Source organism: Frondihabitans sp. 762G35 (assembly GCF_002074055.1).
In the GTDB taxonomy this organism is placed as follows: domain Bacteria; phylum Actinomycetota; class Actinomycetes; order Actinomycetales; family Microbacteriaceae; genus Frondihabitans.
The window spans coordinates 1,134,240-1,191,910 of the sequence record NZ_CP014619.1; the positions used below are offsets into that span (position 1 = coordinate 1,134,240).

The 57,671-nt window shown below is 69.3% G+C and carries 50 protein-coding genes, 3 rRNA genes and 1 pseudogene (2 of these 54 cut by a window edge); 50 read left to right on the plus strand and 4 right to left on the minus strand.

The genetic code is table 11. The annotated features are described in order from the left end of the window. The 4 genes in view from AS850_RS05565 to dapF are tightly spaced (at most 40 nt apart) and all read left to right on the plus strand, a layout consistent with a single transcriptional unit that may run on beyond the window. A protein-coding gene (locus AS850_RS05565; RefSeq protein ID WP_119868225.1) for a regulatory protein RecX crosses the window boundary here: on the plus strand, nucleotides 1-295 show its 3' portion. 569 nt of this gene lie to the left of the window's left edge; only the last 295 of its 864 coding nucleotides appear in the window; the start codon falls outside the window, past its left edge; it ends in the stop codon at nucleotides 293-295. Nucleotides 296-335: 40 nt separating this feature from the next. Further along, complete coding sequence (miaB, locus tag AS850_RS05570) at nucleotides 336-1,898, plus strand: tRNA (N6-isopentenyl adenosine(37)-C2)-methylthiotransferase MiaB (protein WP_173795179.1); 1,563 nt, start codon at nucleotides 336-338, stop codon at nucleotides 1,896-1,898. Between the two features lie 9 nt (nucleotides 1,899-1,907). Beyond that, nucleotides 1,908-2,825 carry a tRNA (adenosine(37)-N6)-dimethylallyltransferase MiaA gene (gene miaA / locus AS850_RS05575; protein WP_119868226.1) on the plus strand — a complete coding sequence of 306 codons (918 nt, stop codon included), beginning with the start codon at nucleotides 1,908-1,910 and terminating at the stop codon, nucleotides 2,823-2,825. Then, the gene (gene dapF, locus AS850_RS05580; RefSeq protein WP_119868227.1) at nucleotides 2,822-3,700 is read left to right on the plus strand and encodes a diaminopimelate epimerase; all 879 of its coding nucleotides are present in this window, start codon (nucleotides 2,822-2,824) and stop codon (nucleotides 3,698-3,700) included. Before miaA ends, dapF begins: the two co-directional genes overlap by 4 nt. Before the next feature lie 137 nt (nucleotides 3,701-3,837). On the opposite strand, the gene AS850_RS05585 is transcribed toward dapF, so the two are convergent. Further along, on the minus strand, nucleotides 3,838-4,446 hold the full coding sequence (locus AS850_RS05585; protein ID WP_119868228.1) for a class I SAM-dependent methyltransferase: 609 nt from the start codon (nucleotides 4,444-4,446) through the stop codon (nucleotides 3,838-3,840). A 41-nt stretch (nucleotides 4,447-4,487) separates the two neighbouring features. Here AS850_RS05585 and hflX point away from each other — a divergent pair, with 41 nt between their 5' ends. From hflX to metE, 3 genes are all read left to right on the plus strand, one after another. Beyond that, nucleotides 4,488-6,011, plus strand: coding sequence for a GTPase HflX (gene hflX, locus AS850_RS05590; RefSeq protein WP_119868229.1), 1,524 nt, complete (start codon nucleotides 4,488-4,490; stop codon nucleotides 6,009-6,011). Between the two features lie 323 nt (nucleotides 6,012-6,334). Then, a complete protein-coding gene (locus AS850_RS05595) occupies nucleotides 6,335-7,240 on the plus strand; it encodes a methylenetetrahydrofolate reductase (RefSeq protein WP_164088396.1) in 906 nt (301 codons plus the stop codon). Further along, on the plus strand, nucleotides 7,237-9,570 hold the full coding sequence (gene metE / locus AS850_RS05600) for a 5-methyltetrahydropteroyltriglutamate--homocysteine S-methyltransferase (RefSeq protein WP_119868231.1): 2,334 nt from the start codon (nucleotides 7,237-7,239) through the stop codon (nucleotides 9,568-9,570). The genes AS850_RS05595 and metE overlap by 4 nt, the downstream gene beginning before the upstream one ends. An 86-nt stretch (nucleotides 9,571-9,656) precedes the next feature. Here metE and lexA read toward each other — a convergent pair whose 3' ends face one another. Continuing rightward, complete coding sequence (lexA, locus tag AS850_RS05605; RefSeq protein WP_119868232.1) at nucleotides 9,657-10,340, minus strand: transcriptional repressor LexA; 684 nt, start codon at nucleotides 10,338-10,340, stop codon at nucleotides 9,657-9,659. A gap of 358 nt (nucleotides 10,341-10,698) precedes the next feature. On the opposite strand from lexA, the gene AS850_RS05610 reads away from it, so the two are divergent. From AS850_RS05610 to AS850_RS05635, 6 genes are all read left to right on the plus strand, one after another. Further along, complete coding sequence (locus AS850_RS05610) at nucleotides 10,699-11,214, plus strand: LysM peptidoglycan-binding domain-containing protein (protein ID WP_119868233.1); 516 nt, start codon at nucleotides 10,699-10,701, stop codon at nucleotides 11,212-11,214. Between the two features lie 81 nt (nucleotides 11,215-11,295). Next, nucleotides 11,296-12,381 (plus strand): histidinol-phosphate transaminase, encoded by a 1,086-nt coding sequence (locus AS850_RS05615; RefSeq protein ID WP_119868234.1) that lies wholly within the window; start codon nucleotides 11,296-11,298, stop codon nucleotides 12,379-12,381. Continuing rightward, the gene (gene hisB / locus AS850_RS05620; protein WP_119868235.1) at nucleotides 12,378-12,998 is read left to right on the plus strand and encodes an imidazoleglycerol-phosphate dehydratase HisB; all 621 of its coding nucleotides are present in this window, start codon (nucleotides 12,378-12,380) and stop codon (nucleotides 12,996-12,998) included. Before AS850_RS05615 ends, hisB begins: the two co-directional genes overlap by 4 nt. Nucleotides 12,999-13,000: 2 nt before the next feature. Beyond that, nucleotides 13,001-13,633 (plus strand): imidazole glycerol phosphate synthase subunit HisH, encoded by a 633-nt coding sequence (gene hisH / locus AS850_RS05625; RefSeq protein WP_119870151.1) that lies wholly within the window; start codon nucleotides 13,001-13,003, stop codon nucleotides 13,631-13,633. Between the two features lie 88 nt (nucleotides 13,634-13,721). Beyond that, nucleotides 13,722-14,468, plus strand: a complete 747-nt coding sequence (gene priA, locus AS850_RS05630) for a bifunctional 1-(5-phosphoribosyl)-5-((5-phosphoribosylamino)methylideneamino)imidazole-4-carboxamide isomerase/phosphoribosylanthranilate isomerase PriA (RefSeq protein WP_119868236.1) — start codon at nucleotides 13,722-13,724, stop codon at nucleotides 14,466-14,468. After that, a complete protein-coding gene (locus tag AS850_RS05635; protein ID WP_119868237.1) occupies nucleotides 14,468-15,256 on the plus strand; it encodes an SseB family protein in 789 nt (262 codons plus the stop codon). Before priA ends, AS850_RS05635 begins: the two co-directional genes overlap by 1 nt. A gap of 444 nt (nucleotides 15,257-15,700) precedes the next feature. On the opposite strand, the gene AS850_RS05640 is transcribed toward AS850_RS05635, so the two are convergent. Next, nucleotides 15,701-16,084: a DUF1844 domain-containing protein gene (locus AS850_RS05640; protein WP_119868238.1), complete on the minus strand. Its 384-nt coding sequence runs from the start codon at nucleotides 16,082-16,084 to the stop codon at nucleotides 15,701-15,703. A gap of 272 nt (nucleotides 16,085-16,356) precedes the next feature. Between AS850_RS05640 and infC the strand changes: the two genes are divergently transcribed. From infC to AS850_RS05815, 37 genes and pseudogenes are all read left to right on the plus strand, one after another. After that, on the plus strand, nucleotides 16,357-16,983 hold the full coding sequence (gene infC / locus AS850_RS05645) for a translation initiation factor IF-3 (protein ID WP_119870152.1): 627 nt from the start codon (nucleotides 16,357-16,359) through the stop codon (nucleotides 16,981-16,983). 60 nt (nucleotides 16,984-17,043) lie between these two features. After that, nucleotides 17,044-17,238, plus strand: a complete 195-nt coding sequence (rpmI, locus tag AS850_RS05650) for a 50S ribosomal protein L35 (RefSeq protein WP_066279155.1) — start codon at nucleotides 17,044-17,046, stop codon at nucleotides 17,236-17,238. A 28-nt stretch (nucleotides 17,239-17,266) separates the two neighbouring features. Then, entirely contained in the window at nucleotides 17,267-17,656 is a 390-nt protein-coding gene (gene rplT, locus AS850_RS05655) for a 50S ribosomal protein L20 (protein ID WP_119868239.1), read from the plus strand. Between the two features lie 108 nt (nucleotides 17,657-17,764). Beyond that, nucleotides 17,765-18,574: a TrmH family RNA methyltransferase gene (locus AS850_RS05660; protein ID WP_119870153.1), complete on the plus strand. Its 810-nt coding sequence runs from the start codon at nucleotides 17,765-17,767 to the stop codon at nucleotides 18,572-18,574. 105 nt (nucleotides 18,575-18,679) lie between these two features. Beyond that, on the plus strand, nucleotides 18,680-19,720 hold the full coding sequence (gene pheS / locus AS850_RS05665; protein WP_119868240.1) for a phenylalanine--tRNA ligase subunit alpha: 1,041 nt from the start codon (nucleotides 18,680-18,682) through the stop codon (nucleotides 19,718-19,720). Continuing rightward, nucleotides 19,720-22,230, plus strand: coding sequence for a phenylalanine--tRNA ligase subunit beta (gene pheT / locus AS850_RS05670; RefSeq protein ID WP_119868241.1), 2,511 nt, complete (start codon nucleotides 19,720-19,722; stop codon nucleotides 22,228-22,230). The genes pheS and pheT overlap by 1 nt, the downstream gene beginning before the upstream one ends. 56 nt (nucleotides 22,231-22,286) lie before the next feature. Beyond that, the gene (argC, locus tag AS850_RS05675; RefSeq protein ID WP_119868242.1) at nucleotides 22,287-23,333 is read left to right on the plus strand and encodes an N-acetyl-gamma-glutamyl-phosphate reductase; all 1,047 of its coding nucleotides are present in this window, start codon (nucleotides 22,287-22,289) and stop codon (nucleotides 23,331-23,333) included. Beyond that, nucleotides 23,330-24,487 carry a bifunctional glutamate N-acetyltransferase/amino-acid acetyltransferase ArgJ gene (gene argJ / locus AS850_RS05680; RefSeq protein WP_119868243.1) on the plus strand — a complete coding sequence of 386 codons (1,158 nt, stop codon included), beginning with the start codon at nucleotides 23,330-23,332 and terminating at the stop codon, nucleotides 24,485-24,487. The genes argC and argJ overlap by 4 nt, the downstream gene beginning before the upstream one ends. A gap of 11 nt (nucleotides 24,488-24,498) precedes the next feature. Further along, nucleotides 24,499-25,416, plus strand: a complete 918-nt coding sequence (gene argB, locus AS850_RS05685) for an acetylglutamate kinase (protein WP_119868244.1) — start codon at nucleotides 24,499-24,501, stop codon at nucleotides 25,414-25,416. After that, nucleotides 25,413-26,621, plus strand: a complete 1,209-nt coding sequence (locus tag AS850_RS05690; protein WP_119868245.1) for an acetylornithine transaminase — start codon at nucleotides 25,413-25,415, stop codon at nucleotides 26,619-26,621. Before argB ends, AS850_RS05690 begins: the two co-directional genes overlap by 4 nt. Then, nucleotides 26,618-27,544 carry an ornithine carbamoyltransferase gene (gene argF, locus AS850_RS05695; RefSeq protein ID WP_119868246.1) on the plus strand — a complete coding sequence of 309 codons (927 nt, stop codon included), beginning with the start codon at nucleotides 26,618-26,620 and terminating at the stop codon, nucleotides 27,542-27,544. The genes AS850_RS05690 and argF overlap by 4 nt, the downstream gene beginning before the upstream one ends. Further along, nucleotides 27,541-29,007 (plus strand): argininosuccinate lyase, encoded by a 1,467-nt coding sequence (gene argH, locus AS850_RS05700; RefSeq protein ID WP_119868247.1) that lies wholly within the window; start codon nucleotides 27,541-27,543, stop codon nucleotides 29,005-29,007. Before argF ends, argH begins: the two co-directional genes overlap by 4 nt. 1 nt (nucleotide 29,008) lies before the next feature. Next, nucleotides 29,009-29,143 carry a hypothetical protein gene (locus tag AS850_RS16920; protein ID WP_257788672.1) on the plus strand — a complete coding sequence of 45 codons (135 nt, stop codon included), beginning with the start codon at nucleotides 29,009-29,011 and terminating at the stop codon, nucleotides 29,141-29,143. Nucleotides 29,144-29,150: 7 nt separating this feature from the next. Next, nucleotides 29,151-29,750 carry a DNA-3-methyladenine glycosylase gene (locus tag AS850_RS05705; protein ID WP_119868248.1) on the plus strand — a complete coding sequence of 200 codons (600 nt, stop codon included), beginning with the start codon at nucleotides 29,151-29,153 and terminating at the stop codon, nucleotides 29,748-29,750. 10 nt (nucleotides 29,751-29,760) lie between these two features. Then, nucleotides 29,761-31,074: a tyrosine--tRNA ligase gene (gene tyrS / locus AS850_RS05710; protein WP_119868249.1), complete on the plus strand. Its 1,314-nt coding sequence runs from the start codon at nucleotides 29,761-29,763 to the stop codon at nucleotides 31,072-31,074. 627 nt (nucleotides 31,075-31,701) lie between these two features. Continuing rightward, nucleotides 31,702-33,227, plus strand: a 16S ribosomal RNA gene (locus tag AS850_RS05715). A gap of 510 nt (nucleotides 33,228-33,737) precedes the next feature. Continuing rightward, nucleotides 33,738-36,865, plus strand: a 23S ribosomal RNA gene (locus tag AS850_RS05720). 211 nt (nucleotides 36,866-37,076) lie between these two features. Then, nucleotides 37,077-37,193, plus strand: a 5S ribosomal RNA gene (rrf, locus tag AS850_RS05725). Together the 16S, 23S and 5S rRNA genes form the textbook arrangement of a ribosomal RNA operon. Nucleotides 37,194-37,994: 801 nt before the next feature. Next, nucleotides 37,995-38,831 carry a hypothetical protein gene (locus AS850_RS05730; RefSeq protein WP_119868250.1) on the plus strand — a complete coding sequence of 279 codons (837 nt, stop codon included), beginning with the start codon at nucleotides 37,995-37,997 and terminating at the stop codon, nucleotides 38,829-38,831. Next, nucleotides 38,806-39,825 (plus strand): HAD-IIA family hydrolase, encoded by a 1,020-nt coding sequence (locus AS850_RS05735; protein ID WP_119868251.1) that lies wholly within the window; start codon nucleotides 38,806-38,808, stop codon nucleotides 39,823-39,825. The genes AS850_RS05730 and AS850_RS05735 overlap by 26 nt, the downstream gene beginning before the upstream one ends. A gap of 87 nt (nucleotides 39,826-39,912) precedes the next feature. Beyond that, nucleotides 39,913-40,065 (plus strand): hypothetical protein, encoded by a 153-nt coding sequence (locus tag AS850_RS16470; protein ID WP_164088397.1) that lies wholly within the window; start codon nucleotides 39,913-39,915, stop codon nucleotides 40,063-40,065. Continuing rightward, nucleotides 40,065-40,964, plus strand: a complete 900-nt coding sequence (locus tag AS850_RS05740; protein ID WP_119868252.1) for a TlyA family RNA methyltransferase — start codon at nucleotides 40,065-40,067, stop codon at nucleotides 40,962-40,964. The genes AS850_RS16470 and AS850_RS05740 overlap by 1 nt, the downstream gene beginning before the upstream one ends. Before the next feature lie 9 nt (nucleotides 40,965-40,973). Further along, the gene (locus tag AS850_RS05745; RefSeq protein ID WP_119868253.1) at nucleotides 40,974-41,987 is read left to right on the plus strand and encodes an NAD kinase; all 1,014 of its coding nucleotides are present in this window, start codon (nucleotides 40,974-40,976) and stop codon (nucleotides 41,985-41,987) included. Continuing rightward, nucleotides 41,984-43,690, plus strand: a complete 1,707-nt coding sequence (recN, locus tag AS850_RS05750; RefSeq protein ID WP_119868254.1) for a DNA repair protein RecN — start codon at nucleotides 41,984-41,986, stop codon at nucleotides 43,688-43,690. The genes AS850_RS05745 and recN overlap by 4 nt, the downstream gene beginning before the upstream one ends. Nucleotides 43,691-43,783: 93 nt before the next feature. Then, the gene (locus AS850_RS05755; protein ID WP_119870154.1) at nucleotides 43,784-45,499 is read left to right on the plus strand and encodes a CTP synthase; all 1,716 of its coding nucleotides are present in this window, start codon (nucleotides 43,784-43,786) and stop codon (nucleotides 45,497-45,499) included. Next, nucleotides 45,489-46,097: an NUDIX domain-containing protein gene (locus AS850_RS05760; RefSeq protein ID WP_442856903.1), complete on the plus strand. Its 609-nt coding sequence runs from the start codon at nucleotides 45,489-45,491 to the stop codon at nucleotides 46,095-46,097. The genes AS850_RS05755 and AS850_RS05760 overlap by 11 nt, the downstream gene beginning before the upstream one ends. Before the next feature lie 130 nt (nucleotides 46,098-46,227). Continuing rightward, entirely contained in the window at nucleotides 46,228-47,193 is a 966-nt protein-coding gene (xerD, locus tag AS850_RS05765) for a site-specific tyrosine recombinase XerD (RefSeq protein WP_236940845.1), read from the plus strand. A 145-nt stretch (nucleotides 47,194-47,338) separates the two neighbouring features. Further along, nucleotides 47,339-48,247, plus strand: coding sequence for a ParA family protein (locus tag AS850_RS05770; RefSeq protein ID WP_119868255.1), 909 nt, complete (start codon nucleotides 47,339-47,341; stop codon nucleotides 48,245-48,247). Further along, nucleotides 48,231-49,115 carry a segregation and condensation protein A gene (locus tag AS850_RS05775; protein WP_442856904.1) on the plus strand — a complete coding sequence of 295 codons (885 nt, stop codon included), beginning with the start codon at nucleotides 48,231-48,233 and terminating at the stop codon, nucleotides 49,113-49,115. The genes AS850_RS05770 and AS850_RS05775 overlap by 17 nt, the downstream gene beginning before the upstream one ends. Beyond that, entirely contained in the window at nucleotides 49,105-49,707 is a 603-nt protein-coding gene (gene scpB, locus AS850_RS05780) for an SMC-Scp complex subunit ScpB (protein WP_119868256.1), read from the plus strand. The genes AS850_RS05775 and scpB overlap by 11 nt, the downstream gene beginning before the upstream one ends. After that, nucleotides 49,700-50,455, plus strand: a pseudogene (locus AS850_RS16785) (pseudouridine synthase); the annotation flags it as partial. The gene scpB and the pseudogene AS850_RS16785, both read left to right, overlap by 8 nt. 404 nt (nucleotides 50,456-50,859) lie before the next feature. Then, nucleotides 50,860-51,990: a prephenate dehydrogenase gene (locus AS850_RS05790; protein ID WP_236940846.1), complete on the plus strand. Its 1,131-nt coding sequence runs from the start codon at nucleotides 50,860-50,862 to the stop codon at nucleotides 51,988-51,990. Between the two features lie 5 nt (nucleotides 51,991-51,995). After that, complete coding sequence (cmk, locus tag AS850_RS05795; protein WP_119868258.1) at nucleotides 51,996-52,775, plus strand: (d)CMP kinase; 780 nt, start codon at nucleotides 51,996-51,998, stop codon at nucleotides 52,773-52,775. A gap of 9 nt (nucleotides 52,776-52,784) precedes the next feature. Then, entirely contained in the window at nucleotides 52,785-54,308 is a 1,524-nt protein-coding gene (gene der, locus AS850_RS05800; RefSeq protein ID WP_119868259.1) for a ribosome biogenesis GTPase Der, read from the plus strand. A gap of 285 nt (nucleotides 54,309-54,593) precedes the next feature. After that, complete coding sequence (locus AS850_RS05805; RefSeq protein WP_119870159.1) at nucleotides 54,594-55,139, plus strand: hypothetical protein; 546 nt, start codon at nucleotides 54,594-54,596, stop codon at nucleotides 55,137-55,139. Between the two features lie 91 nt (nucleotides 55,140-55,230). Then, nucleotides 55,231-55,962, plus strand: coding sequence for a molybdopterin-dependent oxidoreductase (locus AS850_RS05810; protein ID WP_123955455.1), 732 nt, complete (start codon nucleotides 55,231-55,233; stop codon nucleotides 55,960-55,962). Then, complete coding sequence (locus AS850_RS05815) at nucleotides 55,962-57,287, plus strand: hypothetical protein (RefSeq protein WP_119868261.1); 1,326 nt, start codon at nucleotides 55,962-55,964, stop codon at nucleotides 57,285-57,287. Before AS850_RS05810 ends, AS850_RS05815 begins: the two co-directional genes overlap by 1 nt. Nucleotides 57,288-57,305: 18 nt before the next feature. On the opposite strand, the gene AS850_RS05820 is transcribed toward AS850_RS05815, so the two are convergent. Continuing rightward, nucleotides 57,306-57,671: the 3' portion of a glycosyltransferase family 2 protein gene (locus AS850_RS05820; RefSeq protein WP_216819859.1), read on the minus strand. Its footprint extends 1,056 nt past the window's final position; 366 of the gene's 1,422 nt are visible here — the last part of the coding sequence; its start codon lies beyond the right edge, outside the window — the gene reads right to left on this strand; its stop codon occupies nucleotides 57,306-57,308.

Consider the following 57,671-nt stretch of genomic DNA (forward strand, 5'->3'; position numbering starts at 1 on the left):
AAAGGGGCTCGGCAAGAGCGGCGTGACCGCCGAGCTCCGTCAGCGAGGCCTCGCCCAGGAGGCGATCGACGCGGCCGTCGAGGGGATCGATGACGACGAAGAGCAGGGCCGTGCCGACGAGTGGGCGCGCAAGCGCGCCGGCCAGCTCCGCGGGCTCGACCACGCGACCGCCGAGCGTCGGCTCTCCGGCTACCTCATGCGGCGCGGGTACCGATCGGAGGTCGTCCGCCGGGCGATCGAGAAGGCTCTCCCTCGCGGCGGCTCTCCGCGCGGTAGCGGCGTCCGCTTCGAGTGAGCGACGGCCGCCGGGCCGGCGCGACCTACACTGGATCACCATGACGACGGTACTCCCGAGCACGCCCCGCACCTACGAGGTCCGCACCTTCGGTTGTCAGATGAACGTGCACGACTCCGAGCGCCTCAGCGGCTCGCTCGAGGCCGCGGGCTACGTCCCGGCCGACGGCGCCGAGGCCGACATCGTCGTGATCAACACCTGTGCGGTGCGCGAGAACGCCGACAACAAGCTCTACGGAACGCTCGGTCACCTCGCCTCGACGAAGCGGAAGCACGCGGGCATGCAGATCGCCGTCGGCGGCTGTCTGGCCCAGAAAGACAAGTCCGTCATCCTCGACCGGGCTCCGTGGGTCGATGTCGTCTTCGGCACCCACAACATGGGGGCCCTGCCCACGCTCCTCGAGCGAGCCCGGCACAACGACGAGGCACAGCTCGAGATCCTCGAGTCGCTCGACGTGTTCCCGTCCACTCTCCCGACCAAGCGCGACTCGACCTACAGCGGCTGGGTCTCGATCTCCGTGGGCTGCAACAACACCTGCACCTTCTGCATCGTCCCGGCGCTCCGGGGCAAAGAGAAAGATCGCCGGCCGGGTGAGATCCTCGCCGAGATCCAGGCCCTCGTCGACGACGGCGCGATCGAGGTCACCCTGCTCGGGCAGAACGTCAACTCCTACGGGGTCGAGTTCGGCGATCGCGGCGCTTTCGCGAAGCTCCTGCGAGCCGCCGGCCGGATCGAGGGCCTCGAGCGGATCCGCTTCACGAGCCCTCACCCCGCCGCGTTCACCGACGACGTGATCGACGCGATGGCCGAGACGCCGACGGTGATGCCGCAGCTCCACATGCCGCTGCAGTCCGGCTCCGACCGCATCCTGAAGGCCATGCGACGCAGCTACCGCAGCGAGAGGTTCCTCGGCATCCTCGAGCGCGTGCGCGATCGCATCCCGAATGCCGCCATCAGCACCGACATCATCGTCGGCTTCCCCGGCGAGACCGAAGACGACTTCCAGGAGACCCTGCGCGTCGTCGCGGAGGCCCGCTTCGCCAGCGCCTTCACGTTCCAGTACTCCATCCGTCCCGGCACACCGGCTGCGACGCTTCCCGATCAGGTTCCGAAAGCGGTCGTGCAGGAGCGCTACGAGCGACTGACCGCCCTGCAGGACGAGATCGCGTTCGAGGAGAACCGCGCCCAGGTCGGGCGCCGCGTCGAGCTCCTCGTCGCCACCGGCGAGGGCCGGAAGGACGCCGACACGCACCGCCTCTCGGGCCGTGCGGAGGACTCCCGCCTCGTCCACTTCACCGTTCCCGAGGGTGCTGAGACGCCGCGCCCCGGCGACGTCGTCACCGTCGAGATCACCGACGCGAAACCCTTCTACCTGATCGCCGACGAGACCGAAACGACCCCCTTCCTCGTTCGGCGCACTCGAGCCGGCGACGCCTGGGACGCCGCGCAGGCCGCCACCTGCGGCGTGCCGACATCGTCGACCGGGTCCGGTGCCGCGGGCGGGGCAGGAGCCACGGGTGCCCCGGCACGCGTCTCCCTCGGACTCCCCGGTCTCCGCGTCTCGACCTCGCCGATCTACGATCCGGCCGACGGTCAGCGCTAGCGCGGATCGGTGACGTCCTTCGCCGCCGTCGTGGGAGCGACGGGCACCGGGAAATCGCGCTTCGCGCTCGACCTCGCCGACGAACTCGACCGTCGCGGTCAGCCCGCGGAGATCGTCAACGCCGACGCCATGCAGCTCTACCGGGGCATGGAGATCGGCACGGCCAAGGTCCCGCCGCGGGAGCGCCGAGGTATCCCGCATCACCTGTTCGACGAGCTCGACGTCACCGACGAGGCGAGCGTCGAGTGGTTCCAGGCGCGGGCGCGCGGCGTCGTCGACGACATCGTGGAGCGCGGCCGGGTCGCCCTTCTCGTGGGCGGCTCGGGTCTCTACGTCTCGGGAGCGATCTACGACTTCCGCTTCCCCGGAACCGACGCCGCCGTGCGGCAGCGCTACGAGCGGATGCTCGAGGAGAAGGGGCCGAGTGCGCTGTTCCTCCTGCTCGCCCACCGGGATCCTGCGGCCGCCACGGCCATCGGGCGTCACAACGGGCGGCGCCTCGTCCGCGCGCTGGAGGTGGGGGAGATCACGGGCGAGCCGTTCGTCGTGGGTCTCCCGGACGACGCCCCGACGTGGCGCGACGCCCGGGTCTTCGGGCTGCAGGAGGATCGGGCCGTCCTGGTCGACCGCCTCGACGACCGCGTCGACGCGATGTGGCGAGACGGCCTCCTCGACGAGGTGCGCGGTCTGCTGCCCCGGGGGCTCGAACGGGGAGTGACGGCGAGCAGGGCGATCGGCTACGCCCAGGCGATCGCCGAGCTCCGGGGCGAGACGAGCGAGCAGGAGGCGCGGGAGGCGACCAAGGGCCTCACCCGTCGCTACGCGCGGCGGCAGGTCAGCTGGTTCAAGCGCTACCCGCGCGTGACGTGGTCGACGACGGGGGACGCCCAGGCTGTGTCCATCGCCGCCGATATGCTTTTGGGGTGACTACCACCGTCCGCTTCACCAAGGGCCAGGGCACGGGCAACGACTTCGTGCTGTTCGCCGATCCCGACGGCTCCTTCGACCTCACCCCGGAGCGCATCCGCGCTCTCGCCGATCGGCATTTCGGCGTGGGCGGCGACGGCGTCATCCGAGCGGTGCGGACCGCCTCGCACCCGGAGGGCGCCGCGATCCTCGCGGTCGACCCCGACGCCGAGTGGTTCATGGATTACCACAACGCCGACGGCAGCGTCGCCGAGATGTGCGGCAACGGCATCCGAGTCTTCACGGCCTATCTGATCGAGGAGGGCCTCGTGACTCTCGAGCAGGGCGAGACCCTCGCGGTCGGCACCCGCGCCGGCGTCCGCGACGTCCAGCGGAGCCGGGCCGGCTTCCAGGTCGATCTCGGTCGGTGGAGCCTCGGCGACGAGAGCCCGGAGGTGCGCGCCCGCGAACTGCACGCGGCGCGCCCCGGCCTCTCCCTGAGCGTCGGCAACCCCCACGTCGTCGTGGCCCTCGCTTCGAACGACGAGCTGGAGAAGGTCGACCTGACGGTCATCCCCGTCGTCACCCCGGCCCCCGCCGACGGCGCCAACGTCGAGTTCGTCGTCCCGGAGGAGCCGCTCGTGACCGACGGCGTCGGCCGCATCCGGATGCGCGTGCACGAGCGCGGCAGCGGCGAGACGCTCTCCTGCGGCACCGGGGCGGCAGCCGCCGCGCTGGCGACGCGCTACTGGGCCGGTCAGGGTGCTCCCGACCACTGGCGCGTCGACGTGCCCGGCGGCACGGTCGGCGTCCGCGTGTTCGCCGCCGAGGACGGCGAGCACGTCTCTCTCAACGGTCCGGCCGAGCTGGTCTTCACGGGCGAGCTCGCCGTCTGACGCCTCCGGCGGTTGGCGGGGCCTGGTGCGTCATGGGTCGACAAGCTAGGGTCGGAGCATGAAGATCTTCATCTCGCTCTAGACGCTCTCTCGCCGTCGCGCACGCACCCGTCGAAGCCGGTGCGTCCCGCCGCAGGCTAGAGCCGCGTGGCCCGGAGCACTCGGAACCCCTTCGACGTGGAGTCCCGTTCCACCTCGACGACCTCTCCCAGATCCTCGTTCAGCCAGCGCTGGAGGGAGTCCGAGCCGAGGTTCTTGGCGACGACGAGATACGCCTCCATGTCGATCCCGAGCCTCGGGAGCCACGTGGCGAGGATGCCGTGCAGGGCCTCCTTCCCCACGCGGATCGGCGGATTCGACCAGATCCCGTCGAAGACGAGGTCGGCCGGAACATCCTCGGGCAGCACGGCGTTTATGTTGGTCACGCCCGCTCTCGCCGCGTTCTCGCGGAGGAGTTCGAGCACCCGCTCGTTCACGTCGACTGCCCACACGGTGGCGTCGGGGGAGAGCAGAGCCAGCGTCAGGGCGATCGGCCCCCATCCGCATCCCACATCCAAGAAGACGCCGTCGCGCGGTGGCGACGGCATCGCGGCCAGGAGCACCTCGGTGCCCTGGTCGATCCGCCCCGGGCTGAAGACACCCGCGGCGGTCGCCAGCGACAGGGTTCGCCCGGCGAGCGTGACCTCGATCTCTCGGGGTTTCGGCTCGCTCGTGGGCCTCGACGTGAAGTAGTGGTCGCTGGCCATCCCCCCAGATTATCGAACCGGAAAGGTCTAATGTGACTGCAATGACAGAGCACGGCACCACGCCCGCGGGGCACGAGGAGCGCGACGACGTCGTCGACCGCATCCTGGGCCATGCCTCGACACGGGCCGGAGTGTCCGTCTTCTCGCCCGCCCAGGCGATCCAGACCCAGGGCCTCCGCGGCGATGGCTCCGACGCGGGCTCCGACGGCGACCAGTTCGACCGGGAGGACCGCCAGGCGCTCCGCCGCGTGGCCGGCCTTTCGACCGAGCTCCAGGACGTCACCGAGGTCGAGTACCGACAGCTGCGCCTCGAGAACGTGGTGCTCATCGGCGTGTACTCGCAGGGGTCCCTGCAGGATGCCGAGAACAGCCTCCGCGAACTGGCGGCGCTCGCCGAGACGGCCGGCGCGGTCGTCCTCGACGGCCTCCTCCAGCGGCGGCCGAACCCCGATCCGAGCACCTATCTCGGATCCGGCAAGGCTCTCGAGCTGAAGGCCACCGTCCAGGCGCTCGGCGCCGACACGGTGATCGCCGACACGGAGCTGGCTCCGAGCCAGCGTCGCGCGCTGGAGGACGTCGTGAAGGTCAAGGTCATCGACCGGACGGCCGTCATCCTCGACATCTTCAGCCAGCACGCCAAGAGCCGCGAGGGCAAGGCGCAGGTGGAGCTCGCGCAGCTCGAATACCTCCTTCCCCGCCTCCGCGGCTGGGGCGAGTCGATGTCCCGCCAGGCCGGTGGTCAGGTCGGGGCCGGTAACGGAATGGGCTCGCGCGGGCCCGGTGAGACGAAGATCGAGCTCGATCGTCGTCGGATCCACACGCGCATGGCGCGGCTGCGCAAGCAGATCAAGGAGATGAAGCCGGCGCGCGAGGCGAAGCGGGCCAACCGCACCCGCAACTCCGTGCCGAGCATCGCGATCGCCGGCTACACCAACGCCGGAAAGTCCAGCCTGCTGAACCGCCTCACGCGGGCCGGCGTCCTGGTCGAGAACGCGCTGTTCGCCACGCTCGACGCGACCGTCCGGAAGAGCGTGACCGCCGACGGTCGGGAGTTCACCTACGCCGACACCGTCGGGTTCGTGCGCAACCTGCCGCACCAGCTGGTGGAGGCGTTCCGATCGACCCTCGAGGAGGTCGCCGACAGCGACATCATCGTGCACGTGGTCGACGGCTCGCACCCGGATCCCGCCGCCCAGCTCGCGACCGTCCGCGACGTGATCAACGACGTCGACGGGCGCGACATCCCCGAGGTGGTCGTCTTCAACAAGAGCGACCTGATCGACGAGAGCCAGCGGCTCGTGCTGCAGGGCCTCGTGCCCGACGCGATCTTCGTGTCGGCGCGCACCGGCGAGGGCATCGACGAGCTGCGGGAGCGGCTGGCCGGGATCCTGCCGCGGCCCGAGGTGGAACTCGACCTCCTGGTGCCTTATGACCGGGGCGAGGTCGTCGCGCGGATCCACGACATCGGACGGGTCGTCGACGTCGAGTACGTTCCCGAGGGCACGCGTGTCACCGCGCGGGTCTACCCGCAGGACGCCTCGGCGCTGGAGGAGTTCGCGGGCTGACCCGTGGCTCCGGCCGGGCCCATCCCATCGCCTCCGGCCGAGCCCCACGGCTCCTGCCGCTCGTGACGCCCCTTCCGCGCCCGCGGAGGGGGCGTTCCGCGTCCCGGCCTCGAACGTCGGCGGCGTAACAATCGGTCACGCCTCTTCCGGCGACCCGCCGACTGGCGTACCTTCGCATCACGTCGTCAGCACCCAGGACGACAGCGACAAGCCGAGCCCGGCACTCGCACCGAGACCCTCGTGGTCGTCCCTTCGGTGTGTCCGGCTGCTCACAAGGCGTCGCCTCACGCACACCGGTTCGTCTCGACCGAAAGAGACCCACCGTGGTTGCCTCAACCGTTCCCTTCTCCCTCGAAGTGTTCCCCGCCCGCTCGTCGGCCGCGGCGCTCGCGCTCGGCCACACCGTCCAGCGGCTCGCCGCGCACTTCCCGTCCTTCATCGCCGTGACCAGCGGGGCCGACGGGACGAGCGCCGCCGAGTCGGCCGACCTCGTCGAGTACATCTCCCGGAACGCGGGCGTGCCGGTCCTCGCGCACGTCACCACGTGGGGCAGGAGCGACGACGAGCTGCGCGACCGCCTCCGCGAGCTCCGCGAGCAGGGAGTCCGCCACATCCTGGCCGTCAAGGGCGATCCGCCCCGCGTCGATCCCGGGACGGCCGGCGACCTGACGAGCGCCGACCTCGTCGCCATCGCCCGCGAGACGTTCGCGGAGCAGCCCGGCGACGTGACCGAGATCGCCGTCGCCGCCTTCCCGGACGGTCACCCCTCGGGCGGCGGCGTCGATCGCGATCTGGAGCTGCTGCTCGGCAAGCAGCGGGCGGGCGCCACGCGGGCGCTCACGCAGGTGCAGTTCACCGCCGACGCCTATGCGGCCTACCTCGTCCGGGCCCGGGAGCACGGCATCACGATCCCCATCGTCCCGGGCATCCTGCCGGTCACGAACGCCGGTCGGCTTCGCCGGGTCGCCGAGCTGACGGGGAGCGATGCCCCGGCGGGCCTCCTCGCGCGCCTCGAGGAGGCCGCTTCGCCCTCGGAGGCCGAGGAGGCGGGAGTCGAGTTCGCCACGGACCTCGCGCGCGACCTCCTCGCGGCCGGTGCCCCCGGCCTCCACTTCTACACGCTGAACCTCGCCGACCCGGTCCTCCGGGTCATCGCGGAGCTCGGCCTCACCCCCCTCACCCCGCGCGACGAGTTCGTCGCCACCACCACCCACCGGGAGTTCGCATGACCACCACCGACACCACCGCAGCGGCGCCCGCGTTCCCCGCGGCCACCATCCTCGGCTACCCGCGCGTCGGAGCCGACCGCGAGCTGAAGCGCGCGATCGAGAGCCACTGGGCCGGGAGGACCACGGCCGACGACCTGGAGGCGAGCGCCACCGAGCTGCGCGCCCGTCGCCGTGCCCGTCTCGCGGAGCTCGGCCTGGGCCGCACCGACTCGAGCATCCCCGAGGACTTCTCGTTCTACGACCAGGTCCTCGACGCCGCCCTCACCGTGGGCGCTGTGCCGGCGCGCTTCGGTGCCGCGCCGTCGACCCGGGCCACGGAGTTCCTGCTCGCCCGCGGCGACGAGACGAACCCGCCGCTCGAGATGACCAAGTGGTTCGACACGAACTACCACCACCTCGTGCCGGAGATCTCCCCGGACACCGCGTTCCACCTGGCTCGCACCGAGCTGGCCGACCGCGTGCGCGAGGCCGCCGCCGACGGCTACGTCACGCGCCCCGTCGTGGTCGGCCCGGTCACGCTCCTCGCCCTGAGCGTCGCCGCGCAGGATGCCCCCGAGGGCTTCTCCCCGATCGACGCGATCGACCGCCTCGTCCCCGTCTACGTCGAGTTGCTCGCCGCTCTGAAGCAGGCCGGAGCGGAGTGGGTGCAGCTCGACGAGCCGGGACTCGTCTCCGACAACCTGGCCGTCGACCGCGACGTCCTCGTCGAGATCGCCCGCCGCGTCTACGCCGAGCTCGCCGCGGCCCCCGAACGCCCCCGCCTCTTCGTCGCCCTCTCCTACGGCGACTCCCGCGCGGCCGCCGCGGCCGTCGGCGCCTCGGGCGTCGAGGCCCTCTCCCTCGACCTGGTGCGAGGTTCCCTTCCCGACCTCTCCGCCGTGCCGTCGTCGGTGACGGTCGCGGGCGGCGTCGTCGACGGCCGCAGCATCTGGCGCACCGACCTGGGCGCGGCGCTCGATCGCCTCGAGGCCCTCGGGGCGGCGGCGTCCGGCCCGGTCGCGGTGACGACGACCACATCGCTCCAGCACCTCCCGCACGACGTCACCACCGAGCACCTGCTCGACCCCGAGCTCCGCTCCTGGCTCGCCTTCGCCGACCAGCGCGTCGCCGAGGTGCTGACCCTCGCCGCGGGTGTCGCCCGCGGTCGCGAGTCGATCGCCGCCGAGATCGGTGAAGCGCAGGATGCCCGGACCCGCCGCGCCTCCGCCCTCGGCGTGGTCGACGCCGACGTCCGCGCCCGTGTCGCCGCCGTCGAGGAGGGCGACACGCGCCGTGTCTCCGCCGACGAGCGCGACGCCGCCCAGCGCGACGCGCTGGGGCTCCCGCTCCTCCCCACCACGACGATCGGCTCGTTCCCGCAGACCGTCGAGGTGCGCCGAGCCCGCGCCGCGAACGTCCGCGGCGATCTCGCGGACGCCGACTACGACGCTCTCCTCCGCCGCGAGGTCCAGCGCGTCATCGAGGTGCAGGAGGAGGTCGGCCTCGACGTCCTCGTGCACGGCGAGCCCGAGCGCAACGACATGGTGCAGTTCTTCGCGGAGCAGCTCGACGGCTTCTCGACGACGGCGAACGGCTGGGTGCAGTCGTACGGGACCCGCTGCACACGGCCGTCGATCCTCTGGGGCGACGTCTCGCGTCCCGCGCCGATGACGGTCGAGCTGACGACCTACGCGGCGTCGCTGACGTCGAAGCCGGTGAAGGGCATGCTGACCGGACCGGTCACGATCCTCGCGTGGTCGTTCGTGCGCGACGACCTGCCGCTCGCCGAGGTCGCCGACCAGGTCGCGCTCGCCCTCCGCGACGAGGTCGCCGACCTCGAGGCCGCGGGCATCGGCATCATCCAGGTCGACGAGCCCGCGCTGCGCGAGCTCCTGCCCCTCGACGAGGCGGCGCACGAGGCCTACCTGGCCTGGTCGACGCGGTCGTTCCGTCTCGCCACGTCCGGCGTCGCCCCGGCCACGCAGATCCACACCCACCTCTGCTACTCGGAGTTCGGCACCGTCATCACGGCGATCGATCACCTGGACGCCGATGTGACGAGCATCGAGGCCGCCCGCTCCCGCATGGAGGTCGTGGACGACCTCGCCCGCGTCGGATTCTCCCGCGGCGTCGGGCCGGGCGTCTACGACATCCACTCCCCGCGCGTTCCCGGCGAGGCCGAGATGACGGAGTCCGTCGAGGCGGCCTCGACGTCGGTGCCCCTCGACAAGCTCTGGATCAACCCCGACTGCGGACTCAAGACCCGCGGGTACGCGGAGGTCGTCCCCTCGCTGGCCGTCATGGTCCAGGCCGCCAGGAAGGCGCGCGCCGCGGTCTCGCAGCCGGCCTGACCCGGAGCCGTCGCAGACGGCCGGACGACGAAGGGCCCCCGGAACGATCACCGGGGGCCCTTCGTCGTGATCCGACGGGGGAGAGGTCAGAGGGAGCGCAGCACCGCGACGACCTTGCCCAGGATCTGCGCGTGATCGCCGACGATCGGTTCGAAGTTCGAGTTGCGGGGCAGGAGCCAGGTGTGCCCGTCCCGCTGCCGGAAGACCTTGACGGTCGCCTCGTCGTCGAGCATCGCGGCGACGATCTCGCCGTTCTCGGCGCTGTTCTGCTGACGGACGACCACCCAGTCGCCGTCGCAGATGGCCGCGTCGATCATCGACTCGCCGACGACGCGGAGCATGAACAGCTCGCCCTTGCCCACGAGGGTGCGGGGGAGCGGCATGACGTCCTCGACCTGCTGCTCGGCCGTGATGGGCACACCGGCGGCGATCCGTCCGACGAGGGGGACGCGGGCGGTCGTGCTGTCGTCGTCGTCGTAGCGCACGATCGTCGGCTCGGGGACGACCTTGTCCGGGTCCTCGAGCAGGACCTCCAGCGCCCGCGGCCGGTTCGGGTCGCGGCGGATGGCGCCGGCCAGCTCCAGCTGGTTGAGCTGGTGCGTCACGCTCGACAGAGAGGCGAGGCCGACGGCGTCGCCGATCTCGCGCATGCTCGGCGGGTAGCCGCGGCTCGCGATGGAGTCGCGGATGGCCGTCAGGATCAGGGTCTGCTTGGCGGTCAGCGGCTTGCGCTCCCGCTCCGCCGGCTTCGCGATGGTCGCCTCGCTCATGTGTCTCCCGCCCTGGTCGATGTTCTCTCCGCCGCGTGATCTCCGCTGCGTGATCTCCGCTGCGTGCTCTCCGCCGCCCGTCTCGACGGACGAGACGCGAATGTCGGTGGTCGATGCTTCACTCGTCCTACCGATCGAAACTGTATCCGGTCCCACCTGACGTAACAAACACATGTTCGAGTGTGTCGCGTGTTTTTTTCGTCTTTTCCGACCGGAACGTCTTGAAATCGGTCTCGTTCGAAGATATGTTCGGAACACGTCTTCGTGCCCGGCAGTCCCGGCCGAGTGTCGGGCACGAAGACCACCCTCATCTCCGGCGGCGGAATCCGCAGGAGAGGGCACCACGAAAGGACACCCCATGAGCGCCACGATCACAGCCTTCCCCCGCAGCTCCAGCCGCGCCGGCCGCGGCCCGGTCACCGCCTCGCGTCCTGCCTCGGGTCGCGCCGTCTACTTCACGCCCGACGAGAGCCTCGTCGGTGCGGGTCAGCGCGCCACGTCCGAGCAGCCGGCCGCCCGGCAGGCGACCGCCGCACAGAACGACGCCGTGCACGGCGTTCCCCGGCCGCACCTCCACATCACGCGACGGGGCCGCGTCGTCCTCACGCTCCTCACCGTCGTCGGCGTCCTCGTCATCATGGCCAGCTTCCTCCTGGCCGGCCAGGGTGCCGTCGCGACGTCCACCGCCGGTGACACGCACTTCCAGGAGGTCACCGTCGCCTCCGGCGAGACGCTCTGGCAGGTCGCCCAGGAGGTCGCGCCGGCCGCCGATCCCCGCGACGTCATCGCCGACATCTCGAGCCTCAACAACCTCGACGGCTCGCAGGTCCAGGCCGGTCAGACGCTCGCGATCCCGACGAAGTACACCCGCTGAGCCGGTCTGCCGAGCCCCGGCCCTCCGGCCGCTGCCTCGGGGCCGCGGTAACGCGCCTCCTGCGGCCCGTAAAATAGCCGGGTGGCTACCTCTCTCGACGACCTGCCCCTTCGCGACGACCTCCGTGGCCAGTCGCCCTACGGCGCACCTCAGAAGAAGGTGCCCGTCGCACTCAACGTCAACGAGAACACGCATCCCATTCCGGAGGATGTCGCCCGCGACATCGTCGAGTCCGTCGCCGCGGCCGTCCTCGAGGTCAACCGCTACCCCGACCGCGAGTTCACGCTCCTGCGGCGGTCGCTGGCGGCCTACCTCGGTCACGGGCTGACCCCGGAGCAGATCTGGGCGGCGAACGGGTCGAACGAGGTCATCCAGCAGATCCTGCAGGCCTTCGGCGGCCCGGGGCGTCGGGCCCTCGGATTCCCGCCCACGTACTCGATGCACTCCATCATCACGCGCGGCACGGGCACGGAGTGGGTCGAAGGGGGCCGCGACGAGGGCTTCCGGATCTCCCCGGAGACGGTCGTCCGCGAGATCGAGCGGACCGACCCCGACATCGTGTTCCTCTGCGGGCCGAACAACCCGACGGGCACGCCGCTCGACATCGCGACCGTCGAGGCCGCCTATGCGGCCACGCGGGGGATCGTCATCGTCGACGAGGCCTACGCCGAGTTCATGCCGGCCGACATCCCGTCGGCGCTGACGCTCCTGCCGGGGCGCGAGCGGCTCCTGGTCTCCCGGACCATGAGCAAGGCGTTCGCCTTCGCCGGCGCCCGCGTGGGCTATCTGGCCGCGGACCCCGCGGCCATCGATGCGCTGCGACTCGTGCGCCTTCCCTATCACCTCTCCTCGCTGACGCAGGCGGCCGCTGTGGCGGCGCTCCGTCACGCCGACGAGATGCTGGCCATGGTCGACGACATCAAGGGCCAGCGCGACCGCATCGTCGCGCGGCTCGAGGAGCTCGGCTACACGCCGTGGCCGACGTGGTCGAACTTCGTCCTCTTCGGGGGAGTCGACGACCCGAACGCCGTGTTCGAGAAGCTGCTCGAGCGCGGGATCATCGTCCGCGACCTCGCCATCCCCGGGCATCTCCGCGTCAGCGCGGGCACCGAGGCCGAGACGACCGCGTTCCTCGACGCGATGAGCGACATTAGGCTCGGAGCATGACCGACCAGACCGGCCCCGCGCCGCGCACCGCCACGGTGTCCCGCACGACGAGCGAGTCGAGCATCGAGCTCAGCCTCGACCTCGACGGCACCGGGTCCTCCTCGATCGACACGAGCGTGCCCTTCTACGACCACCTCCTCACGGCGCTGTCGAAGCACTCCCTGATCGACCTGACCGTCCGAGCGACCGGCGACACCGACATCGACGTCCACCACACGGTCGAGGACATCGGGATCGCCTTCGGAGTGGCCCTCCGGCAGGCCCTCGGCGACAAGAGCGGCATCGGCCGGTACGGCGACGCGCTCGTCCCTCTCGACGAGGCGCTCGTCCAGGCCGTGGTCGACGTGTCCGGCCGGCCCTACCTGGTGCACACGGGCGAACCGGAGGGGTTCGAGTTCCACCTCATCGGCGGTCACTTCACCGGTTCGATGGTCCGCCACGTGTTCGAGGCGATCGCCTTCAACTCCGGCCTCACCGTGCACGTCCGCGTGCTCGGCGGTCGCGATCCGCACCACATCGCGGAGGCGGAGTTCAAAGCGTTCGCGCGTGCCCTCCGCGCGGCCGTCCAGCCGGACTCGCGAGTCAGCGGCATCCCGTCCACCAAGGGCGCGCTGTGACCCTGGCGAAACCGCGCGTGGCCGTGCTCGACTACGGCAGCGGCAACGTCCACTCCGCCATCAAGGCGCTCGAGCTGGCCGGTGCCGACGTCGAGTTGACCGCCGACAGCGCCCGAGTGGCCGCCGCCGACGGGCTGTTCGTGCCGGGGGTCGGCGCCTTCACGGCGGTGATGGCGCAGCTCGAGACCGTGCGCGGTGCCGAGAAGATCGATCGTCGCCTGGCCGGCGGGCGTCCCGTCCTCGGCATCTGCGTCGGCATGCAGGTCCTTTTCGATCGCGGCGTGGAGCGCGGTGCATCGCGCGAAGGCCTCGGCGAATGGCCCGGCACCGTCGAGCAGTTGAAGGCCGACGTACTGCCCCACATGGGCTGGAACACCGTCGACGCTCCTGCCGACTCGACGCTCTTCGAGGGCGTGCGCGACGAGCGCTTCTACTTCGTGCACTCCTACGGTGTCCAGGAGTGGACCCTCGACGGGCACGGCGCCCGCAAGGCCCCGCTGGTCACGTGGGGTGATCACGGTGGCCCGTTCGTCGCGGCCGTCGAGAACGGTCCGCTCTGGGCGACGCAGTTCCACCCCGAGAAATCGGGTCGACCGGGCATCCGGCTGCTCGGCAACTGGCTCGAGACCCTCTAGTCGCGACCGGGAGGCGTCGCGAACCGCGTCGGCCTCCTCCCCAGCACCCTCCCTTCTCCGCCATCTCCGGCATGACCTGAAAGCCCTCATGAGCGAGTTCGCCACCACCCCGCCCCTCACCCTGCTCCCCGCCGTCGACGTCGCCGACGGCAAGGCCGTCCGCCTCACCCAGGGCGAGGCCGGCACGGAGACCAACTACGGCGACCCCGTCGACGCGGCCGCGGACTGGCAGGAGCAGGGCGCCGAGTGGCTCCACCTGGTCGACCTCGACGCCGCCTTCGGGCGCGGCAGCAACCGATCGGTCATCAAGCGCGTGATCAAGCAGGTCCAGGGGCTCCACGTCGAGCTCTCGGGCGGCATCCGCGACGACGCGTCCCTCGAGGAGGCGCTCGAGACCGGCGTCCGGCGGATCAACCTCGGCACGGCCGCCCTCGAGAACCCCGAGTGGGCCGCCCACGTCATCTCGCAGTACGGCGACGCCATCGCCGTCGGGCTCGACGTCCGCGGCACCACGCTCGCCGCCCGGGGGTGGACCCGCGACGGCGGCGATCTGTGGGAGGTCCTCGACCGCCTCGAGGACGCAGGATGCGCGCGCTACGTCGTCACCGACGTCACCAAGGACGGCACCCTCCAGGGCCCCAACCTCGATCTCCTGAAGCAGGTGGCGAAGCGCACCGATCGCCCCGTCGTCGCGTCCGGCGGCATCTCCAGTCTCGACGACCTGGTGGCCCTCCGGGAGCTCGTCCCCGCCGGCGTCGAAGGTGCGATCGTCGGCAAGGCGCTCTACTCGGGAGCCTTCACGCTCGCCCAGGCCCTCGACGTCGCCTCGCGCTGATGTCGGACCACGGGCAGGGGGCGCCCGGGGAACCGGGCGACAGCGCCGGTCAGCCGTGGGCCGGTCGCACCTTCGCGGCCCACGACACGGCGTACGCCGGTGACGACGGATCGGCCGACCCGCGGCTCCTGCGGGCCCTGACGTCGTTCGGTGCCGGCGAGGTCGGCGAGAACGTGGTGGTCGACGCCCTCCGGCCGGCGCGCCTGCTCATCCCGCTCGTCGCCCACGCGGGCGAGGAGGGCGAGAACGAGCACGGCGTCCGGGTCGACAAGACGCAGGAGCTCGCCATCGTGACCGTGCGCGGTCCCGACGGCCGCGACGTGCTGCCCGCCTTCACGTCCGTCGACACGCTGCGGGCGTGGGATCCGCGTGCGCGCCCCGTCCCCGCCGATGCCCGCCGCATCGCCCTCGCCGCGGCGGCCGAGCGCACGGAGCTCCTCGTCCTCGACCCCGCGTCCGCGACGGAGTTCGGCGTCCGCCGCCCCGCCCTGTGGGCGGTGGCGCAGGACCTCCCGTGGGAGCCCTCCTACGCCGACGACGACGTCGCCCGCGCCTTTCTCCGAGGCACCGCGCAGGAGCCGCAGATCACCTCCCTGACGATCGCCCCCGGTTCCGCTCGGGCGAGCCTGGTCGGCACGGAGGTCGTGGTCTCGCTCGGGATCGTCCCCGGCCTCGACCGCGTCGCCCTGCAGCAGCTCCTGGCACGGGTCCAGGGTGGCTGGACCGCCGACGAGCTGATCGCCGCGCGCGTCGACAGTCTCGCCGTGAAGCTCGTCGCCGCCGGCTGACGCCGCCGCTGTGCAGCTGCGGTCGCTGCGCGCCCGTGGCCGCTGCGCGCCCGCACCTCCACAACACGCCGCTCACCTTCGTTCGTGAGCGGCAAGTCCTGGAGTCTCGGGTCGGCTCAGGCCCCGCGCGCACGCCGCACCTCCACGACACGCCGCTCACCTCGAAAGGTGAGTGGCGAGTCGTGGAGGTACGGCTCCGTCATGGAGCCACCGCACCGCACCTCCACGACACGCCGCTCACCTTCGCGAAAACGCGCCGATCGTGGAGTCTCGCATCGGCTCCTGCTCCACGCGCACGCCGAGACTCCACGACACGCCGCTCACCGCGAAAGGTGAGTGGCGAGTCGTGGAGTCTCGCGAGACGCGACAGCACGCAACACGGAGCGAGACGCAAGCCCACGGGACGCGACCCGACCCCGCGAACCGCCCCGCCGCACGCCGCCCCTAGTTGACCGGCCCCGTGTACTTCTCGCCCGGCCCCTGCCCGACGGCGTCGGGGATGGGCGACGCCTCACGGAACGCGAGCTGCACCGTGCGGAGCCCGTCGCGCAGGGCGCGCGCGTGGACGTCGCCGACCTCGGGTGCCGCCGCCGTCACGAGACCCGCGAGGGCGGTGATGAGCTTGCGCGCCTCGTCGAGGTCGGTCTGCGTCTCGGGGGAGTCGGCGAGGCCCACCTTGACGGCGCTCGCGCTCAGGAGGTGGACCGCCACGGTGTTGATGATCTCGACCGCGGGGACGTCCGCGATGTCGCGCTCGGCGTCGACCTCGTCGACACCGTCGCCGACGTGGTCGTAGGGGGAGGTGTGCTGGGGAGGGGTGTCGCTCACGTGCTGTTCCTCTGCTAGACTTTTCGAGGCTACGGGGACTTGTGCCCCGTTACGAAAGTGGAGATTCTCCCACCCGCGCTTGACCGTTCGACTAGGTTACCGGGTTGTTGTGCCCCGCTCCGACAGGAGCTTCCTTCCGAGGGAGCGACCCGACGAGCAGCAACAAGGGCGCTGTGTGCCGATCCTGCGCGAGCAGTGTGCGGCACTTGATTTCCTCTTTCGCCCCTGCGGCCAACCGCCGCAGGCTCCGTGCAGAAAAAGAGGAGTCCCGCATCAGCGATCCCCGTACCAACGACCGCATCCGCGTCCCAGAGGTCCGACTCGTCGGTCCCGCCGGCGAGCAGGTGGGCGTCGTTCCCATCGCCATGGCCCTGCGTCTCGCGCAGGAGGCCGACCTGGATCTGGTCGAAGTTGCACCGAACTCGAAGCCGCCCGTGGCGAAGATCATGGACTACGGCAAGTTCAAGTACGAGGCGGCCCAGAAGGCCAAAGAAGCACGTCGCAACCAGGCCAACACGATCCTCAAGGAGGTTCGCTTCCGGCTGAAGATCGACACTCACGACTACCAGACCAAGCTCAAGCGCGCGGAGGGCTTCCTCCAGGCGGGCGACAAGGTCAAGGCCATGATCCTGTTCCGCGGCCGCGAGCAGTCGCGCCCCGAGCAGGGCGTGCGTCTGCTCCAGCGTTTCGCGGAGGACGTCGCCGAGTTCGGCACCGTCGAGAACAACCCCACGATCGACGGCCGCAACATGGTCATGGTCATCGGTCCGCTGAAGAACAAGTCCGAGGCGAAGGCCGAAGCAGAAGCCCGCAAGGTCGCCAACAAGGCGCCCAAGCACCCCGCACCCGCCGCGGCTCCCGCCGAAGCGGAGAAGACCACCGAGGCTCCGGCCGAGTAATCGGTTCACCTCGCACCGCCAGGTCGACATCTGGTGGTCTCCGAAGAAGAAAGTACGACTATGCCCAAGATGAAGACCCACTCCGGCTCCAAGAAGCGGTTCAAGGTCACCGGTACCGGCAAGATCATGAAGCAGCAGGCCGGTATGCGTCACAACCTCGAGGTGAAGTCCTCCAAGCGCAAGGCCCGCCTCAACACCGACCAGGTGCTGTCGAAGGCCGACAGCAAGGTCATCAAGAAGCTTCTCGGCCGCTGAGCCGTCGACCACGTAAAGGAATAAGAAGATGGCAAGAGTCAAGAGGGCTGTAAACGCCCACAAGAAGCGTCGCGTCATTCTCGAGCGCGCCGAGGGTTACCGCGGCCAGCGTTCGCGTCTGTACCGCAAGGCCAAGGAGCAGGTCACCCACTCCCTCGTCTACTCGTACCGTGACCGCCGTGCGAAGAAGGGCGAGTTCCGTCGCCTCTGGATCCAGCGCATCAACGCCGCGTCCCGTGCGAACGGCCTGACCTACAACCGTCTCATCCAGGGTCTCGCCCTGGCCGGCGTCGAGGTCGACCGTCGCATCCTGGCCGATCTGGCCGTCAACGAGCCCGCCACCTTCGCCGGCCTCGTCGCCACCGCCAAGGCCGCCCTTCCCGCCGACACGTCGGCCCCGAAGGTCGACGCGCCGTAGAGCTCGTCCGCCGCGACGGCCGACGGACGACGTCGGCCGTCGCGGCACCCCTCTCGTCGTCCGGGTGCGGGGCCTGTCCTCTAGACTTGCTCCGTGCCCGGCGACCAGATGATCGACAACCCGCGTTCGCCTCGAGTGCGTGCGGTGGCCAAGCTGGCCAAGCGAGACGCCCGGTCCCAGACCGGGCTCTTTCTGTTGGAGGGTCCCCAGGCGGTGACCGAGGCCCTCACGTTCCGGCCCGAACTCGTGGTCGAGCTGTTCGCGACGCCCACCGCGCTCGAGCGCTACACCGAGCTCGCGCAGACGGCGCTCGACGCCGGCGTCGACATCGAATTCGTAAGCGAAGACGTCCTCTCCGCGATGGCCGACACGGTCACCCCGCAGGGCCTCGTGGCGGTCTGCCGCCAGTTCCCCACGAGCGTCAAAGACATCTTCGGGGCCGACGGCGACGACGCGCCCAAGCTCGTCGCCATCCTCGAGGAGGTCCGCGATCCCGGGAACGCGGGCACCATCATCCGCGCCGCCGACGCCGCCGGTGCCGACGCCGTCATCATGACCGGCCGGAGCGTCGACCTCTACAACCCGAAGGTCGTCCGCGCGACGACCGGGTCCCTGTTCCACGTGCCGGTCGCGATCGGGATCGATCTCGCCGGCGTCCTCCGTCGCTGCGCCGAGGCGGGTCTCCAGATCCTGGCGGCCGACGTCAAGGGATCAGATCTCCTCGAGGCGCGCCGCAAGGGCGTCCTCGCCGCGCCGACCGCCTGGCTGTTCGGCAACGAGGCCCGGGGCCTGACCGACGAGAACCTCGCGCTGGCCGACCGGGCCGTGGTCGTCCCCATCTACGGTCACGCCGAGAGCATGAACCTCGCCACGGCAGCGAGCGTCTGCCTGTACGAGAGCGCCTTCGCGCAGCGCTGACCCGGGCATCCTGCCCTCGACGCGGCGGCGAAGTCGCCGGCTCGACGCGGCGATGGCACGCAGGAGGCACGGAGCGGGTGCTCCGACTCGGTAAGATCGGTTCTCGTGTCAGACTCGCCAGCCATCACCGAGGCCTCCGTCGAGAGTGCCGTCGCGGCTGCGCTCGAAGCCGTCGCCGCAGCCCGCTCCGTCGCCGATCTGAAGGCCGCCAAGAGCGACCACGTGGGGGAGTCGTCGGCCCTGGCTCGGATGAACGCCGGGCTCCGGGCCCTGCCGAACGACCAGAAGGCCGCCGCCGGCAAGCTCATGGGTGCCGCTCGCGGTCGCGTCAACCAGGCCGTCGCCGCGCGCGAGACCGCGCTGGCCCAGGCCGAGGAGGCCGCCCGCCTCGAGTCGGAGCGCATCGACGTCACCGCGCTTCCCCGGCGTCGCCGCCAGGGCGGACGACACCCGCTGAGCCTCCTCCAGGAGAAGATGGGCGACATCTTCGTCGGAATGGGGTGGGAGATCGCGGAGGGGCCCGAGATCGAGCACGAGTGGTTCAACTTCGACGCGCTCAACTTCGACGCCGATCACCCGGCCCGTGCGCTCCAAGACACGTTCTTCGTCGACCCGGTCGAGCGCCACGTCGTGCTCCGCACGCACACCTCTCCCGTGCAGATCCGCGCGCTCCTCGGCCGCGAGCTGCCCGTCTACATCGTCGCGCCCGGTCGCACGTTCCGCACCGACGAGCTCGACGCGACGCACACGCCCGTCTTCTCGCAGATCGAGGGGATCGCCGTCGACAAGGGCCTCACGATGGCCCACCTGCGCGGAACCCTCGAGCACCTCGCGCGCCAGATGTTCGGCGAGGAGGCCCAGATCCGCCTGCGGCCCAACTACTTCCCGTTCACCGAGCCGAGCGCCGAGATGGACGTCTGGCAGCCCCACGCCAAGGGCGGCGCGCGTTGGATCGAGTGGGGTGGCTGCGGCATGGTCAACCCGAACGTGCTCCGCTCGGCGGGCATCGACCCCGAGGTCTACCAGGGCTTCGCGTTCGGGATGGGGATCGAGCGGACCCTCATGTTCCGCAACGACCTGACCGACATGCGCGACATGGTCGAGGGCGACGTGCGGTTCAGCGAGCAGTTCGGCATGGTGGTCTGATGCGCGTCCCCCTCAGCTGGCTCGGCGAGTTCGTCGACCTCCCCGACGACGTCTCCCTCGAGCACGTCCACGCATCCCTCGTCTCCGTCGGGTTCGAGGAGGAGGACGTCCACCTCGGCGACGTCACCGGTCCCGTCGTCGTGGGCCAGGTCCTCGAGTTCACGCCGGAGCCCCAGAGCAACGGCAAGACGATCAACTGGTGCCGCGTCGCGGTCGGTCCCGATTTCGCGACGAACGACGACGACGTCCGGGGCATCGTCTGCGGTGCGCACAACTTCCGGGTCGGCGACAAGGTCGTGGTGACGCTTCCGGGGGCCGTGCTGCCCGGGCCGTTCCCGATCGCAGCGCGCAAGACCTACGGTCACGTGTCCGACGGGATGATGGCGTCGACCCGCGAGCTCGGCCTCGGCGACGAGCACGACGGCATCCTGGTCCTCGGCGAGCTGGGCCTCGACCCCGAGATCGGGACCGACGCCGTCGCCCTGCTCGGCCTCGACGACGCCGCCGTCGAGATCAACGTCACGCCGGATCGGGGCTACGCCCTGAGCATCCGGGGTGTGGCCCGCGAGTACTCGCACGCCACGGGCGCCGCCTTCCGCGACCCCGCCTCCGCCGTCAGCCCGGTGGCGCGCGACGGATTCCGGGTCACCATCGCCGACGACGCCCCCATCCGGGGCGTCGACGGGGTCACGACGTTCACCACGGCGGTCGTCCGCGGCATCGACGCGACGACGCCGACGCCGCCCGCGATCCGATCCCGCCTCCGGCTCGCCGGCATGCGCTCGATCTCGCTCCCCGTCGACATCACGAACTACGTCATGCTCGAGCTCGGTCAGCCGCTGCACGCCTACGATCTCCGCGCCGTCGCGGGTGGTCTCACGGTGCGACGGGCTGCTCCGGGGGAGCGCCTGACCACCCTCGACGACGTCGACCGCGCTCTCGACCCCGAAGACCTGGTCATCGCCGACGACGAGGGGCCGATCGGCCTCGCCGGCGTCATGGGCGGTGCCCGCACCGAGGTGTCCTCCGCCACGACCGACGTCGTCATCGAGGGCGCGAGCTTCGAGCACGTGTCGATCGCCCGGTCGGCCCGTCGGCACAAGCTGCCCAGCGAGGCGTCCCGGCGCTTCGAACGCGGCGTCGACCCGCTCGTCGCCGCGGCCGCCGTCGAGCGCTGCGTCCAGCTCCTGGTCGAGCTCGCAGGAGGCACGGCCGACGCCCTCGGATCGTCCTACGACGCCTCCGTCCCGCCCTCGGCCGTGTTCCTCCCGACCGAGCGCGCCGCGAATCTCATCGGTGTCGACTACACGCCGGAGGAGGTCGAGGAGAGCCTCATCGCCATCGGTGCGACGCTGGAGAACGCCGACGGCGGGTGGACCGTCGTGCCGCCGAGCTGGCGGAGCGACCTCACGACCGACGCCGACCTCGTCGAGGAGGTGGCGCGGATCACCGGATACGGCCGCATCCCGTCCGTGCTCCCCGTCGCGCCTCCCGGTCGCGGCCTGACCCGGGAGCAGCGCCTCAAGCGCGCCGTCTCGGCGAGCCTCGCCGCCGCCGGGTTGACGGAGGTGTTCGCCTACCCGTTCGTCTCCTCGGTGCGGAATGCCGCGTTCGCCCCCGTGCACGGCGGCGCGTCACCCGTGTCAACCGTCCGCCTGGCCAACCCGCTGGACGTCGACGCGCCGGAGATGCGGATGTCGCTCCTGCCCGGCCTCCTCGACGTCGCGCGCCGCAACCTGGCCCGGGGCTTCGCCGACATCGCCCTCTACGAGACCGGCGCGGTCTCGTTCAGCCGCGGTCCGATCGGCACCGACTCCATCCCGGTCGGGGGCTCGCGCCCCGGCGCGGACGACCTCGCGGCGCTCGATGCGAGCCTCCCGGAGCAGCCCCACCACCTCGGCATCCTGGTCGTCGGGTCCGCGGTCGACCGTCAGCCGGGCCAGGCGTCCGTCCCGGCCGACCTCGCCGACGTCCTCGACGACGCCCGGGTCGCGGCCCGCGCCGTGGCCGCCGGGCTGACCGTGCGCCAGGGCTTCCACCCGGCGCTCCACCCGGGGCGCGCCGCCGACCTGCTGGTCGGCGACGAGGTCGTCGGCTTCGCCGGCGAGCTCCTGCCCCAGGTGGCCCTCGATCTCGACCTGCCCCGCCGCGTCGTCGTCGCGGAGCTCGACGTCGACCGCCTCATCGCTCTGGCCCGGCAGGAGCCGTCGCTCGAGGCGATCTCGTCCTACCCGGTAGCGACCCAGGATCTCTCTCTGGTGGTCGGGGCCGATGCTCCTGCCGGCGAGGTCCTCGACACCGTCGTCGAGGGGGCCGGTCCGCTCCTCGAGCAGGCGCGCCTCGTCGACGACTACCGGGGTGAGGGCCTTCCGGAGGCCGCGAAGTCGCTGACGTTCGCGCTGCGATTCCGTGCGCCCGACCGCACTCTCACCCAGGCGGAGGCCTCCGAGGCCAAGCAGGGGGCCGTCCGGCTGGCCGGCGAGCGATTCGGGGCGACGCTCCGCGACTGAACCGTCGCGTGGCGTCGCCGCCCCGATCCCGTCCAGCCGAACATTAGGGTAGAAGAATGCCTTTGTCCGTCGCCGTCGCAGGCGCAAGCGGTTACGCCGGTGGGGAACTCCTCCGCCTCCTCAGCGCGCATCCCGAGTTCGAGGTGACCACGGTCACCGCCTTCACCAACGCCGGCGTGCCGCTCATCGCGGCCCAGCCCCACCTCCGATCCCTGGCGCACCTCACCCTGGTCGAGACGAACGCCGCGAACCTCTCCGGGCACGACGTCGTCTTCCTGGCGCTGCCGCACGGCAAGTCGGGGGAGATCACCGCGCAGCTCGACGAGGGCACCCTCGTCGTCGACTGCGGGGCCGACCACCGACTGACCGACGAGGCCGACTGGGCCTCGTTCTACGGGGGCGACTTCTACGGCGCCTGGACCTACGGGCTCCCCGAGATGCTCCGCGCCTCGTCGACGAAGCAGCGCGACGAGATCGTCGGAACCCGGCGCATCGCCGTCCCCGGCTGCAACGTCACCGCGATCACGCTGGGCCTGGCTCCGGGGGTGGCGTCGGGGCTCGTCGAGGTCGACGACATCGTCGCCGTCCTCGCGGTGGGCCCGAGCGGTGCCGGCAAGGCTCTCAAGCCGCACCTCCTCGCGAGCGAGCTCATGGGGTCCGCCTCGGTCTACGGGGTCGGAGGCAGCCACCGGCACGTCCCGGAGGTTCAGCAGAACCTCCGGGCCGCGGGCGGCTCCGACGTCCGGTTGTCGTTCACTCCCGTCCTCGTGCCCATGGCGCGGGGGATCCTCGCGACGACGACGGCCCGTCTGGCGCCGGGCGTCACCGAAGCCGACCTCCGCACGGCCTGGGAGCTCGCCTACGCCGACGAGCCGTTCGTCCACCTCCTGCCCGCGGGCGAGTTCCCGCGCGTGGCCGACACGCTCGGCGCCAACAGCGCCCTCATCGGTCTGGCGGTCGACGAGGCCGCGGGTCGCGTCGTCGTCGTCACCGCCCTCGACAACCTCGTGAAGGGCACGGCCGGAGCCGCCGTCCAGTCGGCCAACATCGCCCTCGGCCTCGCCGAGACCCTGGGCCTCACCGCAGACGGAGTCGCACCGTGAGCGTCACAGCAGCACAGGGATTCGAGGCGGCCGGAGTCACGGCGGGCCTCAAGACCTCCGGTACCCCCGACGTCGCCCTCGTCGTCAATCGCGGCCGGAGCGACGCGGTCGCAGCCGTCTTCACGAGCAACCGCTCGAAGGCGAACCCCGTCATCTGGTCGCAGCAGGCCGTGGCCGACGGGCACGCCCGAGCCGTCGTCCTCAACTCGGGCGGAGCGAACTGCTTCACCGGCGCGTTCGGCTTCCAGACGACGCACTCGACCGCGGAGGCCGTGGCCGAGGCGCTCGAGCTCTCCGCCGGCGACGTCGTGGTGTGCTCCACGGGTCTCATCGGGGTGGGCGACCAGACGTTCCGAGACAAGGTCCTGGCAGGATCCCGCGCCGCCGCCTCCGCGCTGACGACCGACGGCGGGCTCGACGCCGCCACCGCGATCATGACCACCGACACGCATCCCAAGCAGGCGGTCGTGGAGGGCGCGGGCTGGTCGGTCGGCGGGATGGCCAAGGGCGCCGGTATGCTCGCCCCCGGTCTCGCCACCATGCTGGTCGTGTTGACGACCGACGCCGACGTCCCGTCCGCGCAGCTCGACGCGAGCCTCCGCGAGGCGACCCGCGTGACGTTCGACCGCCTCGACTCCGACGGCTGCATGTCGACGAACGACACCGTCGTCCTCCTCGCGAGCGGTGAATCCGGCGTGGTCCCGTCCGCGGAGGAGTTCGGGCGGGCGGTCACGGCCCTCTGCCGCGACCTCGCCGAGCAGCTCCAGGCCGACGCCGAGGGAGCCTCGCACGACATCGTCATCGAGGTCGTCGGTGCGGTCGACGAGAACGACGCGGTCGAGGTGGGCCGGTCCATCGCGCGCAACAACCTCTTCAAGGCCGCCGTCTTCGGCAACGATCCCAACTGGGGCCGCGTGCTGGCGGCGATCGGCACGACGAGCGCCGCGTTCGACCCCTACGACGTCGACGTCTCCATGAACGGCGTCCGCGTCTGCTCCCAGGGCGCGCCCGATCGGCCGAGCGACGAGGTCGACCTCACGGCGCGCCGGGTCCACGTCCTCGTCGACCTGAAGTCGGGCGACGCCGAGGCCACGATCCTCACGAACGATCTCACGCACGACTACGTGCACGAGAACAGCGCGTACTCGAGCTGACGGGGCGAGGGATGGATACCGAACAGGCGATCGCCGCGGTCAAGGCCGCCACGCTGATCGAGTCGCTGCCGTGGCTCAAGCGCTACGCGGGCAAGGTCGTCGTGGTGAAGTTCGGCGGGAACGCCATGATCAACGACGACCTCAAGCGCGCCTTCGCCGAAGACATGGTCTATCTCCGGCACGTCGGCCTCCACCCGGTCGTGGTGCACGGAGGCGGCCCGCAGATCTCCGCCGCGCTGAAGGCGGCCGGTATCGAGAGCGAGTTCCGCGGCGGCTACCGCGTCACGACGACGGAGGCGATCTCGGTCGTCCGCGAGGTCCTCGCCGACGAGGTGAACGCCGAGATCGTCGATCTCATGAACGAGCACGGCGACCTCGCCCGCGGCGTCTTCAGCGACGGCACCGACCGCGCGCGGCTCTTCCAGGGTCACAAGCGCGGCGTCGTCGTCGACGGCGAGACCTTCGACCTCGGCCACGTCGGCGACATCACGAGCGTCGATCCCTCCGCGGTGATCGCGGAGATCGAGGCGGGCAGGATCCCCGTGGTCTCGTCGATCGCGGTGAACGACGTCGATCCCGACTCGGCCCTCAACGTCAACGCCGACGCCGCGGCCGCGGCGCTGGCGATCGCGCTGCACGCCTCCAAGCTCGTGATGCTCACCGACGTTCCCGGCCTCTACGCCGACTGGCCCGACCGGACATCCCTCGTCGCCCTGATCACGGTCGACGAATTGACCGAGCTGCTGCCGCGGCTCGAGTCGGGCATGATCCCCAAGATGACCGCCTGCCTCGACGCCGTCGTCGCGGGCGTCGGGGGCGCGACCATCATCGACGGTCGCATCCCGCACTCCATCCTCCTCGAGGTCTTCACCCAGCGCGGTGCCGGCACCGAGGTCATTCCGAACGAGAAGAAGAGAGGACAGTCATGACCACGACCCCCATTTCGACACACGAAGGCCAGTGGCAGCGCCGTTTCGGTGATTCGCTCATGAAGTCCTTGGCGACTCCGAAGGTGATGCTCGAGCGCGGCTCCGGCTGCGAGGTGTGGGACGTCGACGGGAAGCGCTATCTCGACTTCCTGGCCGGCATCGCCGTCAACGCGCTCGGCCACGCCCACCCCGTCCTCGTCGAGGCGCTGTCGAAGCAGGCCGCGACCCTCATCCACGTCTCCAACTACTTCGCGACGCCGTCCCAGGTCGAGCTCGCGGAGCGCCTCAAGCGCATCTCAGGAGCGGGCGACCGCGGCCGCGTCTACTACGGAAATTCGGGTGCCGAGGCGAACGAGGCGGCCTTCAAGCTGCTGCGGCTGAACAAGGGAGACGGGTCGCGCACGCGCATCCTGGCTCTCCAGTCGTCGTTCCACGGCCGCACGATGGGCGCTCTCGCACTCACCGGGAAGCCCTCCCTCCGTGAGCCCTTCGAGCCGATGCTCCCGGGCGTCGAGCACATCGACACGACCATCGAGGCTCTCGAGCAGGCGATGGACGACCGGGTCGCCGGCATCGTCATCGAGCCGATCAAGGGCGAGGCCGGCGTCGTCGACCTTCCCGAGGGCTTCCTGCAGCGCGCCCGCGAGCTCACGACCGAGCACGGTGCGCTGCTGATCCTCGACGAGATCCAGACCGGCATCGGGCGCACGGGAACCTGGTTCACCTTCCAGCAGCTCGGCGTCGTCCCCGACGCCATCACGGTGGCCAAGGGCATCGCCGGCGGTGTTCCGATCGGCGCCCTCATCACCTTCGGCGACACCTCCGACCTGTTCGAGGCGGGCCAGCACGGCTCGACCTTCGGCGGCAACCCGCTCGCGACGACGGCGGCGAACGCGGTCCTCGGCGAGATCGAGTCCGCGGGCCTCCTCGAGAACGCGGCCCTCCGGGGTCGGCAGCTCCGGGAGGCCATCGCGACGATCGACTCGCCCCTGGTGGCGGAGATCCGCGGTCGCGGCCTGCTCATCGGCGTGGGCCTCGCCGAGCCGATCGCGAACGAGGTCTCCGCCCGGGCGCTCGACGCGGGCCTCATCATCAACGCCGCCAACGACTCCAGCATCCGCATCGCGCCGCCCCTCATCGTCGGGGACGCCGCGATCGAGGAGTTCCGGGCGATCTTCGCCTCCGTCCTGAAAGGTCTCGAATGACCAGGCACTTCCTCCGCGATGACGATCTCAGCCCCGCCGAGCAGGGCGCGATCCTCGATCGCGCCGTCGCTCTCAAGGCGGACCGCTTCAGCGAGCGTCCCCTGGCCGGCCCTCAGACGGTCGCCGTGATCTTCGACAAGTCGTCGACCCGCACGCGGGTCTCGTTCGCCGTCGGGATCGCCGACCTCGGGGGAGTGCCGCTCATCATCGCCACCGCGAGCAGCCAGCTCGGCGGCAAGGAGACCCCGAGCGACACGGCTCGCGTGCTCGAGCGCCAGGTCGCCGCGATCGTGTGGCGCACCTACGGGCAGGCGGGCCTGGAGGAGATGGCGGAGGGGACCACGGTCCCGGTCGTCAACGCCCTCAGCGACGACTTCCACCCCTGCCAGCTCCTCGCCGACCTCCTGACGATCCGCGAGAAGAAGGGCGCTCTCGCGGGGCTGACCGTCGCGTTCGTCGGCGACGGCCGCTGCAACATGGCGCAGTCCTACCTCCTCGCGGGCACGACGGCGGGGATGCACGTGCGCGTCGCCGCGCCGACGGAGTTCACCCCCGACGCGCAGGTCGTGGCCGACGCCCAGGCCATCGCCGAGGGCACGGGCGGTTCCGCGACGATCCTCACCGACGCCGTCGACGCGGTCCGCGGGGCCGACGTGGTGGTCACCGACACGTGGGTCTCGATGGGCAAGGAAGACGAGAAGGCGCACCGCGTCGCGACGTTCGGCAGCTACAAGGTCGACCAGGCGCTCATGGCCCGAGCCGACGCCGAAGCGATCTTCCTGCACTGTCTCCCGGCCGACCGCGGGTACGAGGTCGAGGCCGACGTCATCGACGGCCCCCGGAGCGTCATCTGGGACGAAGCGGAGAACCGCCTCCACGCCCAGAAGGCGCTGCTGGCCTGGCTGCTGGAGCAGGAGAAGTGAGCGACCCGACCGGAACCGCCGAGCCGACCGGCACGGGCTCGCGCGCGGCCGAGGCGGGCGCCCTCTGGGGCGGCCGCTTCGCCTCCGGCCCGAGCCCCGAGCTGGCGGCTCTGAGCAGGTCGACGCACTTCGACTGGCAGCTCGCCCCCTACGACATCGCGGGGTCCCGGGCGCACGCGGCGGCACTCGCCGACGCGGGGTACCTGACGGCTCCCGAGCTCGAGGGCATGCTCGCGGCCCTCGACACGCTCGAGGAGGGGGTCCTCTCCGGGCGCCTCGTCGCCGACGACTCCGACGAAGACGTCCACTCGGCGCTCGAGCGGCATCTCATGGCCATCGCGGGTCCGGAGCTCGGCGGGCGCCTCCGCGCGGGCAGGAGTCGCAACGACCAGATCGCCACGCTGGTCCGGCTCTATCTGCGCGACCATGCGCGCGTCATCGCTCACCAGGTCGTCGGGCTCGTGGACGCCATCGTCGGGCAGGCCACGAAGCACGATCGCGCGGTCATGCCGGGCCGGACCCACCTGCAGCACGCGCAGCCGGTGCTCCTCGCGCACCACCTCCTGGCGCACGCCTGGCCGCTCGTCCGCGACCTCGAGCGCCTCCGCGACTGGAAGCGGCGCGCCTCGGCGTCCCCCTACGGCGCCGGTGCGCTGGCGGGGAGCTCCCTCGGGCTCGATCCCGCCCTGGTCGCCCGCCGGCTCGGCTTCGACCGCACGACCGAGAACTCGATCGACGCGACGGCCAGCCGCGACGTCGTCTCCGAGTTCGCGTTCGTGACGGCGTCGATCGGCGTGGACGTCTCCCGTCTGGCCGAGGAGGTCATCCTCTGGTCGACGCGCGAGTTCGGCTTCGTGAGGCTGCACGACGCCTATTCGACGGGCTCGTCGATCATGCCTCAGAAGAAGAACCCCGACATCGCCGAGCTCGCGCGGGGCAAGTCGGGCCGGCTCATCGGCAATCTGACGGGCCTCCTGGCCACCTTCAAGGGTCTCCCGCTCGCGTACAACCGCGACCTGCAGGAGGACAAGGAGCCCGTCTTCGACACGGTCACTCAGCTCGAGGTGCTCCTGCCGGCCTTCGCCGGGATGATCGCCACCCTCGAGTTCGACGAGGAGCGCCTCGCGGAGCTCGCGCCGCAGGGCTTCTCGCTCGCGACGGACGTCGCCGAGTGGCTGGTCCGCCAGGGAGTCGCCTTCCGTGACGCCCACGAGATCTCGGGCGAGCTCGTCCGGCTCTGCGAGCAGCACGGCCTGGAGCTCGACGAGCCGACCGACGAGCAGTACCTCGGCGTCTCCGAGCACCTCACCCCGGGCATCCGGCCGGTGCTGACCGTCGAGGGATCGATAGCGAGTCGCAACGGCGTCGGGGGGACGGCGCCCGAGCGGGTCGCCGAGCAGCTCGGCCATCTGACCGCTCAGGTCCGCGATCTCGTCGCCGACCTCGACCCGAAGGCGGTGTGACATGGCTCGCACCCCGCGACAGGGCCGATCGCCCCGCTCGTACCCGTGGCTCCTGCCGACCGTGATCGTCATCGCCGTCCTCGTGGTCGTCGGCGCGATCGTCTGGTCGATCGCCACGGGGCAGCGCTTCGTCTGATCGGTCCGTGACCGACGTGTCCTTCCCGACCGGGACCGCGCTCGAGGTGGCCCCCCGCCTCCTCGGCGCGGTCTTCCGGGTGGGGGAGGTGGCTGTCCGTCTGACCGAGGTCGAGGCCTACGGTGGCGAGGGGCAGGATCCCGGATCCCACGCCTACCGCGGGCGCACCGCCCGCAACGCCAGCCTCTTCGCCGCACCCGGAACCCTCTACGTCTACCTGTCGTACGGAATCCACCGCTGCGTGAACGTCGCGTGCGGGGAGGAGGGCGAGGCGTCCGGCGTCCTCCTCCGTGCCGGCGAGATCGTCGCCGGCATCGATCTCGCGCGCGCGCGACGACCGACCGCGAACTCCGACGCCGAGCTGGCGCGCGGCCCGGGCCGCCTCGGGACGGCCCTCGGCATCGAGCTCTCCGACGACGGCGCCGCCTCCGACACGCCCCCGTTCTCGCTCGTCCTGCCGACGGGGCCCGTCGGTCCGATCGTCGAGGGGCCCCGGGTCGGGGTCGCAGGAGTCGCGGGAACGATCGCATTCCCCTACCGCTTCGCCCTCGAGGCGGACCCGACCGTGTCGGCGTATCGCCCGGCCGTGACGAGGCGCCGCCGGTAGACTTCCGCGGGTGACGAGCACATCTCCGGCCGCTGTTCCGGCCCCCCAGCGAAACGATCCATCCTTCGACACCGTCTGGGACGAGATCGTCTATCGGGGCCTCGTGCACGTCTCGACCGACCAGGATGCCCTGCGCCAGCTCCTCGCCGGTGAGCCGATCACCTACTACTGCGGCTTCGACCCCACGGCCGAGAGCCTCCACCTCGGCAATCTCGTCCAGCTTCTCCTGCTGCGCCGCCTCCAGCTCGCCGGGCACCGGCCGATCGGGCTCGTGGGCGGGTCGACGGGGCTCATCGGCGATCCCCGACCGACGGCGGAGCGCGTCCTGAAGTCGCGGGAGCAGACGGCCGAGTGGGTCTCGAAGATCCGCGTGCAGGTCGAGAAGTTCCTCCCGGCGGGCGGCGACAACGGTCTCCGCGTCGTCAACAACCTCGACTGGACGGAGCCCCTGTCGGCCATCGAGTTCCTCCGCGACATCGGCAAGCACTTCCGCGTCAACTCGATGCTCAAGAAAGACGCGGTCTCCGCGCGATTGAACTCCGACGCCGGCATCAGCTACACCGAGTTCAGCTACCAGATCCTGCAGGGGCTCGACTTCCGGGAGCTCTACCGCACCTTCGACTGCGTCCTCCAGACGGGGGGAAGCGATCAGTGGGGCAACCTCACCAGCGGTACCGAGCTGATCCGCCGGACCGAGGGGGTCTCCGTCCACGCGATCGGCACGCCTCTCATCCTGAACTCCGACGGGACGAAGTTCGGCAAGAGCGAGGGCAACGCCGTCTGGCTCGACGAGCGGCTCACGTCGCCCTACGCCTTCTACCAGTTCTGGCTCAACCAGGACGACGCCGACGTCGTCGACCGGCTCAAGGTCTTCACCTTCCTCAGCCGGGTCGAGATCGACGAGCTCGCGACCCAGGTCGCGGAGAGACCGTTCACGCGGGATGCCCAGAAGCGACTCGCCTTCGAAGTGACGTCTCTCGTGCACGGTCTCGACGCCACGCGGGCGGCCATCGACGCATCGGCCGCGCTCTTCGGCCAGGGCGACCTGGCGGCTCTTCCCGCGGAGGTCCTGTCCGCTGCCGTCGACGAACTTCCTCACAGCGAGGTCCCCGCGGACACGACGGTGGCTCAGGCCTTCGTCGCCACGGGGTTGGTCGCGTCCCTGGGTGCCGCCCGTCGGGCTGCCGCCGAGGGAGGCGTGTACGTCAACAACGAGCGGATCACCGACGAGGCGACGCTCGTGATGTCCCTGGCACTCCACGGTCGGCACGCCGTCCTCCGTCGGGGCAAGAAGACCCTCGCTGCGGTCACGATCGCCGTCTAAACGGTCCGCGCCGCCCCGACCCCCGAGTTTCCGGGGGAGAGAGGCGCGACACGCCCGGGATGCAAGCGCGATTTGCCCGACCCGCAGGCCGCCCGTAATGTATCTACCTGTCACCCCAAAGGTTCGGAAAGCGGAAGAGCTGCCGGCCTCAAGTTGGGGACATCTTCCCGGAACATCGTCTGGAAAGACAGTGTCTGGCCCTCTTGCAGGGGTCATCGTCCGTGTGTAGGATTGCAAGGCTCCACTCCTCAGGAACTCTCTTCGGAGGGTCACCTGAACGCGATCGGCTTCGTCCGATCGAAGTCTCGTCTGATGTCTCTGACATCTCTTGACGGGGCCCGAAGGGGTGGTTTAGGTTCTGATTTGCTTTCGTGCTGTTTGGTCTTTGTGGCTGGGTGGGCGGGGTGCGTTTGGTCCTTGAGAACTCAACAGCGTGCACATTGTCAAATGCCAAAGTTTTACCTCGGCATCTGCTTGTCCTTTCATCGCGTTCGTGGTGGGGGGTTGGTGGGTGTTGGGTTTCTTTGAGATTGAAATGGACAACAATCGTCAGATTGTTTTTGTTCTTTTGGTCAGCATCAAACTTGCTGCGATCGGCCTTTTTCCGGTTGGTTGTGGTGTTTTTCTTTTACGGAGAGTTTGATCCTGGCTCAGGACGAACGCTGGCGGCGTGCTTAACACATGCAAGTCGAACGATGATCCCCAGCTTGCTGGGGGGATTAGTGGCGAACGGGTGAGTAACACGTGAGTAACCTGCCCTTGACTCTGGGATAAGCGTTGGAAACGACGTCTAATACCGGATATGACTCCTGGCCGCATGGTCTGGGGGTGGAAAGATTTTTTGGTCAAGGATGGACTCGCGGCCTATCAGGTAGTTGGTGAGGTAATGGCTCACCAAGCCGACGACGGGTAGCCGGCCTGAGAGGGTGACCGGCCACACTGGGACTGAGACACGGCCCAGACTCCTACGGGAGGCAGCAGTGGGGAATATTGCACAATGGGCGAAAGCCTGATGCAGCAACGCCGCGTGAGGGACGACGGCCTTCGGGTTGTAAACCTCTTTTAGTAGGGAAGAAGGGAGCTTGCTCTTGACGGTACCTGCAGAAAAAGCACCGGCTAACTACGTGCCAGCAGCCGCGGTAATACGTAGGGTGCAAGCGTTGTCCGGAATTATTGGGCGTAAAGAGCTCGTAGGCGGTTTGTCGCGTCTGCTGTGAAATCTGGGGGCTCAACCCCCAGCCTGCAGTGGGTACGGGCAGACTAGAGTGCGGTAGGGGAGATTGGAATTCCTGGTGTAGCGGTGGAATGCGCAGATATCAGGAGGAACACCGATGGCGAAGGCAAATCTCTGGGCCGTAACTGACGCTGAGGAGCGAAAGCATGGGGAGCGAACAGGATTAGATACCCTGGTAGTCCATGCCGTAAACGTTGGGAACTAGATGTAGGGGCCATTCCACGGTTTCTGTGTCGCAGCTAACGCATTAAGTTCCCCGCCTGGGGAGTACGGCCGCAAGGCTAAAACTCAAAGGAATTGACGGGGGCCCGCACAAGCGGCGGAGCATGCGGATTAATTCGATGCAACGCGAAGAACCTTACCAAGGCTTGACATATACCGGAAACGTCCAGAGATGGTCGCCCCGCAAGGTCGGTATACAGGTGGTGCATGGTTGTCGTCAGCTCGTGTCGTGAGATGTTGGGTTAAGTCCCGCAACGAGCGCAACCCTCGTTCTATGTTGCCAGCACGTTATGGTGGGAACTCATAGGAGACTGCCGGGGTCAACTCGGAGGAAGGTGGGGATGACGTCAAATCATCATGCCCCTTATGTCTTGGGCTTCACGCATGCTACAATGGCCGATACAAAGGGCTGCAATACCGTAAGGTGGAGCGAATCCCAAAAAGTCGGTCTCAGTTCGGATTGAGGTCTGCAACTCGACCTCATGAAGTCGGAGTCGCTAGTAATCGCAGATCAGCAACGCTGCGGTGAATACGTTCCCGGGCCTTGTACACACCGCCCGTCAAGTCATGAAAGTCGGTAACACCCGAAGCCAGTGGCCCAACCTTTTGGAGGGAGCTGTCGAAGGTGGGATCGGTGATTAGGACTAAGTCGTAACAAGGTAGCCGTACCGGAAGGTGCGGCTGGATCACCTCCTTTCTAAGGAGCATGTACCTGCCCTGCTGTTTACACAGGGATCAACGGGTCAAGTCACACCGAACCGAATGTGTTCGGGTGGCGCTCATGGGTGGAACATTGACAGTGGCCTTCTTCCGAAGGTTCTTTCTTCTAGTACGACTCCTTTCGGGGGGTTTGGAACGGCGGAGGGGCTGGGTGGGGTGGGCGTGCACGTTGTTGGGTCCTGAGGGACCAAACACCGGGGGCTCTTTGAGTCGTCGGGGTTGAATCCTCAAGCGGACCAGGTCTGAGAAGCTTTGTGCTTCGAGGAGTTGGTGTCGCCCGTTTTTTGAGAACTACACAGTGGACGCGAGCATCTTGAACGCGTGTGAACGATCAGGGTCGCCTTTCGGGGTGGCTCAGGTTGTTGGCAGGTGTTCGAGTGCAATTTCTTCCCCAGCCGGCTTGCCGGTTGGGGTAACGAGATAACACTGATTTACCGCGTCAAGTGGCGCCGCCTTCGGGTGGAGCCTTCTTGTCGTGGTTCTTTGTGGTCAAGTTTTTAAGAGCAAACGGTGGATGCCTTGGCATCTGGAGCCGAAGAAGGACGTAGAAATCTGCGATAAGCCTCGGGGAGCTGATAATCGAGCTGTGATCCGAGGGTCTCCGAATGGGGAAACCCCGCCAGGCGGTCTGACTGACCTGGTGACTCCCGCCTGAATATATAGGGCGGGTAGAGGGAACGTGGGGAAGTGAAACATCTCAGTACCCACAGGAAGAGAAAACAACAGTGATTCCGTGAGTAGTGGCGAGCGAAATCGGAAGAGGCTAAACCGGTCATGTGTGATAGACGGCGGTCGTTGCATGGTCGGGGTTGTGGGACGTGTTGTTCAGTTCTGCCGGACTGGAACAGTTACAGCGCATTATAGGCGAACAGGATTGAAAGCCTGGTCATAGAGGGTGCCAACCCCGTAGCCGAAATGGTGTTGCTGGCTGAATGCGTATCCCAAGTAGCACGGGGCCCGAGAAATCCCGTGTGAATCTGTCAGGACCACCTGATAAGCCTAAATACTCCCAGATGACCGATAGCGGACAAGTACCGTGAGGGAAAGGTGAAAAGTACCCCGGGAGGGGAGTGAAATAGTACCTGAAACCGTTTGCTTACAAACCGTTGGAGCCTCCTTAGTAGGGGTGACAGCGTGCCTTTTGAAGAATGAGCCTGCGAGTTAGCGATATGTGGCGAGGTTAACCCGTGAGGGGTAGCCGTAGCGAAAGCGAGTCTGAATAGGGCGATTCAGTCGCATGTCCTAGACCCGAAGCGAAGTGATCTATCCATGGCCAGGTTGAAGCGACGGTAAGACGTCGTGGAGGACCGAACCCACTTCAGTTGAAAATGGAGGGGATGAGCTGTGGATAGGGGTGAAAGGCCAATCAAACTTCGTGATAGCTGGTTCTCTCCGAAATGCATTTAGGTGCAGCGTTGCGTGTTTCTTGCCGGAGGTAGAGCTACTGGATGGCCGATGGGGCCCAAAAGCTTACTGACGTCAGCCAAACTCCGAATGCCGGTAAGTGAGAGCGCAGCAGTGAGACGGTGGGGGATAAGCTTCATCGTCGAGAGGGAAACAACCCAGACTACCAACTAAGGTCCCTAAGCGTGTGCTAAGTGGGAAAGGATGTGGAGTTGCAGAGACAACCAGGAGGTTGGCTTAGAAGCAGCCACCCTTGAAAGAGTGCGTAATAGCTCACTGGTCAAGTGATTCCGCGCCGACAATGTAACGGGGCTCAAGCACACCACCGAAGTTGTAGATTTCATATTATAGACAAGCCTTCGTGGTTCAGTCGTATGGAGTGGTAGGAGAGCGTCGTGTGGCGAGTGAAGCGGCGGTGGAAACCAGCCGTGGACGCCACACGAGTGAGAATGCAGGCATGAGTAGCGAAAGACGGGTGAGAAACCCGTCCTCCGAAAGACCAAGGGTTCCAGGGCCAGGTTAATCCGCCCTGGGTAAGTCGGGACCTAAGGCGAGGCCGACAGGCGTAGTCGATGGACAACGGGTTGATATTCCCGTACCGGCGAAAAACCGCCCAAGCTAATCCAGTGGTGCTAAGAGTCCTAACCCGGCTGAGTGGATCCCTTCGGGGTGAAGCCGGCCGGTCTAACGCTCGACCCCATGCTGGTGCGGTTAGCGTATTAACAGGTGTGACGCAGGAAGGTAGCTGAGCCAGGCGATGGTATCCGTAAGGTGATCCTGGTGTAAGGATGTAGGGCTGACGATAGGCAAATCCGTCGTCAATGCGCCTGAGATCCGATGCGTACCCCGATTGGGGGAATTCAGTGATCCTATGCTGCCGAGAAAAGCATCGACGCGAGGTTTTAGCCGCCCGTACCCCAAACCGACTCAGGTGGTCAGGTAGAGAATACCAAGGAGATCGAGAGAATCGTGGTTAAGGAACTCGGCAAAATGCCCCCGTAACTTCGGGAGAAGGGGGCCGGAACCGTGAACGGATTTACTCCGGGAGCGGGGAAGGCCGCAGAGACCAGTGGGAAGCGACTGTTTACTAAAAACACAGGTCCGTGCCAAGTCGCAAGACGATGTATACGGACTGACGCCTGCCCGGTGCTGGAAGGTTAAGAGGAAGGGTTAGCGCAAGCGAAGCTCAGAATTTAAGCCCCAGTAAACGGCGGTGGTAACTATAACCATCCTAAGGTAGCGAAATTCCTTGTCGGGTAAGTTCCGACCTGCACGAATGGCGTAACGACTTCCCAGCTGTCTCAACCGCGAACTCGGCGAAATTGCACTACGAGTAAAGATGCTCGTTACGCGCAGCAGGACGGAAAGACCCCGTGACCTTTACTACAGCTTGGTATTGGTGTTCGGTGTGGCTTGTGTAGGATAGGTGGGAGACGGTGAAGCTCGGACGCTAGTTCGGGTGGAGTCATTGTTGAAATACCACTCTGGTCACTCTGGATATCTAACTTCGAACCGTGATCCGGTTCAGGGACAGTGCCTGGTGGGTAGTTTAACTGGGGCGGTTGCCTCCCAAAAAGTAACGGAGGCGCCCAAAGGTTCCCTCAACCTGGTTGGCAATCAGGTGTCGAGTGTAAGTGCACAAGGGAGCTTGACTGTGAGACTGACAAGTCGAGCAGGGACGAAAGTCGGGACTAGTGATCCGGCAGTGGCTTGTGGAAGCGCTGTCGCTCAACGGATAAAAGGTACCTCGGGGATAACAGGCTGATCTTGCCCAAGAGTCCATATCGACGGCATGGTTTGGCACCTCGATGTCGGCTCGTCGCATCCTGGGGCTGGAGTAGGTCCCAAGGGTTGGGCTGTTCGCCCATTAAAGCGGTACGCGAGCTGGGTTTAGAACGTCGTGAGACAGTTCGGTCCCTATCCGCTGCGCGCGTAGGAAATTTGAGAAGATCTATCCCTAGTACGAGAGGACCGGGATGGACGAACCTCTGGTGTGTCAGTTGTTCTGCCAAGGGCACCGCTGATTAGCTACGTTCGGAACGGATAACCGCTGAAAGCATCTAAGCGGGAAGCCGGCTTCGAGATGAGATTTCCATCCCCTTCGGGGGGAGAGGCTCCCAGCTAGACTACTGGGTTGATAGGCCGGATGTGGAAGTGGGGACTAAAGACCCATGGAGCTGACCGGTACTAATAAGCCGATAACTTGACAACACCCACCACCACGTGCAGGTAACTGTGTGTGGCAGGGGCGGTGATGCTCGCGTCCACTATGTGGTTCCCGAAACACGGTCGATACGACCCTGTTCCGTGACCAGTACCCCGCTTGGCGGGGTGCGAAGCTAACTCAATAGCACGAAGCATTGACTTCGGAACACGACTTCACACCACACCCACACCCTGTGGGGTGGTGTGGCATGAATGTTTCGGCGGCCATAGCGAGAGGGAAACGCCCGGTCACATTCCGAACCCGGAAGCTAAGACTCTCAGCGCCGATGGTACTGCAAGGGGGACCTTGTGGGAGAGTAGGACACCGCCGGACTTAACGTTGCACCACCAGAAGAGCCATCCCACACACCGGGATGGCTCTTCTGCGTTAACAAGCACCCAGGCAACACGGCCTGTTAGGCTGATTGCACAACACCACAGCAGGCCACCCGGGAGTACCTCGTCCACTGGACTCGAGGCTCCTGCTCTTCCGGTTCCGACAGGGCCGGCACCGACTTTTCCCAAGGAGAGACCCGTGAGCGATCGCGACGACGACAAAGAGAAGCGTCCTCGACGCGACCGCGACGAGAGCACGGGTGGCCGCAGCGGAGACCGCTCGTGGAGCGCGCGTCCTCCCCGCGGCGGATCGGATCGCCCGGGAGCGGGGAGGCCGTCCAACGGTCGGCCGAGCGGCGACCGGAGCGGTTCGAACAGGCCTCCCCGCGGCGATGGCCCCGGAGGATCGTCCCAGCGTCCCGAACGCGGTGGCGACCGCCCCGGGCGGACCTCGTCCGGAGATCGTCCGTTCCGTGCGGGTGACCGGCCGCAGCGGCCCGGCGAGCGACCCGGACGTCCGTCCGGCGACCGCCCGGAACGTTCCTCGGGGGGTCGTCCGGAGCGGAGCGGGGATCGTCCTCAGCGGCAGGGCGACCGCCCGGCGCGGGCCGGCGGGGACAGGCCGTACCGTCCGAGCGGCGACCGTCCGCAGCGACCGGGCGAGCGCCCGGGGCGTCCGTCGAGCGACCGGCCGGCGCGCGGCTCCAGCGGTCGCGATGATCGCGGTTCGCGGTCGGGTCGCGATTCCCGAGACGGTGGAGGCCAGTGGGAGGACCGTGATCCGCTGGGCCTGCGTTCCGTGCGTCCGCGCCAGTTCGAGCCGCACCTGCCCGACGAGATCGAGCCGCGTCAGCTGGACAAGGTCGCTCGGGCGGAGTTGAAGACGCTCAGCAAGGAGAACGCGGACTTCGTCGCGCGTCACCTCGTCATGGCGGGCGAACTGATCGACGAGGATCCTGCGCTCGCCCACCAGCACGCGCAGGCCGCGGGACGTCGGGCCGGGCGGATCGCGGTGGTGCGGGAGACGATCGCCATCACGGCGTACGCGCTCGAGGACTATGCGCTGACCCTGCGCGAGCTCCGGACCTACCGGCGCATCTCCGGACGCAACGACCAGCTTCCCCTCATGGTGGACAGCGAGCGCGGTCTCGAGCGTCCCGACCGGGCTCTCGAGCTCGGTCGCTCGGTCGAGGTGGAGACCCTGGACGTCCCCGTGCGCGTATCGCTGGCCATCGCGATGTCCGGAGCGCGCCTCGATCTCGATCAGAAGGACGCGGCGCTCCGCGAGCTGGAGATCCCGCAGCTCAATCGCACTCGTGCCTACAGCTACAGCCCGGATCTCTTCGACGCCTACGGGACCGTCCTCGAGGAACTCGGTCGCGAGACCGAAGCCGCGGAGTGGTACACCCTGGCCCGCCGTGCGCGCGCGGCCCTGAACACGCTGGACACCGAGGAGGACCGTGAAACTGTCGAGATCGTGGAAGAAGAGATCATCGGATTCGACGGCGGCGACATCGCCCTCGACGACGAGCTCTCCGCAGGGAGCGTCGACTCCGTCGAGCTCGGCGACGCCGAGCCCGACGAAGGGATCGACGACGGCGCCGCCGACGATGCCGACGGCGAAGCCCGCGACTGAGCCGCGCTTCCCCCTCGACGGGGTCGACGCCGTCCTGGCGGACCTCGACGGCGTCGTCTACACGGGGCGCAACGCGATCCCGCACGCCGTGGAGAGCCTGAACCGCGTCGCCGGGAGCCGCCGCGTCGGGTACATCACCAACAACGCCTCGCGGACCGCCGACGCCGTCGCGCAGCAGCTGAGCGATTTCGGCCTCACCGTCGCGGGCGACGACGTCGTGACGTCCCCTCAGGCGGCCGTGCGGCTCCTGGCCACCGTCGTCGAGCCGGGGGCGACGATCCTGGTCGTCGGCGGCGAGGGCCTCACGACGGTCGTCGAGGCCGCGGGCTTCACGGTGACGCGGTCGGCCGAGGAGTCGCCGGCCGCGGTGATCCAGGGGTTCGCACCCGAGGTCGGCTGGAAGGACCTCGCCGAAGCGTCGTTCGCCCTCGCCGAGGACATCCCGTGGGTGGCGACGAACCAGGACTGGACCATCCCGCAGGAGCGAGGCATCGCTCCCGGCAACGGCACCCTGGTGTCCGCCGTCCACACCGCCGTCGGCAAGCTCCCGCTCGTCGCCGGCAAGCCGGAGAAGGCGATCTTCGACGCCGCCGTGGAGCGCTTCGGGGCCTCGAAGCCCCTCTTCATCGGCGATCGACTCGACACCGACATCGCCGGAGCGGTCAAGGCCGGTATCACCTCGGCGATCGTCCTGACGGGTATCGACCGGGCCAAGCAGATCCTCGCCGCGCCCGAGACGTCCCGCCCCGACTACATCCTGGGCGACCTCCGCGAACTCCACGAGGAGTACCCGGCGACGGTCGAGACGCAGGATGCCCGGGGCACGCGGACCTTCACGGTGCGGGGTGCGCGGGTCGAGCTCCGGGGCAACAACGTCGTGGCCGTCGAGCGGGGCGATTCGACCGTCGACCTCCTTCGGGCCGGTGCGGCGGCGGTCTGGGGGAGCGGGCTCGCGATCTACGGTCTGGTCGTGGATCCTGCCCTCTACTCGTAGGGTCGACCCGCGATCTGACGAGCGCTGCGGACGGCCTGTGGAGAGATCCCGCGGGGTTCCAGGGCGCTCGGTTAGGGTGGAACGATCATGAGCGAAGAGAACGACGTCGTCGACGGGCTGATCTCGCGGTTGACGGTCATCGACCAGCAGCCGCTCGATCGGCGTGCCGTCGCGTTCGCCCAGATCCACGACGAGCTGCGGGCGGTGCTCGACGGTTCCACCGGGCCCTTCGGGCGCTGATGCACCGTCCCGCCACCGCGCACGCCGCGGCTCGAGACTCCCAGGCCGCCGGTGATCCCGCCGACGCGACCGCAGGAGGCGCCGACTCCGGCGCCACCGCGGCCACCGTCCGCCTCGACGTGGCGCTCACCGCACGGGGCCTCGCCCGGTCACGGACACACGCCCACCGGCTCCTGGCCGACGATCTGGTCACCGTCGACGGCCGCGGGGTCGTCAAGCCGTCGACTCCGGTGACGGAGTCGCAGGCGATCGTCGTCGCCGGTCTCGACCACTACGTCAGCCGGGCCGCCCACAAGCTCGTCGGGGCTCTCGACGCCTTCGGCGTGGACCCCCGGGGTCGCTCCGCCCTCGACGTGGGGGCGTCGACCGGCGGATTCTCGCAGGTCCTGCTGGAACGCGGGGTCGTCAGCGTCTGCGCGCTCGACGTCGGTCACGGCCAGCTCGCGCCCCGGATCCGCTCCGACGAGCGGGTCACCGTGGTGGAGGGCGTCAACGCGCGCTATCTGACGGCCGACGAGCTCGCCCGTCGCGACCCGCGGGCCGAGGACATCGATCTCGTCGTCGGCGATCTCTCGTTCATCTCCCTGACGATGGTCCTGCCCGCCCTCGTCGCGTCCGTCGGCACCGACGCCGACTTCGTGCTCCTCGTGAAGCCGCAGTTCGAGGTCGGCCGGCAGGGGATCCGCGAGGGGATCGTCCACGACCAGGGCCTTCGCGCCGACGCCGTGATGACCGTGCTCTGGGCCGCGCACGACCTGGGGCTCGGCACGGCCGGGGTCATCCCGTCGCCGATCGTCGGCACCAACGGCAACCGCGAGTACTGCGTCCACCTCTCGGCCCGTCTCGGAGCGAATCCGACAGAATGGCTCTCACGGGTCGACGAGATGACGGGAGCGTGAGCCATCAGCATCACTGACGAATCCGCGGCGTCCTTCGACCCCGTCGAGCGCCACATCCTCGTCGTCTCGCACACGGGTCGCCGCGATTCCATCGACGCGGCGCTCGAGGTCTGCAGCCTGCTTGCGGCGGCCGGGCTCCGGCCCGTCCTGCCTCACGGGGAGTTCGACGACATCCGGGCGGCCGAGCCGAGCTTCGGCGGGGTCGACATCCTCGGTGTCGACATCGCGGTGGGCGACCTCGAGGCGGTCATCGTCCTCGGCGGCGACGGCACGATCCTGCGTGCGGCGGAGTTGGCGCGCGACACGCGGGCTCCCCTCATCGGCGTCAACCTCGGTCACGTGGGTTTCCTCGCCGAGAGCGAGCGCGACGACCTCCACGAGACGGTCGAGCGGGTGTTGTCCCGCGAATACGAGGTCGAGGAGCGCTTCGCGCTGCAGATCCGGGTCGAGGTCGACGGCGAACGGGTCTACGAGACCTGGGCCCTCAACGAGGCGACCGTCGAGAAGGCGTCGCGCGAGCGGATGCTCGAGGTCGTCATCGAGGTCGACGGCCGACCCCTGTCCTCGTTCGGCTGCGACGGCGTCGTGATGTCGACACCCACGGGGTCGACCGCCTACAACTTCTCGGCCGGCGGGCCGATCGTGTGGCCGGAGGTCGAGGCGATGATCCTCGTGCCGCTGAGCGCGCACGCCCTGTTCGCCCGCCCGCTCGTCGTGGGTCCGGGGTCCACCTTCGCGGTCGAGGTCCTGAGCCGGACGGACGGCTCCGGCGTCCTCTGGTGCGACGGTCGTCGCGCCCACAAGCTGGAGCCCGGTGCCCGAGTGGTCGCCCAGCGTTCGCCGAGGCCGGTGCGCCTCGCGCGCCTCCGCAAGGCCCCCTTCACCGACCGGCTGGTCGCGAAGTTCCACCTCCCGGTCACCGGCTGGCGAGGCCCGCACGACGCCCTCGACGGTCTTGACGCCGTCGAAGGGCCCGACGCCCTCGACGGGTCCGACGCCATCGACGGGCCCCACGCCTCATGATCGAGGAGATCACGATCCGCGACCTCGGGGTCATCGGCGAGGCCTCGCTCCCGCTCGGCCCGGGCTTCACCGCAGTGACGGGCGAGACCGGCGCAGGGAAGACCATGGTGGTCTCGGCGCTCGGGCTGCTCCTCGGCCAGCGGGCCGACGGCGGCGCCGTCCGCTCGGGGAGTGCGCAGGCCGTGGTCGACGGCCGCTGGAACGTCCCCGACGACGGTCCCGTGGCCGAGCGCGTGCGCGACGCCGGCGGCGACGTCGACGCGGGCGAGCTCTTCCTCAGCCGTATCGTCTCGAGCGAGGGCAGGAGCCGCGCCGTCGTCGGAGGTCGCACGGGTCCGATCGGCGTGCTCGCGGATCTCGCCGACCACCTCGTCGTCGTGCACGGCCAGTCCGAGCAGATCCGCCTCAAGTCGTCGTCGGCGCAGCGTGCTGCCGTCGATGCGCACGGGGGAGCGCCTCTGGCCGCCGCCGCGTCCGACTATCGGGCCGCCTACGAGGGCTGGCAGCGGGCGCAGTCCGAGCTCGACACGATCACGGGCGATCGCGACGCCCGCCTCGCGGAGGCGGCGCGCCTCCGCTCGGCGATCGACGAGATCGAAGCAGTCGCCCCCCAGCCCGGCGAAGACGCCGAGCTCGACGCGACCGCCGAGCGCCTCAGCAACGCCGAAGACCTCCGGCTCGCGGCGGGTCTGGCGCACGAGGTCCTCTCGACCGACGCGGTCGACGGCACCCGCGACGTCCTGTCCCTCGTCGACGAGGCGCGGCGGCAGATCGAGCGGGTGTCCCAGCACGACGCCGATCTCCAGGCGATCGCCGACCTCCTGGCCGAGGTCAGCGTGCAGGTGTCGGAGACGAGCGCGCGCCTCTCGAGCTATCTCGGGTCGCTCGACGCCGACGTCTCCCGCGAACTCGAGTCGGTGCAGACACGCCGGGCGGAGCTGGGTGCCCTCATTCGCAAGTACGGCCCCACGCTCGACGACGCGATCGCCCTCCTCGACGACGGATCGCGTCGTCTGGTGGAGCTGGACGGCGACGACGACCGCGTGGCGGAGCTCGCGCGGGAGGTCGACGAGCAGCAGGCCGAGGCGGTGCGCACCGCGGACGTCCTGACCGACCTCCGCCGCGCCTCCGGCGACGACCTCGCGCGGCGCGTCAGCGACGAGCTGTCCGCCCTCGCCATGGCGGGCGCGGAGCTCGTCGTCGAGGTGTCCCCGCGCGGGGAGCTCGGCGCCTCGGGAGCCGACCGCGTCGAGCTCCTGCTGCGACCGCACTCGGGGAGCGAGCCCCGCGCGCTGGGGAAGGGCGCCTCCGGCGGAGAGCTCTCGCGCGTCATGCTCGCGATCGAGGTCGTGATGGCGTCGTCGAGCGAGGTGCCCACGTTCGTGTTCGACGAGGTCGACGCGGGCGTCGGCGGCTCGGCGGCGATCGAGATCGGTCGGCGCCTGGCGATGCTGGCGGAGAAGGCGCAGGTCATCGTCGTGACCCACCTCGCTCAGGTCGCGGCCTTCGCGACGAACCACCTGCGCGTCGTCAAGGACGCCTCGGGGGCCGTGACGGCCTCCAGCGTGCAGCAGCTCACGGGGGAGGAGCGGGTTGCCGAGATGGCACGGCTCCTCTCGGGCCTGCCCGACAGCGAGAGCGGCCTGGAGCACGCGCGCGAGCTGCTCGACCTGGCGTCGAGTCGCTCGACGGCGAGCAGCTGATACACGCTCGTAACGTGACACGCTCGGGTCGACGCCGGGAGTGACGTAGGATGGAAGCCCGTGGTGGTCAATCAAAACTCGGGTCCCTCTTCCATTCGCGACGCAGCTTCTTCCGAAGCAGCTTCCTCCGAAGCAGCCGCGCAGACGACGAAGCACATCTTCGTCACCGGGGGCGTCGTCTCCTCCCTCGGCAAGGGCCTCACGGCGGCCAGCCTGGGCAATCTCCTCACCGCGCGCGGGCTGCGCGTGGTGATGCAGAAGCTCGATCCCTACCTCAACGTCGACCCGGGCACGATGAACCCGTTCCAGCACGGCGAGGTCTTCGTTACCGACGACGGCGCCGAGACCGACCTCGACATCGGCCACTACGAGCGCTTCCTCGACATCAATCTCAACCAGGGCGCGAACGTCACGACCGGTCAGATCTACTCGACCGTCATCGCGCAGGAGCGCCGCGGTGAGTACCTCGGCGACACCGTCCAGGTCATCCCGCACATCACGGACGAGATCAAGCGGCGCATGCGCCTCCAGGCCTCCGACCAGCCCCAGCCCGACGTCATCATCACCGAGGTGGGCGGAACGGTCGGCGACATCGAGAGCCAGCCGTTCCTCGAGTCCGCTCGCCAGGTCCGGCACGAGCTCGGCCGGAAGAACGTCTTCTTCGTCCACGTCTCCCTCGTGCCCTACATGGGAGCGTCGGGCGAGCAGAAGACCAAGCCGACGCAGCACTCCGTCGCGGCGCTCCGCTCGATCGGCATCCAGCCGGACGCCCTCGTCCTCCGGAGCGACCGCCCGGTCTCCGAGAGCAACCGCCGGAAGATCGCGCTGATGTGCGACGTCGACGAGGACGCCGTCGTCAACGCGAGGGACGTCGCGAGCATCTACGACATCCCCTCGATGCTGAACGAGCAGCACCTCGACTCCTACATCATCGAGCACCTCGGGCTCGGGGCGAAGGCGGGCGAGGTCGACTGGTCGGGATGGACGACGCTGCTCCAGGCGGTCCACGACCCGAAGCACGAGGTCACCATCGGCCTCGTCGGCAAGTACATCGACCTGCCCGACGCCTACCTCAGCGTGACCGAGGCGCTCAAGGCCGGCGGGTTCGCGCACCAGACGAAGGTCAACCTTCGCTGGATCCCGTCCGACGACTGCGAGACCCCGGAGGGTGCCGGCAAGGCGCTCGCCGAGGTGGACGGCATCTGCGTGCCCGGCGGGTTCGGCATCCGCGGCATCGAGGGCAAGCTCGGCGCACTCCGCTTCGCCCGGGAGAACGGCATCCCGACGCTCGGCCTCTGCCTCGGCCTCCAGTGCATGGTCATCGAGTACGCGCGCAACCGCGTCGGGCTCGCGGGAGCCTCGTCGTCCGAGTTCGATCCCGACACCGACTACCCCGTCATCGCGACGATGGCCGAGCAGGTCGACATCATCGCGGGCGGCGACCTGGGTGGCACGATGCGCCTCGGACTCTACGAGGCCAGCCTGCTCGAGGGGTCGCTCGCGGCGGATCTCTACGGCGCCCCGACCGCCTCCGAGCGTCACCGCCACCGCTACGAGGTCAACAACCACTACCGCGAGCAGATCGCCGACGCCGGCCTCGTCTTCTCCGGCACCTCGCCCGACGGCCAGCTCGTCGAGTACGTCGAGCTCGACCGCTCCGAGCACCCGTTCTACATCGGCACGCAGGCTCACCCCGAGCTCCGCTCGCGCCCCAACAACGCCCACCCGCTCTTCGCCGGGCTCGTCGAGGCGTCGCTCGAGCGTCAGAACTCCACGCGCCTGTTCGAGGTGGCCGACGGTGCCGAGTGACGTCGGTTCCGCCGGTGACGTGGCCGCAGGCGACGTGACCGGGCTCCTGCGCGACGACCCGACCGAGGTGACCGTCACCTCCTCGGAGGTCGTGTTCACCGGGGCCGTCTGGAACATCGTGCGCGACGCCTTCGACTACGGCGGGTCGAGCATCCGGCGCGAGTACGTCGACCACACGGGCGCCGTCGCGATCCTGGTGCAGGATGCCCGGGGCAGGGTCCTCCTCATCAAGCAGTACCGCCACCCGATCCGGGCCCGCGACTGGGAGCTGCCCGCGGGCCTGCTCGACATCCCCGGCGAGGAGACCCTTGTCGCGGCGAAGCGGGAGCTCGCCGAGGAGGCCGACCTCGAGGCGTCGACCTGGGAGCACCTCGTCACGTTCAACACGACCCCCGGCGGAAGCGACGAGAAGCTCGTCGTCTTCCACGCGACGGAGGTCCGGGCCACGGCCGAGGCGTTCGCGCGGGAGGCCGAGGAGGCCGACATCGAGGTGCGCTGGGTGCCGCTCGACGAGATCGTCGAGGCGATCCTCGACGGGCGCCTCCACAACAGCATCCTCTGCATCGCCGCCCTGGCCCTCCACGCGAAGCAGCGCTGACGCCCGTCGATCCGCGCGCCCCGCGCCCTCCCGAGCGGACAGCTGTCGACGCATTCGCTCCGATGAACGTCGAGACGTGTCCACTCGGCGCCGGGGGTGGGAGGGTGGGGCACCGGCGTAGCCTGGGAGGGTGAAGGCGTTCGACGACGGGGTGGCGCGGTTCCTGCGCCACGTCACCGTGGAGCGCGGACTCTCCCCGAACACCGTGGCCGCGTACCGCCGCGACCTGGCGCTGTACCGGGCTTTCCTCGAGGGCCGCGGGGTGCAGGATCCTGCGGGCGTGTCGAGCGCGGACGTCGCGGAGTTCCCCACGCACCTGGCCACCCGGGAGAAGCCCCTCGGGCCGTCGTCGGTCGCCCGGGTCCTCTCCGCCGTCAAGAGCTTCCACCGCTTTGCGGCCGAGGAGGGCCTGACCGGAGACGACGTGACGACCACCACGCGGCCGCCGAAGCTGCCCTCGCGGCTGCCGAAGGCGATCACGGTCACCCAGGTCGAGGCGCTGCTCGCGGCGACCGACGGCGACGAGCCGACCAGGCTCCGCGACAAGGCGCTGCTCGAACTCCTCTATGCGACCGGCGCGCGGGTGACGGAGGCGGTCTCCCTCAACGTCGACGACGTCATCGACCACGACGTGGTGCGGCTGCTCGGCAAAGGCAACAAGCAGCGAATCGTCCCGCTCGGGAGCTTCGCCCGGCGAGCGCTCGACGACTACCTCGTCCGTGCGAGACCCTCCTTCTCCGGCCGGGGGAGCGCGACGCCCGCCCTCTTCCTCGGGGTGCGGGGCAACCGCGTGTCGCGGCAGAACGCCTGGCTGATCATCCAGGCGGCGGCCGAGCGCGCGCAGCTCGGAGTCGAGGTGTCGCCCCACACGCTGCGCCACTCGTTCGCGACGCACCTGCTCGAGGGCGGGGCGGACGTCCGGGTCGTGCAGGAGCTGCTCGGGCACTCGTCGGTCGCCACGACGCAGATCTACACGCTCGTCACGGCGGATGCGCTGCGGGACGCCTACGCCACCGCCCACCCGCGGGCTCGGTGGCGCGTCGGCGAACGGGAGTCCCGCGACCGCGACGCCGCGCGCGCCGCGTCGACCGACTGAGCGACGTCGCGCGCCTGGCGTCCACCGACTGAGCGACGCCGCGCGCCCGGCGTCCACCGACTGAGCGACGCCGCGCGCCCGGCGTCCACCGACTGAGCGACGCCGCGCGCGCGGCGGACCGGGGCGGAGCACGGCCCCCGGTACGATGGGGCACGTGAGCACGACGCCGAACCCGAGCACAGCCGACCGACCGACCGGCGCAGCCGACGCGGCCCCGGCCCTGGGCCCGACCGGTCGTCCCCGCACGGTCTTCCCCGTCCCCGTCGAACTCGACGGTCACGGCCCCGCGCGCATCATCTCCCTCTGCAACCAGAAGGGCGGCGTCGGCAAGACGACGACGAGCATCAACCTCGGTGCGGCGCTCGCGGAGTACGGCCGGCGTGTCCTCGCCGTCGACTTCGACCCGCAGGGGGCGCTCAGCGCCGGTCTCGGGGTGAAGACGCACGACGTCGCGACGATCTACGACCTCCTCATCGGCACCGTGAAAGACCCGCGCGAGGTGATCCAGGGCACGGCGATCCCGGGCCTCGACGTCATCCCCGCGAACATCGACCTGTCCGCCGCCGAGGTGCATCTCGTCAACGAGGTCGCGCGCGAGCAGATCCTGGCCCGCGTGCTGCGCAAGGTCCGCGACGACTACGACGTCATCCTGGTCGACTGCCAGCCGTCCCTCGGCATCCTGACCGTCAACGCCCTCACGGCGGCGCACGGCGTCCTCATCCCGCTCGAGTGCGAGTTCTTCGCCCTCCGCGGCGTGGCCCTGCTCGTCGAGACGATCGACAAGGTGCGCGACCGCCTCAACGAGGACATCCAGCTCGACGGCATCCTGCCCACCATGTACGACTCCCGCACGCTCCACAGCCGCGAGGTCCTGGAGCGGGTCGTCGACGCGTTCGGCGACAGCGTTCTCGAGACGGTCATCACGCGCACGGTGAAGTTCCCCGACGCGTCCGTCGCGGCCGCGCCCATCACCCAGTTCGCCCCGTCGCATCCGGCCGCCGAGGCCTACCGACAGCTGGCGAGAGAGCTGATCGCGCGTGGCGCCGCCGCCTAGTCCCGGCACGATCGCGTCGGCGCAGCTCGCGGAGAACCCCGGGGAGCAAGCCGTCGACGCGTCCGACGACGTCGAGGCCACGACCGACCACGCGTTCCGGGTGTCGCTGACCAACTTCTCCGGGCCGTTCGACCTCCTCCTGTCGCTCATCACGAAGCGCGAGATGGACATCACGGAGATCGCGCTGAGCGAGGTCACCGACGAGTTCCTCTCGTACCTGCGCGGTCTCGACTCGGCGGAGGAGCTCGACAGGGCGAGCGAGTTCCTCGTGGTCGCCGCCACGCTGCTCGACCTCAAGGTGGCGGGGCTCCTGCCGCAGGGCGAGCTCGTCGACGCGGAGGACGTCGCCCTGCTCGAGGCGCGCGACCTGCTGTTCGCGCGGCTCCTGCAGTACCGGGCCTTCAAGCAGGCCGCCGAGTGGTTCGCCACCCGCGGCGAGGCGGAGGGGTCGCGGCACGCCCGGAGCGTGCGACTGGAGCAGAAGTTCCGCGTCTCGACCCCCGAACTCGTCTGGACCCTGTCGCCCGACGACTTCGCCGCGCTCGCCGCGATGGCGCTGTCGCCGCGCGAGGTGCCCACGGTCGGGCTCGACCACCTGCACGCGCCGCTCGTGAGCATCCGGGAGCAGGCGGCGATCGTCGTGTCGATGCTCCGCCGGGGCGCCGTCATGAGCTTCCGCGAGCTGATCGACGGCATCGACGTCAAGGGCGTCGTCGTGGCGCGGTTCCTGGCGATCCTGGAGCTCTACCGGCACGCGTCGCTGAGCTTCGAGCAGGTCGAGCCGCTCGGCGAGCTGACGATCCGCTGGACCGCCGAGCACTGGACCGAAGAGAACCTCGCGAACCTGGGGGCCGACTATGACTCCTGACCAGGAGCCCCGGCGAGACGACACCCCGGCGACGCCACCGCCCGGCGTCCCGATCGCCCGCACCCTCGAGGCGATCCTCATGGTCGCCGACGAGCCGCAGAGCCTCGTCGCCCTCGCCACGGCCGTCGGGCAGCCGGTGGCCGCGGTCCGCCAGGCCGTCGAGAGCCTCGTGGCCGACTTCGACGGCGTCGACGGCACGACGAGACGCGGCTTCGAGCTGCGCGAGGTCGGTGGCGGCTGGCGCTTCTACGTGCGCGAGGAGTTCGACCCGATCGTGCGGGACTTCGTGCTGACGCAGAACCCGACCCGGCTGTCGCAGGCGGCGCTCGAGACCCTGGCCGTCATCGCGTACAAGCAGCCGATCACCCGCGGCGCCATCGCCCAGATCCGGGCGGTGAACGTCGACTCGGTCGTGCGCACGCTGCTCGGTCGCGGACTCATCACCGAGTCCTTCACCGACGCCGAGACCGGCGCCATCAACTACGAGACCACCGAGCTCCTGCTGACGCACCTCGGGATCAACACCCTCGACGACCTGCCGCTCATCTCGCCGCTGCTCGCCGACGGCCGAGGAGGATTCGACGATGCCTGATCACGACGCACCCCAGGGCGAGCGCCTGCAGAAGGTCATGGCGGCCGCAGGAGTCGCGAGCCGCCGAGTCTCGGAAGACCTGATCCAGGCGGGCCGGGTCTCCGTCAACGGGCAGGTCGTCACCGAGCTCGGTCGCCGCGTCGACCCGGGCGTCGATCGCGTCGTGGTCGACGGTCAGGCCGTGCAGCTCGATCCGACCAGGCGCTACCTCATGCTCAACAAGCCCGTCGGCGTCGTGTCGTCGCTGAGCGACGAGCGCGGCCGGCCCGATCTCCGGGAGTTCACGAGCGCCTACGAGGAACGGCTCTTCAACGTCGGCCGCCTCGACGCCGAGACGAGCGGCCTGCTCGTGCTGACGAACGACGGCGAGCTCGCCCACGTCCTCGCGCACCCGTCGTTCGGCGTGCTGAAGACGTACATCGCGAAGGTCCAGGGGTCGATCACCCCGGCGACGGTCAAGAAGCTGACGAGCGGCATCACGCTCGACGACGGCGACATCGTCGCCGACTCGGCGCGCATCGTCGACCGCGGCACCGGGCGCGCCGGCGGCACCAGCATCGTGGAGATCACGCTGCACTCCGGGCGCAACCGCATCGTGCGCCGGATGCTCGAGGCCGTCGGCCACCCCGTCGTCGACCTGGTCCGCCGGCAGTTCGGCCCCCTGCACCTCGGCACCCTCAAGGTCGGCGAGGTGCGCGACCTGACCCGCGACGAGCTGGGGGAGATCCTCACCATCGCGCGCGACGCGGGGCTCGGCCGCACGGTTCTCGGCGAGGCCGGCGAGGCCGGCGACGTCGCCGGCACCGCGGTGGCCGACGCCCTCGACGACTCCGGAGCCGAGCTCGACGCCGACGTCGAGGACGACCTCGCGGAGTCCGACAAGGAGTACTACGACGAGGACGACGAGGAGTTCGACGAGGCGTTCGACGCTCGCGACGAGAGTCGCCGTGGCCAGGCGTCCGGCGGAGCCCTCGGCGGCGCCGCGGACCGTCCCGCCCCCAAGAAGCAGTACGACAGCGACGGCAATCGTCGGCCCTCGTTCACCGGTCCGACGCGCGACGCCCAGGGCGGCGGGCAGGCCGGAGCCGGTGCGCCACCGAGCCGCAGGGCGCAGGTCCGCCGCGAGCAGGAGAAGCGCCGGCGGGGCGGACGGTGACCCCGGGCGACGTGGGCGGCGAGGTGGCGGGGGCCGGGCATCCTGCGCCCCGACGCCTGGACGGCACCGTGCGCATCGTGGGCGCCGGCCTGCTCGGGGCGAGCATCGGACTGGGGCTGCGCCGCCAGGGCGTCGACGTGGTGCTCGACGACGTGTCTCCCGCGTCGCTGCGGCTCGCCATCGACTACGGCGCCGGGCGCGCACCGCTCGAGGGCGACACCCCGACGCTCGTCGTCGTCTGCGTGCCGCCCGACGTCACGGCGGCCATCGTCGCGCGCGAACTCGAGACGTTCCCGGACGCCCTCGTCACCGACGTCGCGAGCGTCAAGGTCGCCCCGCTCCGCGCCCTGCAGGAGGCCGGAGCCGACGTCTCCCGCTACATCGGCTCGCACCCCATGGCGGGGCGGGAGCGAGGCGGCCCGATCTCCGCGCGCGCCGACCTCTTCATCGGCCGACCCTGGGTCGTGGCGGGACACGACGGCATCAGCTACCGCGCGGCGGCGGCTCTCGAAGACCTGATCCTCGACCTCGGTGCGACACCGATCGAGATGACCCCCGAGGAGCACGACGCGGGTGTGGCCGTCGTCTCGCACGCCCCCCAGGTCGTCGCGTCCCTCATGGCCGCGCGTCTCCGCGACGCCCCCGACGCCTCCCTCGGCCTCGCCGGCCAGGGCGTGCGCGACGTGACCCGCATCGCGTCGAGCGACCCGGCGCTCTGGGTGCAGATCCTCGGGGCGAACGCGAGCCGCGTCGAGGAGGTGCTGAGGGCGCTCCGCGACGACCTCGACGACGTCCTCGGCGCACTCGCCGCGCCCGAGCATCCGGGTGCCCTCCGCGCCCTCGCCGAGAGCATCGGCGCCGGGAACGCCGGAGTCGCGAGACTGCCGGGCAAGCACGGCCAGTCGACGACGTTCACGCAGGTCGTCGTGATGGTCGACGACACCCCCGGCCAGCTCGCACTCCTGCTGACGGAGATCGGCGACATCGGGGTCAACCTCGAGGACCTCCGCCTCGAGCACTCGCCGGGCGCGCAGTTCGGACTCGCCGAGGTGAGCGTCGTGCCCGAGCACGCCGAGCGCCTCGTGGCCGAGCTGGTGCGACGCGGCTGGACCATTGCGGGATCATAGAAGGCATGACGACGACACCGCCGAACGACCCGGGCACCACGGCCGCCGAGATCCACGACTGGAAGGCCGAGCTGTTCGACCGCTACCGGGGCAGTGACCTCTACCGTCCCGTGGTCGTCGCCGTCGACGGTCCCGCGGGCAGCGGCAAGTCGAGCGTGAGCCGGGCCGCCGCCAAGGCACTCGGCTTCGGCTACCAGGACACCGGTGCCGCCTACCGCGCCTTCGCCCTCCACGCCGTCGAGGCGGGGGCCGACCTCGCCGACGCCGACTCGATCGTCGCGGCCCTGGCATCGTTCGACTACGCGATCTCCACCGACCCCGACCACGTGACCGTCCTGGTCTCCGGCCGCGACGTTACCGAGGAGATCCGCACGCCCGGCGTGACGACCTCCGTGGCGAGCGTCGCGAAGGTCCCCGCCGTCCGGAGCCGCCTCGTCGAGCTCTTCCGCAGCGTCATCGCGAGCACCGAGAAGCCGGGCATCGTCACCGAGGGGCGAGACATCACGACGGTCGTCGCGCCGGATGCTCCGGTGCGCATCCTGCTCACCGCGTCGGAAGAGGCTAGAATGGCGAGGCGTTCCGCCGAGGTCACGGGTCAGAGTGCCGAGGAGACAGCCCGGCAGCTGCTCCACCGCGACCGACAGGACAGCAAGGTCGTCGACTTCATGACCGCCGCCGAAGGCGTCACGACCCTCGACTCCACCCACCTCGACTTCGATCAGACGGTTCACGCCGTGGTCGAGCTCGTCCACGCGAGTGCGGCGGCGAGCACCAACACCCCCTAGGAGCCTTCGATGGCAGACGACGACACCGACTTCGACACGGACACTGGTCCCGACCTCGACGGGACCATGGTCGACCGCCTGGCGACCCTCGACGACGTCGACGCCGAGCAGCGTGCCGCCGCCCTCCGCGCCGGGCTGGAGCAGTACGAGCTCGACGACGAAGACATCGACGTCCTCGAGGGGTCGGAGTGGGATCCGAACGCGATCACCTACGCCCCCGCTCTGCCCGTCCTCGCCATCGTGGGCCGGCCGAACGTCGGCAAGTCGCAGCTCGTGAACCGCATCCTCGGCCGGCGCGAAGCCGTCGTCGAGGACACCCCGGGAGTGACCCGCGACCGCGTCTCGTACAAGGCCGAGTGGGGTGGCCGCCGCTACACCATCGTCGACACCGGCGGGTGGGAGCCCGACGCGATCGGCATCGACGCGTCGGTCGCCATGCAGGCCGAGATCGCCGTCGACCTCGCCGACGCCGTCCTCTTCGTGGTCGACGTCAACGTGGGGGCCACCTCCACCGACGAGCACGTCGTCTCGATGCTCCGCAAGACGCACAAGCCCGTCATCCTGGTCGCGAACAAGACCGACGACGACCGCAAGGCGATCCAGGCCTCCGAGCTCTGGTCGCTGGGCCTCGGCGAGCCGTTCCCCGTCTCCGCGCTCCACGGGCGCGGGGTGGCCGACCTGCTCGACAAGGCGATGGCGACCCTTCCCGCCGTGTCGAACGTGGCGAAGGAGGAGATCGGCGGCCCCCGTCGCGTCGCCATCCTCGGGCGCCCGAACGTCGGCAAGTCGTCCCTGCTCAACCGGGCCGCCGGCGAGGAGCGCGTCGTCGTCAACGAGATCGCCGGCACCACGCGTGACCCCGTCGACGAGCAGGTCGAGATCGGCGGTCGCATCTGGACCTTCGTCGACACCGCCGGCATCCGCAAGCGCGTCCACCTGCAGCAGGGTGCCGACTTCTACGCGTCGCTCCGCACCTCGGCGGCGCTCGAGAAGGCCGAGGTGGCCGTCGTCGTCCTCGACGTCACCGAGTCGATCTCCACGCAGGATCTCCGCATCATCGACCTCGTCCTCGAGTCCGGGCGCGCCCTCGTGCTCGCCTTCAACAAGTGGGACCTCCTCGACGACGAACGCCGCCGCTACCTCGAGCGCGAGATCGAGCAGGATCTCGACCACGTCTCCTGGGCCCCCCGCGTCAACATCTCCGCGAAGACCGGCCGCCACCTGGAGCGACTCGTCCCCGCCCTCGAGCTCGCCCTCGAGTCGTGGGACACCCGCATCCCCACCGGCAAGTTCAACGCCCTCCTCGCCGAGCTCACGCAGGAGCACCCGCACCCCGTCCGCGGCGGCAAGCAGCCCCGCATCCTGTTCGGCACCCAGGCCGCGAACCGGCCCCCGACGTTCGTGCTCTTCACCACCGGGTTCCTCGACCCGCAGTACCGCCGCTTCATCACGCGTCGACTGCGGGAGATCTTCGGGTTCGAAGGAACGCCCATCACCGTCAACATGCGAGTCCGCGAGAAGCGCAAGCGCTGAGCGGGGCCGGGGCACGCGGCTCGCGGCGTTGTCGTCGGTTTCGATAGCGCTGCTATCGCGGCCCTCCTCCGCCTTGCGATCCGCGCACCCTGGCCCCGCTCGGCGGGGGTGGGCGGAGGCAGGTCCGGGCGTGCTGCGCACGGCCCCAGAGCGCTAAACCCTCGTGCTCGGGCGCGGCGGTGGTCCTAGGACCACCGCGGACGCCGAACACGAGGGTGCAGCGGTGCCGGTGTGCCGGGCGCGGCTTTGCAGCGCCGCCCGGGAGCGGCGAGAATGGGCGTCACCATGGGCAACGCAACCGAGTCGCAGCGCGGCGGGCGCATCGAGCGGCTCTGGGAAGCGCTCGACGTCGACCGGCTCGCCGGCGGCCGCCAGCACGACGTCGTCATCCGCGAGGACATGCGGTCCCACCCGCAGACGGTCCGCGCGTTCCAGGGCATCCGATGGCTGCTCGTCGGTGAGACCCTCGTCGGCCTGACGGCCATCGTCGTCGCGCTCGTCCTCACCTCGCGCGGCGTCACCGTGCCCTGGGCCGTCTGGTTCCGCTCCACGGTCGTCCTGCTCATCACCCTGTCGCTCTACGTCTTCGCGTGGCGCGCGCAGCTCGGCTACTACTGGGCCTACGCCCGGCTCCGGCTCTTCAGCAGGATCTTCCCCGTCGTCACCCTGGTGATCGCCTGCATCCCGGGCCTCTACCCGTTCTGGATGGTCATCGAGCAGATCGTCTTCTCGCTCCTCATGATCGGCATCGGCGACCTCCTCACGACCGACCACATGCGGGAGGTGTTCCCGTCGCGGGCGCGGCGCGAGGCGGCGGCACGTCGGTCCTGACGTCGTCCTGACCGGCAGTGCGGTGGTCGTCACCCCGCCGGTCCCCGAAGTGGGGCCTGCGGCCTCGCCACGTCGAACGCATAGTGGAGTCGTGGAGTTCGGGCTCCCGATTCGGACGACCGGCGATGGTCCTGCGATTCACGACATGGTGGGGGTGATCAGCGTGACCGAAAGTACTGATGCGACCGTCGTCGTTCGAGTGTCCCCGACGCTCTCCCGCCTGCCCCGTCGACGTTTTCTGGGTGCTCTTCTCGTCGCGGGTGCCGCGGCCGCTGCCTCCGCACTCTCGCAACCGACGTCGGGCTTCTCCCTCTCGGGAGCGCCGGCGCATCGGTCGGCGTCCACCGACGGCTCTGGAGGGGGTTCCAAGACCGACTCGATCGTGGGGGCGACGCCACGGACGACGGGACTCCTCGTGAGTCTGTCCGGAACGTCGATCGAACTCACCGTGGACGCACTCAAGCTCTTCCCGCTCGAAGCGACGAAAACGAGGCTCACCAGCGCGAATTCGTCGAGCGTGCGGGCCGCACGTCAAGCGTCTCGGTCCGTCTCCTGGGGAGGGGTCAGGCTGTCCGACGTCGTGGCGGCGGTGGGCGGCGACGGGTCGCAGGCGGTTCGAATCGCGGTCGCGCCCGAGGCGAGGCCCAGCGCGCAGATACTTCTCTCCGCGAAGCAGAGCTCCGCTGCTGACACGCTCGTCGCAGTGATGCGCGAGGGAGGCGACCTCGACGGACGTCCGGGAACCGCTCTCCATCTCGTCACCGGCGGCCGCTCGATCGCCCTCCCCGTCGATGCGATGGTCACGATCGAGGTTCTCGCCTGATGCTGGACACCCGCGGCACCTTCCGATCCCTCTACCCCAGCGGCCGGCGCACGCTCTACGTGCGCGCGGATGGAGACGATGCTGGCTCAGGGCTCACGGCAGCCGCCGCCAAGCGCACCATCCAGGCCGCGGTGGATATCTGCCGCGCGGGTGACCGCATCCTCGTCGGAACCGGAACATACGGGCACACGCAGTTCTTCGAGAAGAACGGCTCGGCGACGGAGTGGATAACTCTGGAGAGCGTGCCCGGTGCCCGCCCGGTCATCGACGTGACGAAGTCCGTCGCGTCGTGGAATGCCTCGAAGCGGAACAACGGCATCGACGTCCAACTGTCCTCCCGGATCGCGATCTTCGGGCTGGAGGTCCGCGGCGATCAGCGGAGTGTCGACCCGGATCCCTCGGGCATAGCCATCTTCCGCGGCTCGAGCCGCATCGCGGTCTGGGGCTGCCACGTCCATGATTTCCCCGGAGGCGGAATCAACTGCTTTTACGCCGCCGAGACGTGGATCGGCTCTCGCCGCCTCGAGGCTGGAGGTTGGGATTCGGTCGACCTGTTCTTCAACACGATCAACGCGACCTCCAGATACTCCACGTTCAACACGTCCGGCATCAGCTTCTACGGCGGGGAGGACCTGACCGGCGGGACCATCGACGGACGATACGGGTACCGAGCCGTCGGGAACTACATCTACGACGTGGTCTGCACTGTGCCCTATCGCCCCGGCGGGTTCTCCGACGTCACGGACGGAAACGGGATCAGTCCCGATTCGCTCGCGGTTCCGAACAGCCTCAATCCCGGTCTCAGGCCCTATCTCAAACGAGGGCTCATCGAGGGCAACGTGATCACGGCCTGCGGCGGCCGCGGAGTCCACATCTACAACTCGAAGAACATCGATGTCGTCAACAACACGCTCGTGGGGAACCTCCGGACGAAGAGCCCCTACATCTCGGGCTCGACGGAGATCGACGTGCAACTGGACACTCCCGATGCGAACAACGGTGTGACGATCGCCAACAACCTCCTTGCTCCTCTCCACACCACTCGCGTCTTCGACCATGTCGCGCAGACGATCACGGGGAACACCGCCCTCGGAGGCACGGACGCGATCCCGCGGGGGAACCAGAGCCTGCGATCCATCGGGCTGAAAGCGTTCGTCGCGATCCCGACGACGCCCGGTCTCGTCGGGGGAATGCCGCTCGGACACCTCGCCCCCAGGGTCGTCACCACCGTGCAGAAGAGGACCGGCAGCCTGGGTTATCGGGCTCTCGGGATCAGCAGGCAGACCGGATCCACGGTGGCGGTCGGAGCCGTTCTCGCGACATGACTCCGACCCTCCGTGACCTCAGGGAGCGGTGACGCCCCTCCGAGCCGATCTGCGTCCGGCAGGAGCCGTCACCTCGGAGGCCGCCCCTGCGGCTCCGACCCGGATGAGGACGTTATTGGCATCCCTCTTCTCGGTGCGCTCCCAGACGAGACCTCCGTCGCGCAGGAACATGACGAATCCCTTGGCGAGCGGCACGAGCCACCAGAGCCAATAGCCCAGGATGAAGACGAGGTTGACTCGAGCCACGAATACGGCACGATCGCGTCGGCGAGGAAGCACCGGTCGCGACATCCTGGCGGCCTGAACCATTCCACGGATCATCAGAACGAGCGCGAGGAGCATCGTCACGAGCGAGATGACGATCGCCGCAGGATTCAGGATGCC

What these genes read in the sequence shown, in the direction of transcription:
- miaB (WP_173795179.1), top strand. Translation starts at nt 336, where the DNA reads ATGACGACGGTACTCCCGAGCACGCCCCGCACCTACGAGGTCCGCACC.
- AS850_RS05585 (WP_119868228.1), bottom strand. Translation starts at nt 4,446, where the DNA reads ATGGCCAGCGACCACTACTTCACGTCGAGGCCCACGAGCGAGCCGAAA.
- hflX (WP_119868229.1), top strand. Translation starts at nt 4,488, where the DNA reads ATGACAGAGCACGGCACCACGCCCGCGGGGCACGAGGAGCGCGACGAC.
- metE (WP_119868231.1), top strand. Translation starts at nt 7,237, where the DNA reads ATGACCACCACCGACACCACCGCAGCGGCGCCCGCGTTCCCCGCGGCC.
- lexA (WP_119868232.1), bottom strand. Translation starts at nt 10,340, where the DNA reads ATGAGCGAGGCGACCATCGCGAAGCCGGCGGAGCGGGAGCGCAAGCCG.
- AS850_RS05610 (WP_119868233.1), top strand. Translation starts at nt 10,699, where the DNA reads ATGAGCGCCACGATCACAGCCTTCCCCCGCAGCTCCAGCCGCGCCGGC.
- hisB (WP_119868235.1), top strand. Translation starts at nt 12,378, where the DNA reads ATGACCGACCAGACCGGCCCCGCGCCGCGCACCGCCACGGTGTCCCGC.
- priA (WP_119868236.1), top strand. Translation starts at nt 13,722, where the DNA reads ATGAGCGAGTTCGCCACCACCCCGCCCCTCACCCTGCTCCCCGCCGTC.
- AS850_RS05635 (WP_119868237.1), top strand. Translation starts at nt 14,468, where the DNA reads ATGTCGGACCACGGGCAGGGGGCGCCCGGGGAACCGGGCGACAGCGCC.
- rpmI (WP_066279155.1), top strand. Translation starts at nt 17,044, where the DNA reads ATGCCCAAGATGAAGACCCACTCCGGCTCCAAGAAGCGGTTCAAGGTC.
- rplT (WP_119868239.1), top strand. Translation starts at nt 17,267, where the DNA reads ATGGCAAGAGTCAAGAGGGCTGTAAACGCCCACAAGAAGCGTCGCGTC.
- AS850_RS05660 (WP_119870153.1), top strand. Translation starts at nt 17,765, where the DNA reads ATGATCGACAACCCGCGTTCGCCTCGAGTGCGTGCGGTGGCCAAGCTG.
- pheT (WP_119868241.1), top strand. Translation starts at nt 19,720, where the DNA reads ATGCGCGTCCCCCTCAGCTGGCTCGGCGAGTTCGTCGACCTCCCCGAC.
- argC (WP_119868242.1), top strand. Translation starts at nt 22,287, where the DNA reads ATGCCTTTGTCCGTCGCCGTCGCAGGCGCAAGCGGTTACGCCGGTGGG.
- argB (WP_119868244.1), top strand. Translation starts at nt 24,499, where the DNA reads ATGGATACCGAACAGGCGATCGCCGCGGTCAAGGCCGCCACGCTGATC.
- AS850_RS05690 (WP_119868245.1), top strand. Translation starts at nt 25,413, where the DNA reads ATGACCACGACCCCCATTTCGACACACGAAGGCCAGTGGCAGCGCCGT.
- argF (WP_119868246.1), top strand. Translation starts at nt 26,618, where the DNA reads ATGACCAGGCACTTCCTCCGCGATGACGATCTCAGCCCCGCCGAGCAG.
- AS850_RS16920 (WP_257788672.1), top strand. Translation starts at nt 29,009, where the DNA reads ATGGCTCGCACCCCGCGACAGGGCCGATCGCCCCGCTCGTACCCGTGG.
- AS850_RS05735 (WP_119868251.1), top strand. Translation starts at nt 38,806, where the DNA reads ATGCCGACGGCGAAGCCCGCGACTGAGCCGCGCTTCCCCCTCGACGGG.
- AS850_RS16470 (WP_164088397.1), top strand. Translation starts at nt 39,913, where the DNA reads ATGAGCGAAGAGAACGACGTCGTCGACGGGCTGATCTCGCGGTTGACG.
- AS850_RS05740 (WP_119868252.1), top strand. Translation starts at nt 40,065, where the DNA reads ATGCACCGTCCCGCCACCGCGCACGCCGCGGCTCGAGACTCCCAGGCC.
- recN (WP_119868254.1), top strand. Translation starts at nt 41,984, where the DNA reads ATGATCGAGGAGATCACGATCCGCGACCTCGGGGTCATCGGCGAGGCC.
- AS850_RS05770 (WP_119868255.1), top strand. Translation starts at nt 47,339, where the DNA reads ATGGGGCACGTGAGCACGACGCCGAACCCGAGCACAGCCGACCGACCG.
- scpB (WP_119868256.1), top strand. Translation starts at nt 49,105, where the DNA reads ATGACTCCTGACCAGGAGCCCCGGCGAGACGACACCCCGGCGACGCCA.
- cmk (WP_119868258.1), top strand. Translation starts at nt 51,996, where the DNA reads ATGACGACGACACCGCCGAACGACCCGGGCACCACGGCCGCCGAGATC.
- der (WP_119868259.1), top strand. Translation starts at nt 52,785, where the DNA reads ATGGCAGACGACGACACCGACTTCGACACGGACACTGGTCCCGACCTC.
- AS850_RS05805 (WP_119870159.1), top strand. Translation starts at nt 54,594, where the DNA reads ATGGGCAACGCAACCGAGTCGCAGCGCGGCGGGCGCATCGAGCGGCTC.
- AS850_RS05815 (WP_119868261.1), top strand. Translation starts at nt 55,962, where the DNA reads ATGCTGGACACCCGCGGCACCTTCCGATCCCTCTACCCCAGCGGCCGG.